The organism is Streptomyces sp. NPDC046308 (assembly GCF_055588065.1).
Map to the genome: position 1 here is coordinate 232,360 of NZ_JBVJFB010000010.1, position 45,909 is coordinate 278,268.

Genomic DNA, 45,909 nt, shown 5'->3' on the forward strand with positions numbered 1-45,909 from the left:
CACAGGTCCAGGGCGGCCCGGTAGCGGGCGGCGCAGACCTGGCTGTCGTCGGATTCGAAGGCGGACTGGCCCTCGCGGACGAGGCGTTCGTAGTCGTGCACGTCGACGCCGTCCTCGGGGATCTGCAGGAGGTAGCCGCCGTGGCGGGTGACGAGTACGTCCTTGGCGCCGCCGGGGGCGTCGGGGCCCATGGCGGTGCCCAGCCGTCTGCGCAGTTGCAGGATGTACGTCTGCAGGGTGGTCAGTGCGCTCTGGGGCGGCGCGGTTCCCCAGATCTCCTCCATGAGGGTGGGAACCGGTATGACGCGCCCCGGATAGAGCGCGAGGAGCGACAGGAGCTGTCTTGGTTTGCCCGCGGTCGGAACGATGGATCCCCCGTTGACTTCTGCGCTCAGCGGACCCAAAACCTGAATTCTCACGGTCTCCTCCGTACTTCCTTGGCTCTTTTCCTCCGGTGGCCAAGGAGCTGCCCCCGTTCGAGGCACGCTAGCCGGGGTGGATGTGCTCCATCTCTTTCCTGTAGTGGCTTTCGAGCCGCCGCCGAGCGGTTACGGCCAGTCGATCAGGGCGGTGGCGGGGCCGGTGGCGGCCGCCGCGGCGGCGGAGGCCGGGGGGACCGGCCAGTCGATGGCGCCGTCGGCGTGGGCGGCCCCGCCCGCGGTGAGGACGGCGGTGGCGACGAGGGCGGCGGTGGCGACGACGCGGGCGAGGTTCTTCATGGTGGCTCCCTTTGTGGCAACGTTTCGAATCTTCTTGGCAAGTCCTCTGCCAAGAAGACTGGCAACGTCTGCTCGGGATTTGCTCGTCAATCGCTTGAGGAAGGCTGGAGGGAAGGGCTGATATTGCCCGCCGGCCGCTTTTTGCGTGCCTGCGGGAGCTTCGTGAATTGCTGTGACCTGCGCGGGAGTTGATGGGGCTCGGGTCGTGCGGGAATTTGCCAGGAGTTGCCAGGGGGGCGGAACTCGAGCATCGCCGGAGCGGGCATTGCCAAGACCGCCGGGCAATAGGCAATGTATTGCCAAGCGTTCTGGCAATACATGGAACACAGGGTCGTGGACGTGCCGCGGCCCCGACAGCGGGGGGAGGCCCCTGAATGAATGCGCCGACGCATGCGCCCACGTACGACGACGCCCGGCGAACAACCCACCTGGACACGGCCGGTACGGGCCGGATGCCGGACGGGGTGCGCGCCCTGCTCGCCGCCTGCACCGCCCGCGACGACCGCTTCGGGAGCCGTGCGCTGAGGGAGCACCTCGGCGCCGTCCTGGACACCGAGGTGCACGGGCGACTGGGCGGTCTGCTGGGCGTCCCGGCTGGTGACACGATCCTGGCCACCGGCGCGGCCGCGGCCTTCGACGCCTTCGTGCGCGCCGTGCGGCTCGGTCCCGGCGACCGGATCTGGACCACCCCGCACGAGGGCGTGGACCACCTGAGCACCCTCTACGCCCTGCGTGAGCGCTCCCGTTGCCGGCTGGAGGTGGTCCCGCTGCGCGCGGACGGCGACCTCGACCTGGACTGGATGCGGGCCCACATCGACGAGGACGTCGCCCTGGTGTCGGTGGTCCACGTCTCCTCGGCCTGCGGAACGGTCAATCCGGTCGAGCGGGTGGGCCGGCTCCTGGCCCCCCACCGGGCCCGGTACGCCGTCGACGCCTCCCACTCCGTCGGCCTGCTGCCCGTCGACGCCGCGCGGATGAAAGCGCAGCTGGTCACGGCGGACGGCTGGAGGTTCCTGCGCGGCCCGGACGCGGTGGGCTTCGCCTACGCCGCGCCGGGGGTGTGGGGCGGCCGGCCGCCGGCGCCCGCCCCGGCGGGCGTGGCGGCGCTGAACGCCGCCCTCGCCCACCACGCCGCGGCCGTGCGGGTGCCGCGTGAGGACCTGCTGGCGCGGCTGCGGGCCGCCGTCGAGCGGACGCCGGGGGTCGAAGTGCTCGCGGCGGGCCGGGAGCAGGCCGGGATGCTGGCGTTCCGTCACGGCGAGGTCCCGGCCGCGGTCATCCGCCGCGGCCTGGCCCGGCGGGGGGTCGTCCTGCGCAAGAGCGTCGCGCAGGAGAACCCGCTCCACCCGGCCGCGCGGGACGGTGCGACCGCCGTCCGGGCGTCCGTCCACCACGACAACGGCGTGCAGGACGTCGACCGTTTCGAGCGGGCCCTGATCGAGGTCCTGCGGGAGGAGCAGCACAAGCGGGAGCACGTGGGGGCGGTCGTCGCCGCGGCGCCGGCCGCGGTCGGCGCGGACGGCGCCGGCGCCCCGTCGCCGTACCGGGCGAGGCCGGCCGGTCGCCGTCACCTCACCTTGCACCGGGCGACCTGAGCCCGCCGCCCCGGGCGGGTCCCCACCCCGCCCTTTTCGGGCCGCCCCGCCGGCGGGCCGCCGAGCCCGCACGCCGCAACGGCGCCAGGACCACGTCTCGTACGGGGTTCGAGCCGACTTCCACGGCGTCTTGAGCCCCGCGCGCGACGGTGGCCGCAATCCGGTCTTCAGATCTGGAGGATCCACATGACCATCAGTGACGTGTCCACCCTGCCGGGCCGAGACCCGGCCGCGGAACTGGCCGGCATCAAGGCCCTGGCCCTGGCCGGCCCCGACGAGCGGGCCACCCGGGCGCAGCACGCCAAGGGCAAGCTCACCGCCCGTGAACGCATCGCGCTGTTGCTGGACGAGGGCTCGTTCCACGAGATCGAGGCGTTGCGCCGGCACCGTGCGAGCGGTTTCGGGCTGGAGCAGAAGCGGCCCTACACCGACGGTGTGGTCGCCGGCTGGGGCACGGTGGGCGGCCGCACCGTGTTCGTGTACGCGCACGATTTCCGCATCTTCGGCGGGGCGCTCGGCGAGGCCCACGCGGAGAAGATCCACAAGGTGATGGACCTGGCCGAGGCGGCCGGTGCCCCGCTGGTCTCGCTCAACGACGGTGCCGGCGCCCGGATCCAGGAGGGGGTGTCCGCGCTGGCCGGTTACGGCGGCATCTTCCGGCGCAACACCCGTTCCTCCGGGGTCATCCCGCAGATCAGTGTGATGCTGGGGCCGTGCGCGGGCGGGGCCGCCTACTCCCCCGCGCTCACCGATTTCGTGTTCATGGTGCGCGGCACCTCGCAGATGTTCATCACCGGCCCCGACGTGGTCCGTGCGGTGACCGGTGAGGAGATCACCCAGAACGGTCTCGGCGGCGCGGACGTGCACGCCGCGGTCTCGGGGGTGGCCGCCTTCGCCTACGACGACGAGCACAGCTGCCTGGAGGACGTACGGCACCTGCTGTCGCTGCTGCCGTCGAACAACCGTGAGACGCCGCCGCGCGAGTACGGCGACGATCCGGCGGATCGGCGTACCGAGGCGCTCGCCGGGATCGTGCCGGCCAGTGCGCAGCAGGCGTACGACATCCGCCGGGTCATCGAGGAGGTCGTCGACGACGGCGACCACTTCGAGGTCCAGCCCGGCTGGGCGGCGAACGTGGTGTGCACGCTGGCCCGGATGGACGGGCACGTCACCGGTTTCGTCGCCAACCAGCCCGCCCACCTCGCCGGGGTCCTCGACATCCAGGCGAGCGAGAAGGCGGCCCGCTTCGTGCAGTTCTGCGACGCGTTCAACATCCCGCTGGTCACCCTGGTCGACGTGCCCGGTTTCCTGCCCGGTGTGGGCCAGGAGCACGGCGGCATCATCCGGCACGGCGCCAAGCTGCTGTACGCGTACTGCAACGCCACCGTGCCGCGGATCTCGCTGGTGCTGCGCAAGGCGTACGGCGGCGCGTACATCGTCATGGACTCCCGTTCCATCGGGGCGGACCTGGCGTTGGCCTGGCCCACCAACGAGATCGCCGTGATGGGTGCCGAGGGCGCGGCGAACGTCGTCTTCCGCCGGGAGATCGCCGCTTCCGCCGACCCGGACGCGACGCGGGCGCAGAAGATCAAGGAGTACACGACCGAGCTGATGCATCCCTACTACGCGGCCGAGCGCGGTCTGGTCGACGATGTCATCGACCCGGCCGAGACCCGCTCGGTGCTGGTGGGCGCGCTGGCCATGCTGCGTCCCAAGTACGCCGACCTGCCGTCGCGCAAGCACGGCAACCCGCCGGTATGACGGCCGGGGAGACGGCGCCCGCCCCGGGGGCGCGGCCGTGGCGGATCGTGCGCGGCAGTCCCGACGCGGCGGAGACGGCCGCCGTGCTGGCGGTCCTGAGCGCCCTGCTGGGGCGGCGGGCGGCCGAGCGGCCCGATCCCCCGCGCACGCGGGCCGCCGGGTGGGACCGCGGCGGCGGGTTGCGGCGGGCGGGGACCTGGCGCGAGCGCTGATCCGTCGCGCCCCGAGTGCCCTGCGGCACGCTCTGGAGGTCTGGTGAGCGACGGAGGGAAACAAGGATGAGCGTGAAGACGAGAGAGAAGTCTCCCGAGCGGCCCGTGGCGCTGGTCACCGGGGCGACCAGCGGCATCGGGCTGGCCGTCGCCCGGGACCTGGGCGCCCGCGGCCACCGGGTGTTCGTCTGCGCGCGTACCGAGTCGGCGGTCAAGCAGACCGTCGCCGATCTGCAGGGCGAGGGGCTGAGCGTGGAGGGCGCGGCCGCCGACGTGCGCGACCGCGGCGCGGTACGGTCGCTGGTGGCCGCCGCGGTGGCGGCGTACGGGGCGCCGGTCAGCGTCCTGGTCAACAACGCCGGCCGCAGCGGTGGCGGCGTCACCGCGGAGATCACCGACGAGCTGTGGCACGACGTCATCGACACCAACCTCAACAGTGTGTTCCTGCTGACGCGTGAGGTTTTGACCAGCGGCGGCCTCGGCGCGCAGCCGTGGGGCCGCATCGTCAACATCGCCTCCACCGCGGGCAAGCAGGGGGTGCTGCTGGGCGCCCCCTACTCCGCGTCCAAGCACGCCGTGGTCGGTTTCACCAAGGCGCTCGGCAAGGAGCTCGCGCCGAGCGGCACCACCGTCAACGCGGTCTGCCCCGGGTACGTGGAGACGCCTCTGGCGGCGCGCGTGCGCAGCGGGTACGCGCAGGCGTGGGAGACCACCGAGGAGTACGTCCAGGAGCAGCTGGAGTCCAAGATCCCGCTCGGCCGGTACTCCACGCCCGAGGAGGTGGCCGCCCTGGTGGGTTACCTGACCACCGATCTGGCGGCCTCCATCACGGCGCAGGCGCTCAACGTGTGCGGGGGGATGGGGAACTACTGACGTCGGCGGCCGGCGCCGGGTGCGCCGAACGGGGGAGGGCCGCGGACGGTCGGTCGTCCGCGGCCCTCCCCCGTGGTGGCCGGTTTCCGCGGCCGTTCACAGGACGGTCGGCGGTCCCGAGACGTCCCAGACGAGGGCCTGCGGGGCGGTGCGGGCGTCCCGCCACCGGGCCAGGGCGGCGGTGTCCACGGGCTCGTCGGCGAGCAGGACGTGCCGCAGGGCCGGCAGGGCGGTGCGGCTCGCGCGGGCGGCGGCGGCCAGCCGGGCGAACGCGGACGGCAGTTGTGTCACCACGCTCACCTGGTGCTCGGCCAGCAGCCGGGCGAACGCGCGGGCGTCGCGGGCGGTGTCGCGGTCCACCATGACGGCGGGGGCGCCGCGGAGCAGGGGTGCCCAGATCTCCCGCATGCCCAGGTCCAGGCTGAGGGAGTGGAAGTACGTCCACACGTCGTCCGGCCCCGTCTCGAGCATCGGGACGAGGGCGTCCACCCACGCCAGGACGTCCCGGTGGGGGACGGGCCGCACGGTCAGGGCCCGGCCCGGGTCGCCGCCGGCGGGCAGGGCCAGGAAGGCCGTGTCCGGCTCGGTCGTGCGGCCCGTCGCGGTCTCGGGGCGCGCCGCGATGACGAATCCGCCCGTCTTGGCCAGCGGGATCTCATCGCGCAGCAGTTGGCTGTCGGAGATCACCATCTCGACGCCGGCGTCGCGCATCAGGTGTTCCTGGAGGCCCGCGTGGTGTCCGGGCTCCAGGGGCAGTACGGCGGCTCCGGTGCGCATCGCGCCCACCACGGCGGCGGGTGCGGTGCGCGAGCGCCGGGCGCGGACGGCGACGACCGATCCCCCTCCCGTGCGGCCCGACAGGCGCCGGGCGATGTCGTCGGCCAGCCAGTCCAGTTCGAGGTAGGTGCTGTGCCCCGTGGTGTCCCGGGTGCAGACCCGGGCGGGATGGCGGGCGGCGGCGGCCGCGAAGCGGATGTCGATGCGGTCCGGGCGCGCGGGCCGCGCGGCGGCCGGGTCGAGCCCGATCCGTCCGTGCAGAGCGGCCAGGTCGGCGGTCAACTGGTCGAGCTCGGGATGATCCGGAGTGGCGTTCATGCGGCCTCCCAGCGGGCGGGTCGTTGCTCCGGGGGCCGATGTTGTCGCAGGAGACCGGAAAACGGCTCAAGTCCCGCCGCAGAGGCGGGCTCGGGGGTCGGTCGCAGTTCCCCGGACGTGTGGTGGAGGGCTGCTCGACGTGCGGTCGAGGGCCGCTCGGGACGTCTGGTCCGGCCGCTCGGGGCATGCCTACGATTCTGGGGCTCACGCCGAAGCCACCCTCTCTCCGTCGCGCTCCGAGGTGACCACTCGTAGACGCAGGCATATGGAACTGAGCTTTGTGGCTATGGCCCGTCTCGCGAGACTGGACTTGACTGTACTCATGACTCAGAACACGCAGATCACCCTCGTCATCGGCGGTCACGGCAAGACCGGCCGGCGCGTCGCCGAGAAGCTTTCCGCCCAGGGCCGTCAGGTCCGGATCGGTTCCCGCAGCGGCCGGCCCGCCTTCGACTGGCACGAGCCCGCGACCTGGGTTCCCGCCCTGGAGGGCGTCGACCGCGTTTACGTGACCTACTACCCCGACCTCGCCTTCCCGGGCGCCGCCGAACAGGTCCGCGAATTCTCCAAGGTGGCCGTCGCCAACGGTGCGCGCCGTCTGGTGCTGCTGTCCGGGCGCGGCGAGGAGGCCGCGGAGGTGTCGGAGGAGAACCTGAAGGCCTCCGGCGCCGACTGGACCATCGTCCGCTCCAGCTGGTTCAACCAGAACTTCAACGAGAGCTTCTTCCTGGAGCCCGTCCTGGCCGGCGAGATCGCCCTGCCGACCGGTGACGCGGTGGAGGCCTTCGTCGACGCCGACGACATCGCCGACGTCGTGGTGGCCGCGCTGACCGATGACAAGCACATCGGCAGGACGTACGAGCTGTCGGGCCCGCGCCTGCTCAGCTACAGCGATGTGGCCGCCGAACTGTCCAAGGCCACCGGCCGCGACATCAAGTACATCTCGGTCACCAACGAGGAGTACCGCGCGGTGCTGCGCGAGAACAACCTCCCCGAGGAGTTCGCGGACCTGTTCACGATGATCCTCGACGGGCGCAACGCGCACCTGGTGCACGGGGTCGAGGAGGCCCTGGGCCGCAAGCCCAAGGACTTCTCCGACTTCGCCCGCGAGGCGGCCGCGTCGGGGGTCTGGAACGTCTGACGGCGCGAGCCCCGCACCGCCGTTTGCTCCCTCATCGCTCCTTGACCGGGCGGCGACTCTGGTACGGCCGCCGCCCGGTACTCGGGGTTGGGGGGCACGCCCTGCGGCTCTCCCGTGCTCCGGCTCCCCCGCACACCGGCTCTACCGCACACCGGCTCCACCGCGCTTCGGCGCCACCGCGCACGACAGACCGGCAGGAGGCTCCCGTGCCCGCTCCCCCGTCGTATTCCAGCGAACACGGACTGGAACACCTTCCCCCGCACTTCCACGGCTTCGCCCTGATGCACATCGCGATGCGGCGTGACGCGGCCCGGCTGCGCGCCGCGGCCCCCGCGTGGAACGGCGCGGGCACCGAGTGGTGGCAGCGGCTGCGGCAGGTCATCGAATGGCACCACACCAGCGAGGACGACGTGCTGTGGCCGGGACTGCGCCGCCGGGACGCCGACTTCGACGCGCAGGCACGCGAACTGCACGAGGACCACGAGGAGTTGGACGCGGCGATGGCGGCCGTCTCGACGGCGGTCGCGCACCGCGGTGACGGCCTGGTCCGGGCGGCGCAGACCTTCGAGGGGGTGCTGCGCGATCACCTGCGCGACGAGGAGCGGATCGTCTTCCCCGTCTTCGACCGGCTCGGCGAGCGGGCCTACCTGGCCGAGGAGCGCAAGGTCGTCTCCAGTGCCCCGATGCGGGTGATGACCTACCTCCAGCCGTGGATGTTCGACGGCGCTCCCCGCCAGTCGGTCGCGCACGTGGCGGCCACCATCCCGCCGCCCGTCCGGCTGATCGGCGCCACGCTGCTGAACCGGCGCTACGAGCGCACGTTGAAGGGAATCCTGAAGTGAGCAGCACGACCACGCAATCGGTGACGCTGGTGGCGGCGACGGTGGGGACCGGGCTGATGGCCGGGCTCTACTTCGCGTTCGACATCTCGGTGATGCCGGGTCTGGGCCGCGGCGACGACCAGACGTACGTGACCGCGATGCGGAACATCAACGAGGCGATCGACAACGGCCTGTTCGGACTCCTGTTCCTGGGCGCCTTCCTGGCGACCGGGGTGGCGGCCGCGCAGCAGCAGCGGGGCGGCCGTCCGGACGCGGCGCGCTGGGGCTGGCTGGCGTTCGCGCTGTACGGGCTGTCGCTGGCGGTCACCGCGATCGTGAACATCCCCCTGAACAACCAGCTGGCCCGGGCCGGCGCCGACGTGGCGGCGCCCCGCTCCCGCTTCGGCGGCCGGTGGGCCTCGGGCAACGTCGTGCGTACGGTGGCCTGTACGGCGGCGCTGGCCGCGCTGGGACGGGCCCTGACGCTGCACGGCCGCGCGTCGGTGTAGGCACCCCGGCCGCGGCAGAACCGGCGGCGGCGCACACCCCGCGCCGCTCCTCCCCCGCGAACGGCGCCCGCTCTCTTCTCCGTCCCCCGCGGGAGAGCGGGCGCTTCGCCGTGCCCGTCTCCCGTGTCCGCCGGGGAGCGGGGATGGGTGCCGGGGGCTGGGGGCCGCAGGTATGACGCGAGAGGATGGACGCATGGACACGCTGACCGGACTGCTGGAAGGCCCCAAGGCCCGGGGGGCCTTCCTGCTCAAGTCCGTCTTCAACCCGCCCTGGTCGCTGCGCGTGGAGGACCGTGCGCCGCTCTCCGTCGTCACGATGGTGCACGGCGACGCCTGGCTGGTTCCCGAGCACGGCACCCCGGTGGTGATCCGGCCGGGCGACGTGGCCGTCGTACGCGGCCCCGATCCGTACACGGTCGCGGACTCCCGGGACACGCCGGTGCAGATCACCGTCGGCCCGGAGCAGCGGTGCAGCACGCAGGAGGGCGAGGACGTCACCGAGACGATGGCGCTCGGCGTGCGGACCTGGGGCGACGATTTCCAGGACGCCGGTTCGGCCGTGATGCTCAGCGGTACCTACCAGGCGCCGAGTGAGATCGGCCGGCGGCTGCTGGGCGCGCTGCCGACGATCCTGGTGCGGCCGGCCGAGGCCGCCGACACCACCCTGGTCACCCTGCTCGTCTCGGAGATCTCCAAGGACGAGCCGGGTCAGGAGATCGTCCTGGACCGGCTCCTGGACCTGCTGCTGATCGGGGTGTTGCGGACCTGGCTGGCGGCTCCGGGCAGTGGCGCGCCCTCCTGGTACCGGGCGCAGAGCGACCCGGTGGTCGGGCCCGCCCTGCGGCTGCTGCACGAGAATCCCGCCCACGGCTGGACGGTGGAGGAACTCGCCCTGAAGGTGGGGGTGTCGCGGGCTTCCATGGCGCGCCGGTTCACCGACGTCGTGGGCGAGCCGCCGGTGGCGTATCTGACCGGGTGGCGTCTGGCCCTGGCGGCGGACCTGCTGCGGGAGCCGGACGCCACCATCGCGACGGTGGCGCGGCGGGTGGGCTACGGCTCGGCCTTCGCGCTGTCGACGGCGTTCAAGCGGGTGCGGGGGATGAGTCCGCAGGAGTTCCGTTCGGGCGCCCGCCCGGTGACCGCGCCGCAGGCCCCGCAGCAGGCGCGCACGGTGGTGCTGCCCGGGCCCTGACGGCCGGCGGTGACGGACGGTGGCGCGGGTCCGGGCGCCGGCGGTCGCCGGGCCCGGGCCGAGGTGCGCGTCGGTGTCGGTGTGGGTGTCGGTGTGTTACGCGGGGGCCGCCGAGGAGGCCGGTACGGGCGCGGCGGCCCGCTCGGCGGGCCGGCGGCGGCTCTCGCGGGTCACGGCGGTCAGGACCAGGTGGGGGCCGGCCAGCCAGCGGCCCCGGTAGTGCGGGTCCACGGGCGGGGGCGGTGAGGGGTGCATGGTCGCCGCGAAGCCGCCGTCGGGGGAAAGGGTGAGGGTGGCGTCGCGGAAGCCGAGCCAGATGCCGGTGGCCGGGTACCACGCCTTGTACGCGGCCTCTTTCGCGGAGAAGAAGACGCGGTCCCACGGGACGGTGGGATCGGCCGCGGCGAGGGCGGCGAGGTGGCTGCGTTCGTCCTCGGAGGCGATCAGGGCGAGGACGCCGCGGGGCAGCGGGCCGGCCGGTTCCGCGTCGATGCCCACGGCGGCCAGCACGGAGGCGGGGGCCGCCACGGCCGCGCGGTAGCCCTCGCAGTGGGTGATGCTGCCGACCACGCCGGACGGCCACTGGGGGGCGCCGCCCGGTCCCGGGAGCAGGGCGCCGGTGGGGCGGCCGAGGTCGGACAGGCAGCGGCGGGCGCAGGCCCGGGCGGTGGCGAACTGGGTGCGCCGACGGTCCCGGCGGCCCTCCATGAGGGCCGCCTCGGCCGGGAAGAGAGGGGCGGGCGCCGCGTCGTCGAAGGCTTCCGATGACGTGACGCCCGGGGGAAGGAGTTCCTCGATCATCGCGCGGCGAGCTCGCTGACGGCGGCGACCGCCAGGAGCGGGCGTTCCAGTGCGAGCATGTGGCCCGCGCCGGGTACCGGTTCGAAGCGGGCGCCGGGCAGGACCTCGGCGAGGGTTTCGGCGAGCGCGATGTCGATCACCTTGTCGCCGTCGCCGTGCAGGACGACGGCGGGGGTGGTGACCGCCTTGAGGGCTTCGCGGACGTCCCAGCCGCGGGTGCAGCGGAAGAAGTCCGCGCGGACGCGGGGCGTGGTGGCGGCGAACATCTGCCGGTTGACGTCGCGTACGACGGGGTCGACGTCCTTGCCCAGGGTGGAGCCGAGCAGTCTGCCTCCCAGCCAGGGCCGGCGCAGGGCCCGGGAGAAGAGCTCGCTGCCCATCATCTTGACCTCGCTGTCGGGGGTGTCCTGGCCGTGTGCCGCGGTGCCCAGGAGGACCAGGCCGCGCAGTCGGCCCGCGGAGGGCGAGGTGGCGGCGTAGGTGAGGGCGGTGAAGCCGCCGCCCGAGTGGCCGACGAGGACCGCCTCGCGGGCGTCGGTCTCGCCCAGGACGGCGGCCAGGTCCGCGCTGAGGCGTTCCACCGAGACCGGTGTGCGGCCCAGGGTGGACGCGCCGTGGCCGCGCTGGTCGTAGAGCACCACCCGGTGTCCGGCGCGGATGAGGCGGTCGGTGACGGTGCCCCAGGCGCGGCGGGTGTGTGCCCAGCCGTGGAGCAGGACGACGTCGGCGGCGCGGGGTGTGGCGGTCAGGGGGGCGAGGACGGTGACGGCCAGTTCCGCGCCGTCGTCGGTGCGGACCGTCAGTTCGCCGGCGGTGTCGGGGGTGGCGCTCACCGGGGTACCGCCGACAGCTGCCGCTCCAGTGACGCGAAGGCGGCGAGGGTGGCCTTGGAGTGTTCCGCGCCGAGGTCGGCGACCTTGGCCAGGGCCTTGAGCCAGCCGTGCGGGCTGCCGGTGAAGTGCATGGACAGGCGGGTGCGGCCGCCGGGCAGCGGTTGGAGCAGGAAGGTGCTCGGGCCGCGGAAGACGCCGTCCACGTACTCGATGTCGAGTCGGCGGCCGGGCTCCACGGCCACCGTGCGGGAGGTGAAGCGCAGCTTCAGCCCGCCCTTGTCGACGCCCTTGGTGTGCACGACCACGCCCACCGTGCCGCCGATCTCGTCGGGGGCGCCGGAGAGGGCGGTGAACGTGTTGTGCGGGACCCACCACTTCTTGGCGCCGCGGAATTCGGCGACGAGGGCGTCCCAGACGGTTTCCGCCGGGGCGTCGATCACCGCCTCGTCGATCAGGTCGTACGTCGTCATCTCGCAGCCTCCACTCGCTATGGGAAAGGCGGTGGGGGCGGGGTCCCTCTCCCCTGCCCCCACCGCCGGGTCTTCACGGCCGGCCGGCCTGCCGTCAGGCGAAGAAGCCCTGGCCGGGCGTGAAGATGTTGTTGGGGTCGAACTTGCGCTTGGCGCTCACGAAGCCGCTCCAGCGGTTGCCGAAGTGCTTTTGCCAGTCGGCGCCCGTCATCGGGATCGAGCCGACCAGGTAGCGCTTGGCGCCGCTGGCGACCGCGATGTCGTACAGGCGGCGGTTCTGGTCGATCATGCCCTGGATGTTGGGTTCACCCGGGTTGGGGAAGCGCAGCAGGTCGAAGAGGTAGACCACGGACTCGTTGGGCATCATCGCCAGCGGCCGCTTGATCTTCGAGGTGTAGAACGGGTAGAAGAGCAGGAATCCGCCGCCGAGGGAGCTGTCGTCGAGCTCCTGCTCGACGCGCTTCATGAACGCCTTGGTCTTCGAGGCGGGCAGGAACATGCTCAGCCAGGGCTTGGGCGTGTACCAGTGGCCGCCTTCCTTCAGGACGGCCTCGTAGCCGTCGAGGCGGAACATGTAGTCCCGGAAGGAGACGTCCTCGATGACCGCGTCGGCGCGGACGTCCTTGAGGTCGCACAGCAGCCTGGCGCGGTTGGGCGGCGTCGTGTTGTAGGTGGCGCCGACCTCCAGCTTGTAGCGCCAGCCGGAGTTGTCCGGGGTGCGGAGCATCTCGCCGGCGTGGACCTGGAAGCGGCCGTCGGCCAGGACCTTCTCGGAGTCGGCGAGGTACTGCTCGACGGTGCTGTAGAACAGGCTGAAGATGACGGCCCGCTGGGGGGCCGGGATCAGCTTGACGGTGGCGCGGACGATGATGCCGACCTGGCCGCCGCCCGAGAGTGCCGCGTTGAACAGTTCGGTGCGCTGGGTGGCGCTGGCGGTGACGAGCTTGCCGTCGCCGGTGACGATGTCGATGGACTGCACGGTGTCGCAGAGCAGGCCGTACCTCTGGACGGTGCCGCCGATGCCGCCGATGGAGATGGTGCCGCCGACGGAGATGTAGAGGTAGTCGGGGAGCGCCGGCGGGGTCTTGCCCACCTTGAGGGTGGCGTCGGTCAGCTGGCCCCAGGTCACTCCGGCTTCGACGACGGCGGTGTCGTTGCCGATGGAGATGATGTTCGACATGCCCTTGGCGTCGATGGAGATGCCGCCGGGGACGCGTGCCTGGCCGTAGACCGAGTGGGACTCGATGTCGTTGCCGGTGCCGCCCTGGCCGTTGACGGCGACCTTGATGTTGTGGGTGCGGGCGTATTCGACGATCTTGACGATGTCGTTGGTGCCGCCGGGGCGCAGCACCGCCCACGGCTTGCTGGGGGCGCCGTCGAAGAGGTGCCCGAAGTCGTTGGCGAAGGCGTCGACGACACCGGGGGTCGTCTCCAGGGTTCCGGCGAGTCCCGGCACGGGGACGACGTCGGAGTTGCCGGCGGCCTCGGCGGCCGTCGCCCAGGTCTGGGAGACGGTGTTCCAGCCGACGACCGCGACGGCGGTGGTCGCGATCCCGCCCAGGACCCGGCGGCGGGACGGCTCGGCCGGGGTGCCCGCGGCCGTTCTGTGGGTGCTGCTCATCTCGTGCGTCTCCTACTGGTGAGGTACCGGCTTGGTGCTGCGCACCCGGGAAGCGAGCTGGTACTCGCTCAGGTCCAGGCGCTTGGTCCCGCGGCGGAAGCGCCAGGTGTAGGTGGGGAAGACGGTGGTGTTGCGGCCGTTGGCGTCGAGGTACCAGCTCTTGCAGCCGCCCGACATCCAGACGGTGCCCTCGAGGTGCTTGTCGAGTGTGCGGTTGTAGGCGTCCTGCGCCTCCTGGCGGACCTCGATGCTGGCCAGGCCGCGCTTGTCCGCCTGCTTGAGGGAGTCGACGACGTACTGGACCTGCGCCTCGATCATCACGGTCTGCGAGGAGTGGCCCAGGGCGGTGTTCGGGCCCAGCAGCATGAAGAGGTTGGGGAAGCCGGCGATGGTGGTGCCCCGGTGGGCGGCCATGCCGTCCTTCCAGGCCTCGCGCAGCTGGACGCCGCCCCTGCCCCAGATCCGGCGGGCGACCGGGCGGTCGGTGGCCTGGAATCCGGTGCCCAGGATGATGGTGTCGACCTCGCGCTCCACCCCGTCGCCGGCGACGATCGACTTGGGGCGGACCTCGGCGATCGGGTCGGTGACGATCTCCACGTTGGGCTGCTGGATCGCCGGGTACCAGGTGTTGGAGAACAGCAGGCGCTTGCACGCCACCAGGTAGTCTGGGGTGAGTTTGGCGCGCAGCGCCTCGTCGGCCACCGACTTCTCCAGGTGGTCGCTCGCCATCTTCTGGACCTTCTCGGCGAGCTTGGGGCGCTTCCAGAAGAAGGCGAGGATCTCGCGGCCCCACATGTTGAAGCCGCGCCGGAACTGCTGGTAGCCGGGCAGCGAGCGGAGCAGCTTGGTGTGGAGCTCGCTGTTGGCCTTGTCGGGCTTGGGGCCGATCCACGGGGGGGTGCGCTGGTAGAGGTCCAGCTGTGCGACCTCGGGCTGGATCTCGGGTACGAACTGGATGGCGGAGGCGCCGGTGCCGATGACGGCGACGCGGCGGCCGGCCAGGTCGTGGTCGTGGTCCCAGTTCGAGGAGTGGAAGATCTTGCCCTCGAAGTCGGCCAGTCCCTTGATGTCGGGGACGGCGGCCTCGCTGAGGTAGCCGGTGCCGGTGACCAGGAACTGGGCGGTGTACTGGCCCTGCGAGGTCTCGATCTTCCAGTGCCGCTCGTCCTCGTCCCAGCGGGCGGCCTCCAGTTCGTGCCCGAACCGGATGTGCGGGCGGACGCCGAAGCGGTCGGCGGTGTCGCGCAGGTACGCGTACAGCTCGTCGCGGGAGGCGAACGTCGACTTCCAGTTCGGGTTGCGGGCGAAGGAGAACGAGTAGAGGTGGGACATGACGTCGCACGCACAACCCGGATAGCTGTTGTCGCGCCAGGTGCCGCCGACCTCGTCGGCCCGCTCGAACACCAGGAAGTCGTCGATGCCCGACTGCAGCAGTCGGATGGCGGTGCCCAGGCCGGAGAAGCCGGTGCCGATGACCGCGACCCGCAGGTGCCGGGTGGGGCCGCGGCCGGCGGGGGCCTTCTCGGTGCCCGTGCGTGCTCCGCCGTCCTTGGCCGGCTCAAGAATGCTCGTCACGTCGACCTCCTCAGCGGCGCGTGATGGTGACGCGGAAGTTGTTGAAGAACTTGTCCTCGAGCGTGTAGGCGAAGATGTCGAGGTAGCGCTCGAAGCGGGAGACGACCTCTTCGCCCTCCAGGGCCACGGCCTCGTCGCGGCGCTCGGCCAGCAGGACCAGCCAGGCGCGGCAGGCCATGGCGAAGGACTCGCGCTCGTTGACGATCTCGTCGATCTCGAAGAGGCCCTCGGCGGCGGCGGACAGCTCGCTCAGGTGGGGGATGTGGCAGCCCTCGAACTCGGAGCGCTGGAGGAACTTCAGGTCGTCCAGGAGCGCGCGGTTCATCGGCAGCGCCTCGGCGGTCATGGTGTGCAGGACGAACTTCGCGCCCGGGTTGAGGGCGTTCGCGACCTGCTGGAAGAAGTACCGGTAGCGCTTGGTGCGCTCCTTCGGCGGCAGGTTGGAGGAGACGAAGTGCTCCAGGGCGTTGATGCAGAACGCGGCGTCGTACTTCTCGCTGTCGTCGGCGACCTTGTAGTCGGCCCAGCTCTTCACCAGGGTGGTGATGCGCGGGTTGCCGAGGCCGTCGATGAAGGCTTCCTGGGTGCGGGAGAGGGTCAGGCCGACGGCCTGTTCCGCGCCGTGCACGGTGGTGAGGCGGTTGAGCATGGTGCCCCAGCCGCAGCCGATGTCCAGGACGCGCTTGGTGGTGCCGGCGCTGACGTTCGCGAGTTCGGCGAACTTGTCGAGCTTGCGCTCCTGCGCCTCGTCCAGGGTGGCGACCAGGTCCTCGCCGTCCTCCCAGTAGCCGCCCGAGTACATCATCGTGGGGCCCAGCAGGAGCCGGTAGAAATCGTTGCTGACCTCGTAGTGGTGCCTGATCGCATCGACCTCGGGGTCCACCGACTTGGGGGCGACCGTTGTCATCCTGATCCTCTTTCCTGCGTGTCCGGCGGGCCTTGTTTCCGAATTCGCGACCGAGAAAACCCGATGCCCCGCAAGGTGTGCGCAAGAGGGCCCGGATTCGGGATCCGGTGCGGTGTTGCGCGTTCCTTGCGGGGGCGGGGCTTTTATCGCTCTCGAAAACAAGACACGCACTGCCGAGTTGCATTGCCGAGAGAGGACCGACCCCATGTCGCTGCCCACCATCGAAGAACTGGCGAGCCAGCTCGAGGCCGTCTCGGGTGCCGCGGAGGTCAGCCCCGACGCCCCGCTCCAGCACATCGCGGACGTCGACTCGCTGGACCTGATGGAGTGGCTGTACGGATTCCAGAACCAGTACCCGCACATCCCGGCCGACGAGTCCCTCTTCGCGGACCTCGACGACACGACCACGCTGCGTGACGTGTACGCGAAGATCGTCGACCTCGTCCCGGCTCAGGCGTAGCGAGGGGTGACGTGACCGGCTTCGACATCACCGGGTGGGGCATGTCCGTACCCGAACGCATCGTCACCAGTGCGGAGCTCGCCGAGCGGTTCGGCGTGGACGAGCACTGGGTCGTCAGCCGCTGCGGCATCCGTGAGCGGCGGGCGGTCGACCCGGGGCAGACCACCGCCTCCCTGGCCGTCGAGGCCGGCCGGCGTGCGCTGGAGAAGGCGGGGCTGACCGGCGCCGACATCGCCCACCTCATCGTCGCGACCGCCACGCCCGAGCAGCCCTCCCCCGCGACGTCCGCGTTCGTCCACCACGAACTGGGCGTCTCGGGGAGCGCGCACGACGTCAACTCCGAGTGCGCGGGCTTCGTCTACGGGCTGGTGTCCGCGATGGCGCTGATCGCCATCGATCCCCGTCCGATCCTGCTGATCGGGTCCGACACCCACACGCTGACGGCCAACCCGGCCGACCGCGACCTGTCGATCCTCGTCGGTGACGGCGCGGGCGCGGTCGTCCTGCAGCCGGGCGCGGAGAACCGGGTCAAGGCGTGGAACCTGGGCGCCGACGGGGCCTGCACCGGCTCGCTGAAGGTCCTGGCCGGCGGCAGCCGGATGCCGACCACCCAGGAGACGCTGGACGCGGGTCTGCACTACGCGCAGATCAACGGCAACGAGATCTACCTCAACGCCGTCCGCTACACCGTCCGTACGGTGCGCGAGACGCTGGAGAACGCCAAGGTGGAGGCGGCCGACGTGGACCACGTCGTTCCGCACCAGGCCAACATCAGGATCATCAACTCGATCCTGTCGCACACCGGTCTGCGCCAGGAGGCGCTGATCACCAACCTCCAGAAGTACGGCAACACGGCTTCGGCGTCGATCCCGATCGCGCTGACCGAGGCTTTGGAGGAGGGCCGTATCAAGGCCGGTGACAAGGTCCTGCTGGCCGGCTTCGGAGCGGGCATGACCTGGGGTTCGATCCTGATGGAGTGGGGCGGTGTCGCGGCATGAGCAAGAACGGTGCGGGACAGCGGCCCGAGTTGCCGGTCGCGCTGGTGACCGGTGCCTCGGGCGGCCTCGGGCAGGCGCTGGCGCTCGAACTCGACGCGCTGGGCTGCCGGGTCGCGGTCCACTACAACAGCGCCCGTGAGGCCGCCGAGGCGGTCCGGGAGAAGCTGGTGAACCCCTCGGTGCTGGTCACCGGGGACGTCGGTTCGTGGGAGGCCACCCAGGCCCTCCACGAGCGGATCTCCGCCGAGCTCGGCCCGGTGGACGTCCTCGTCAACAACGGGGCGATCCGCAAGGACAGCCTGATGGCGATGCAGAACCCGCAGGACTGGGCGCAGGTCATCCAGACCAACCTGATCGGGTCGTTCCACACCGCCCGGGTCTCGGTGCCGCACATGCTGCGGCAGCGGTGGGGCCGGGTGATCAACATCGTGTCGCCGTCGGGCCTCATCGCGACGGCCGGGCAGACGGCGTACTCGGCGTCCAAGGCGGGGCTGATCGGCTTCACCCGTACGCTGGCGTCGGAGTGCGGCCGGCGCGGGGTGACGGTGAACGCGCTGTCTCCCGGGTTCATGATCACGGGTATGACGAACACCCTCCCGGAGCGGGTCGTCGAGGGCATGGAGGGCAAGGCTCCCATTCCCCGTTTCGTCACGGTCGAGGAGGTCGCCCGCAGCGCCCGGCTCTTCCTGGAGCAGGACTGCATGACGGGCCAGGTCATCAGCATCGACAGTGGTGTGTCCATCACCTGATACCGGTCCTCCCCTCCCCCGGCCCCGGCCTCCCACCCCCAGGGGAGGCCGGGGCCGCTCGCCGTGCCCCCGCACCCGTGCGGGCACTGGGGCACGGGGGTGCGGGTACGGGGGCCGGGGGCAGGGCATGGCGAAGGCCGCCGCGGGGATCCGCGGCGGCCTTCGGCGTGCGAGGGGTCAGGCCGCGGGGAAGGAGGCGGCGGGGTGGGTGAGGGGGTGGGTGACGCAGCCGTGGTCGGCCAGGGAGCAGGGGCGCGGGGCCGACGCGCGGTGGTCCATCTCGAAGACCCCCATCAGGACCGGGTCCAGGCCGGCCGCCGAGCGCGGGGCGAACGCGCGGGGTTCGGGGGTGCGCAGCAGTTCCAGGTAGGCCGCTTCCGTCTCCGGGGCCGGATCGATCCCCAGTTCCTCCGCCAGTACCTCCCGCAGCTGCTGGTAGCTGCGCAGTGCCTCGGCGCGGTTGCCGGCCCGGGTGTGGGCGGCCATCCGGCAGCGGTAGGCGCTCTCCCGGAAGGGGGCGCGGCGCACGGCCTCCTCGGCGTAGCGCAGGGCGTGGTGTTCGTCGCCCAGGGCGGAGGAGGACAGGCTCGCGGTCTCCAGGGCCTTCAGGCGTACCTCTTCGAGCTGCTCGCGCATGGCGTTGACCCATTCGCCCTCGTGGGAGGGCAGGAACGAGCCGCGCAGGTTCGACACCGCGCCGGCCGCGAGCTGTTGCGCGACCGCGTAGGCGCCCTCCGCGTACGCCTCCGCGGCCTCGGTGACCGCGGTCTCCGCGCATTCCACGTCGACGGCCGCGTCCTGCGGTAGCCGCAGGAGGTAGCGGCCGCCCTGGGCGACCAGCGGGGTCACTCCCGGCTGGTCCTGCGGTGTGGTGACGAAGGTGCGCACGCGGCTGACGAGGCTGCGCAGCGCGGAGGCCCAGGTGTCCGGCAGGCCCTCGGGCCATATGGTCTCGGCCAGTTGGTCACGGTCCGTGCCGCCGCTCCGCTCGAGGATCAGGCGGGCGAAGGCCACTTGCGCCTGGGCGCTCGAGAGGTGTTGCGGCGCTGCTCCGTCCGGCTCGATCGTGACAAGACCTATGAGTCTGATCAGCACTATGCACTCTCCGAAACGGTCGGCTTCCGGCCGTGTCCCCCCTAGTTCGTGCGATTCAGAGGATACCGGCGGGCCGTCTCGGCATGTCAACAGCGGCCGGCAAAACATTCCTTCGCGAATGAAAGCCGAGGTCCGGGGATTGTCCTTCGCTTTTCGAGTACGGCTATGGCCTTCCTCTTGCGCCGCTATTGCGCCCCCCGGGTCTTAATGGAATTCCGCTAGAGCCCCGCCGGAACAACGGCGGAGCGTGGATGGAGTTCCGGGTCCGCCGGACGATCGCGACGAGGAGAAGCACGTGAACGCATCCGCCGCCTGGAGCCGACTCGAGCCGAAGCTGGCCTACTTCCGCGACCGCGTCCGGTCTTTGGAGTACGAGCCCAACCGCAAGAACAGCTTCGTCGCCTACACCGTCGAGCGGGATTCGGCGTACGCGGACCAGGACGGCCGGCGCCTGTTGATGATGTCCGGGTACAGCTACCTGGGCCTGGCCGGTGACGAGCGGGTGGTGTCGGCCGCCAAGGCGGCCGTGGACCGGTACGGCACGGGCAACCACGGGGTGCGGGCGCTGGCGGGTTCCACGCCGCTGCACGAGGAGCTGGAGGCCGAGGTCGCCAAGTTCGCCGGGCGTGAGCAGGCGCTGGTGTTCGGTTCGGGCTATGCGGCGAACGTGGGGACCGTCGGTGCGATCGTCGGTCCCGGCGACACGGTCTTCATCGACAAGTACGACCACGCGAGCATCGTCGACGGCTGCAAGCTCTCCGGTGCGACCGTGACCCGGTTCCGGCACAACGACGTCGCCCACCTGGAGCGGCGGCTCGCCGCCGCCCCCGACACCGGTGTCCGGCTGGTCATCGTCGACAGCGTGTACTCGATGGACGGTGACATCGCGCCGCTGGTGGAGCTGCGCAAGGTGTGCGACGCCCACAACGCGCTGCTGATGGTCGACGAGGCGCACGCGCTCGGTGTGATCGGCGCGACCGGCAAGGGCATCGAGGAGCACTTCGACTACGAGGTGAAGGTCGACGTCAAGCTGGGCACCCTCTCCAAGGCCATCCCGTCCATGGGCGGTTGGGTCGCCGGCTCCGCCGAGCTGATCCACCACCTGAAGTACGCGGCGCGCCCGTTCCTGTTCTCGGCCGCGCTCGGCCCGGCGCAGAGCGCGGCGGCGCTGGAGTCCCTGCGGATCCTGCAGCGCGAGCCGGAGCGGGTGGAGTTCATCCAGCGCGAGTCGGAGCGGTTCCGCACCACCTTGCACGAGGCCGGGATCAGCACCGTCGACAGTGAGACCGCGGTCGTCCCGGTCATCGCCGGATCGGACACCGCCGCCTACGACTACGCCACCGTGTGCCGCAGGAACGGTGTGATCGGCCTGCCGGTGGTCACCCCGGCGGTCCCCAACGACCTGGCCCGGCTGCGCATCGCGATCACCGCGGCGCACACCAAGGCCGACCTCGACTTCGCGGCCGAGGCCTTCATCAAGTCGGCGCGCGAGTGCCGCATCATCTGACCGCCCTCACGACGACCGCCTTCACGCCTTAGGGAGCAGACATGCCTGGACCGTCCAGGGGCAGTTCGGCGCTTGTGCCCGTCGCCATCACCGGCATGGGCGTGGTCACCCCCGGCGGGTGCACCGCGGACGAGCTGTGGGACACGCTGCGGGCCGGCCGGTCCACCGCCGCCGAGCTGACCCACTTCGACCTCGGCCGCCACCGGGTGCGGATCGGCTGCCGGGTCCGCGGCCTGGAGGGCCTGGCCGGGCTGGTCGGGGCCAAGGAGGCCCGCCGGATGGACCCCTTCGCCCACTACGGCACGGCCGCCGCCCTCGCCGCGCACCGCGACGCGGGATCCCCCACGGCCGAGGCCGGCCGCACCGCCATCGTGGTGGGCAACGCGGTCGGCGGGCGGGCCACCAGCGACCTGGAGTCCGCCCACTACACCGAGGGCGGCCCGGCCCGGGTCAATCCGCTGATGCCGCTGATGACCATGCCCAACGCGGCCGCCGCCCACATCGCCATCCGGCTCGGCTGGACCGGTCCCGCACTGACCGTCGCCAACACCTGCGCCAGCGGCGCGGATGCGATCGGGCACGCCCTGATGCTGCTGCAGAGCGGCCGCGCCGATCTCGTCATCGCCGGCGGCGCGGAGCACACCCTCACCCCGGTCACCCTGGCCGGCTTCGGCAACCTCAACGCGGTCTCGACGCGCAACGACGACCCGGAGCACGCCTCGCGCCCCTTCGACAAGGACCGCGACGGGTTCGTGATGGGCGAGGGCGCGGGATTCGTCGTCATGGAACGCCTCGAGGACGCGCGGGCGCGCGGGGCCCGGACGTACGGGCTGGTCGCCGGGTACGCGGCCACCGCCGACGCCCACCACCTGGCGATGCCGCTGCCCGACGGTGCGGGAGCCGCGGCCGCCATGGCCTCGGCCATCGCCGACGCCGGCCTGGAGGCGTCCGACATCGTCCACGTCAACGCCCACGGCACCTCGACCCCGCACAACGACCGCTCCGAGGCCGCCGCCCTCACCAAGGTGTTCGGCAGCGCCCAGCCGCCGGTCACCGCACCCAAGTCGGTCATCGGCCACCTGATCGGCGCCGCCGGGGCCGTGGAACTCATCGCCACCGTGCAGGCCATGCGGCACTGCGAGGTACCGCCCACCGCCAACCACGAACAGCTGGAGCCAGGAATGGACATCGACGTCGTCCACGGCACACCCCGCGCCGTGCGCCCGGGACCGGCCCTCACGAACTCCTTCGGGTTCGGCGGCCACAACTCCTGCGTGGTGGTGATGCCGGTATGACGCTGCTGACCCTGCCCTCCCCCGTGCGGACGCTCACCGTCACCGAGCCCGAGATCACCGACTACCGCGGCGCGGCCCGGCGGGGGCTGCCCACCGCCCGGCCCGGCCAGGCCTCCCCCGTGCACACCTTCGTCCTCGCCCACACGGTGGCCGAGCAGACGGTGGCCGCGCTGACCGCCGCCGAGCCCGGACCGGTCTCGGTGGTCCACCTCGGCCAGGACATCCGCACGGTGCGGCCGGTCCGGCCGGGCGAGACGGTGAAGGTGGCCCTGGAGGTGGCGGGCGTCCGCAAGGAGCCGCGCGGTGCCCGGATCGCCCTGCGGGTCCATCTGGTCGGCGAGGACGGCCCCGAGCCGTTCGCCGAACTGACCATCTCCGCCCTGCTGGTCGGGGCGACCCTGCTGGAGCCCTTCGGTGACATCGGCGTCGGCCCCGCCGCCCCCGCCCCGGCCGGCGCGGGCGAGCCGCAGAGCGCGGTGCACGCGCTGACCACCGACTGGATCACCGCCTACGCCCACGCCTCCGGCGACCTCAACCCCATCCACCTCGACGCGGACGCGGCCCGCGGGGCCGGTTTCGACACCGTCATCGCGCACGGCATGAGCGTGGTCGCCCTCGCCGTGGAGGAGGCCGTGGACCGCTTCGCGGACGGCGACACCGCCCGGGTGCGCGGCCTTGGCTGCCGCTTCTCGGCGCCGGTGCCCCCCGGCATCCCGCTGGAGATCCTCCTGCAGCCCGACGCCGGGGCCCGCCTGGTCCGCTTCACCTGCAAGACACCCAAGGGCGCGGCCGTGAAGTCGGGCTGGATCGAGCTGGCGCAGCCGGCGCCGCGGGAAGGAGAGGACCGGCCATGACGACAAGCACCCCGGCCACCCCGGCCGCCCCGGCCGTTGAACTCGGTCTCCTGGGAGGGTTCCTGACCCAGGTCCGTGACCGCCCCCACGCCACCGCGCTCCTGTTCAACGGCGAGGAGACCAGCTACCGCGAGCTGTACGAGCTCGCCGGCCGCGAACGCGACCGCCTGGCGCGCCTGGAGCTCCCCCCGACGGTGCCGGTCGGTATCCTCGCCGACAAGTCGCCGGCCGCCGTGGCCCTCGTACTGGGCTGCCTGCTGGCCCGCCGGCCGCTGCTGCTGCCGTCGCCGGCCCTCGCCGACACCCTCCTGGCCGATCTGTTCGCGCAGGCCGGCTGCGCCCGGGTGCTGGCTCCCGGCGGCCTGCCGGCCCGGATCTCGCCCAACCCGGCCGTGCGGGCCCAGCCGCTGCCGGCCGACGAGGCCGCGGACGTGGCGTTCATGCTGACCACCTCCGGCTCCACCAGCCTGCCGAAGATCGTCCCGCTGAGCCTGGACGCCGTGGACCGCTTCACCCGCTGGGCCGGGAACGCGTTCGGGATCGGACCCGAGCGCACCGTCCTGAACTACGCCCCCCTCAACTTCGACCTCTGTCTCCTGGACGTGTGGACCACCCTGGCCCGCGGCGGACGCGTCGTCCTGGTCGACCCGGCGCTGGCCGCCCACGGACGCCACCTGCGCGACCTGGTGCTGCGCCACGACGTCCACGTGGTGCAGGCCGTCCCGATGGCCTTCGGGCTGCTCCAGGACGCGGCCGACAAGAGCGGCGACACCTTCCCCGGCGTCGAGCACGTCATGTTCACCGGCGACGCGATTGCCGACCGCACCCTCGGTGCGCTGCCCTCCCTCTTCCCCAAGGCCCGCATCCACAACATCTACGGCTGCACGGAGACCAACGACAGCTTCGTCCACGAGATCGAACCCGCCGACGCGCCCGCCACCGCCCTGCCCCCGGTGCCCATCGGCCGCCCGCTGCCCGGGGTGGCGGCCCTGATCCTGGACCCCGACACCGGGGCGCTCGTGGAGGGGCCCGGCAGCGGAGAGCTGTACGTCTCCACGCCCTTCCAGACCCGCGGCTACCTCGACCGGACCCGGCACGCCGACAAGTTCACCGCCCACCCGCTGGGCCTGGACGAGCGGCGCTGGTTTCGCACCGGCGACCTCGTACGGCGGGACGCGGCCGGCACCCTGCACCTGAGCGGCCGCACCGACTTCCAGGTCAAGGTCCGCGGGGTCGCCGTCAACACGGCCGAGATCGAACGGGTCCTGCAGGAACACCCCGACGTGCTGGAGGCGGGCGTCGCGGCGCTGCCCGATGCGATCGCCGGCAAGCGGCTCGTCGCCGCCGTCCGGCGCGCCCCCGGCGCCACCCTGACCGGTCTGCAGCTGCGCACGCACTGCGCCCGGCACCTGCCCAGGGCAGCGGTCCCCCACCAGCTCACGCTGAGCGACTCCCCGCTGCCGAAGACCGCCACCGGAAAGGTCGACCGCAAGGCGCTCGACCGGCTCGACTCCCCCACCGTCCCACCTGCCGCGACGTCCGTCGCCCCACCTCTCGCCGAAGGAATCCCGTCATGAGCAACATCGACACCATCAAGAACTTCGTCATCACCGAGTTCCTCCCGGGCACCGCGGCCGCCGAACTCGCCATCGACCACGACCTGCTCAACGACGGGGTCATCGACAGCCTGGGCGTCCTGAAGCTGATCGCCTGGGTCGAGGACCGCTTCGAGCTCGCCATCGGCGACGCCGACCTGGACCCCAACAACTTCCGCAGCGTCGAGGCGATCGACACCTTCATCGCCGAGGCCCGCCGCACGGCGGCCGCCTAGAACCACCCACCACCACCCGACCCCGACGAGAGAGAGACCGACCGTGCACGACGCACTCACCGGCCTGCTGGAACAGCGGGCCCCGGTCGGCCGGGAGACCTGGCGGTCCTGGTGGGACCAGCTCGGCGACGGCCAGCTCGACCAGAGCGAGGTCCTCGCCCTGCTGGCCTCCCTGGCCAGCCGGCTCCCGGACCACCAGACCCTGCGCCACCTGCTGGACTCGCTCGCCGAGCGCCGGCCGGCGGCGACGGTGACCACCTCCTGGGAGGGCACCGTGAACGTCGTCGGCACCGGCGGCGGCCCCAGGACCTTCAACATCTCCACCGCTTCGGCGTTCGTCGCCGCGGCCGCGGGGGTCAAGGTCGTCAAGACCGGGTCGCGGGCCTACACCAGCTCGCTGGGCTCCGTCGACCTGCTGGAGCGGCTCGGTGTCCGTCTCACCTCCTCCTACGCCCAGACCGAGGACACCCTCGCCGCCCACGGGATCGCCTTCGCCGGGCCCTTCGTCTACCCGGCGCAGCTGACCCGGCTGGCGCGGACGGTGACCCCGCACTCCCTCAAGCCCTTCGGCCGCTTCCTGAACGCACTGGGCCCCTTCCTCGCCGACCTGCCGGTGACCGCCCAGGTCACCGGGGTCTCGGCGGCCGCCCCCCTGGACACCCTGCGCCGGCTCGCCGCGACCACGACGGCCCGCCGGATCTGGCTGACCAGCAACGACACCGGCGCGGACGAGCTGCTGCCCTTCGCCACCAACACCGTCCACGGGGAACACGGCCTGACCCGGATCATCCGGCCGGGCGAACTCACCCCGGGCGACGGCTCCTTCGGGGACCTGCGGCCGGCCGCCGAGCCCGCCGCGGCCGTCGAGCACTTCCTGGCCGTCCTGGCCGGCACGGCGGGCCGGGTGGCCACCCACACGGTCTGCCTGGGCGCGGCCGCCCTGGTGGTGGCCGCCGGCGTCCGCCGGGACTGGCCCTCCGCCTTCGCCCTCGCCGAGGGCGCGGTCCGCTCCGGCGAGGCCCACGACCTCGCCCGGCGCCTGGCGGCGGCGTCCACGGCCCGCACCCCGGCGGTGGCGCATGCCTAGGCCCGCCGCACCCGCCCCGACCCACCGGCCTACACCGGCGGCGCCGGCCCGGCACTCCGCGCCCTTCTTCCCGACCCGGCGGCCCGGCACCGCCCCCGGCCTGGCCCTGTTCCTCAACGCGGGTGACCCGCCGCTGCCGGTCCTGCGGGATGTGGTCCTGATGCTCGACCAGGAGGGCGTGGACTGCCTGGAGCTGGCCGTCCCGTTCCCCGACTCGGTCACCGACGGCCCCGTCGTACGGCGCTCCGCCCGCCGGGCCCTTCAGCGCGGCGGCGCCGACCTGGACGACGTACTCGCCTTCATCGCCGACGTACGGCCGCACCTGGCGCACCTGCGGATCGCCCTGCTCGCCGACTGGAGCCACTCCCTCAGGCACCGCGACCTCGCGGCCACCACCGGTGAGATCGCGGCGGCGGGCGCGGACGGACTCCTGCTGCACGCGCTGCCCCCGCGGCTGCGCGAGGAGCACCTGGAATCGGCCCGGGCGGCCGGGCTGGCGGTGGTCACCACCTGCTACGCCAGCAGCCCGGCCACCGTCCGGGCCCAGGCCGCCGCGCAGGCCGGCGCCTACCTCTATCTCGTCGCCCACTACGGACGCAGCGGGACCGCACCGGCGGCCGGCCATGCCGCGCTGGCGCAGACCGTCACGGACCTGCGGGCGCACACGAGGGCCCCGATAGCCGTCGGCTTCGGGGTCAGCACACGGCAGGACGTCCAGGCCGTCGGCGCGTCCGGCGCCGACGCGGCGATCATCGGCTCCGCCGCGGTGGCCGCCGTGGAGCGGGCGCAGGAAGACGGCCTCGATGTGACCGCCGCCTTCCGCACCTTCGTCCGCTCGGTCCTGCCCGAAAGCCCGCACTGACCACACCGACCACACCGACCACACCGACCACACCGACCTTCCCTACCGGCGGAAGCGAGCTCCACCCCTCACCAGCACCATCCGCGCACCACCTCACACCGGGAGATTGCCATGATCGTTCGCGACATCGAGTCCGTGAAGACCGTCGAGTGGGGCAACGGCCTCAGCCGCCGCTTCCTCCTCGCCGAGGACGGCCTGGGCTACTCGCTCACCGACACCACGGTGCTCGCCGGCACCAAGTCGCGGCTGGAGTACGTCAACCACCTGGAGGCCTGCTACTGCATCGAGGGCTCCGGCGAGGTCATCGAGCTCGACGGCACCTCGCACGAGATCGTCCCGGGCCGGATGTACGCCCTCGACCAGCACGACGCCCACTTCCTCGTCGCCAGCCCGCACGAGGACCTGCGCCTGGTCTGCGTGTTCTCGCCGGCCCTGCGCGGCGACGAGGTCCACAGCCTCGACGCGCACAGCTCCTCCGCCTACTGAAAGGCGCGCCCGGCGCGCCCCCCGCCCGTCCGAACCGTCAGCCGAATCAAAGGGGTCCCTCGTGATCCGTTGGAACGCCGACCAGGCCGATCTGCGCGGAGGCCTGGAGCGGTGGGGAGACGCACTCAGCGCAGACCACATCGAACTCGACGAGCAGTCCGCCTTCTCGCCGGACAAGTGGAAGCTCGTGCAGAAGACCGGGATTTTGGGATTGCCCTTCGACGAGGACCACGGAGGCCTCGGACAGTCCCTGCTGACCACCATGTACGTGCTGGAAGGCCTCGGCGAGTACAACCGCGACTCGGGCCTGAGCTTCTCGGTCACCACGTCCATCTGCTCCACCGGGATCCCGATCCAGCAGTTCGGCACCGTGGATCAAAAGGAGCGCTACCTGCCCGGGATCTGCTCGGGCGAGACGATCGGCGCGCACGCCATCACGGAGGCCGAGGGCGGCTCCGACGCCATGGCGATGGCCACCAGGGCCGTGCGTGACGGGGACGACTTCGTCATCAACGGCAGCAAGGTGTTCGTCAGCAACGGGCCGATCGCGGACGTGATCGTGGTCTACGCCCGGACCCATCCGGACGGCGGCCCGCTGGGAACGACGGCGTTCCTGGTGGACCGCGACACCCCCGGGGTGAGCGCCGGCAGGCCCATCAAGAAGATGGGCCTGCGGACCTCTCCGCTGAGCGAACTGTTCTTCGACGACGTACGGGTGCCCAAGACCGCGGTCCTGGGCCGGGTCGGAGGCGGGTTCCTCGTCCTGGACCACGTGATGAAACGGGAGATCCTCTTCTCCTTCATCGTCAACGTGGGCGAGATGCAGCACCGGCTGCAGCGGTGTGTCGACTACGCGAAGACACGCAAGTCCTTCGGAAAGGCGATCGGTTCGTACCAGACGATCGCCAACAAGATCGTCGACACGAAGATCCAGCTGGAGACCGCCCGCAAGTGGCTCTACGACACCGGGGAGAAACTGGAGGCGGGCGAGAACGTCACCGTGGACCTGGCCATCGCCAAGCTCGTCACCAGCGAGAGCAACCTGGCCACCAGCATCACCGCCGTGCAGATCTTCGGCGGCCACGGTTACATGTCGGAGTTCGGCCTGGAGCAGGACGTGCGCAACGCCCTGGGCGGCACGATCTACTCGGGGACCAACGAGATCCAGTACAACCGCATCGCCTCGATGCTGGGACTGGGCAAGTGAGCACCACCCGCCCGCTGTCCCGGACGCTGCTGAAGGTCTGCGGGGCCACCGGGCTCCGCGACATCGAGGCGGCGGCGGCCGCCGGGGCGGACTGCGTCGGCCTGTGGCACGGCGTACCCGGCGGCCCGTCGGAACTGGACGCGGACGGGCTCGCCGCCCTGGTGGCGGCGGCCCGTCCGGCCGGGCTCCTGCCGGTCCTGGTGACGTTCCTGGCCGACCCGGGCGCGCTGGCCGAGATCGTGCGGCGCACCGGCGTGGCCTGGGTCCAGCTCCACGCCTACCAGCCGCCGGCCGTCGTACGGGCGCTGCGCGAGGCGCTGCCGGCGCAGGTCGGCCTGGTGAAGGTGCTGCACGTCGACGAGGCGGGCGGCTGTGTGGAGCGTCCGCTGATCGGTGCGTACGAACGGGCCGGCACCGATCTGTTCCTGCTGGACACCGCCACCGGGGACGGCCGGATCGGCAGTACCGGCGCCGCGCTCGACCCGGCCCGTCTGACTTCCCTGCTGCCCCGTCTGGGGCGGCCCTTCCTCCTGGCCGGCGGTCTGAGCGCGGCCAACCGCCCCGCCTACGAGGACGTCGTACGCCACCCCGGTTTCCGTGGCATCGACGTGGACACGGCGGCGCGCGACCTGGCGACGGGCCGCTTCGGCGTCCCGGAGATCGCCGCACTGGCCCGTGCCTGGCGCACGGGCTCCCCCGTCCCCGACCCTCCCCGGCTGGAGCTTTCGCGATGACGCAGCAGAACCGGAACGGCTTCCCTTTTCTCGAGGCCCTCCTGGCCTCGCCGACCCCCGTGGTGATGGAGGTGAAACGGCGCGATGCCCACGGCTACGACATGCTCGGCGGCCGCACCCCGGCCGCGATCGTGGAGGCGTACGAAACGGCGGGCGCCCCGTGCATCTCGGTGGTGACGGGCCGCTGGTTCGGCGGCTCGCCGGCGCTGCTGCGGGACGTGGCCGCGCTGAGTGGTCTTCCGCTCCTGCAAAAGGACTTCATCACCCGCAAGGACCAGATCCGCACGGCGCGGGAGCTGGGGGCGTCGGCGGTGCTGCTGACGGCGGCGCTGCTCCCGGCGTCGAGCATGCGGACCCTGGTGACGGAGTGCCTGCTGGCCGGGCTCACACCGTTCGTGGAGATCACGACGGAGGCCGAACTCGATGCGGTCCACCATCCGCAGGAGTGTGTGATCGCGGTCAACAACAAGGACATCAGGACCCGCGAGCGGGGCGCCGGCGACCTGGGCCGTTCCCTGGACCTGCTGCCGGCCATCCGTGCGGCGGGGGCGGCCTGCCCGGTGAGCGCGAGCGGCATCGACGGCCCGGCGAGCGCCGCACGGCTCCTGGACGCCGGGTTCGGCGGGCTGCTGGTGGGCACCTCGCTGCTGCGCACCGGGGCTCCCGTGGAGTGGGTGGATGCGATGGCGGGCGCACGAAGGGGGCTGGCCCTGCGATGAGTTGCCTTCCGGGCGGCGCACGCCCCTACACCCTGAACGCCGCGGGCATCCCCCTGTCGGGGCTGCTGGCCCTGCCCGAGGGCGGCCAGGTACGCTCCACGATCCTGGCCGTCCACGGCCGCGGCATGCGGGCGGCGTACTGGAACGCCCTGATCCCCCTCGCCACCGCTGTGGGCCACGCGGTCCTGGCGCTGGACCGGCCGGGCTACGGAGACTCGGCGGACCTGCTGCCCGAGGGCCAGAGCCTGGCCGGGCAGGCGGAAACCCTCCACGCGGCCCTCAAGGAGCACGCGGCCGGGCACGCCATCGGCGCCGGCGTGTTCCTGCTGGGCCACTCCGACGGCGGCAAGGTGGCCCTGCACACCGCGGCCGGTGACGGCGCGGTCCCGCTGCTGGGCCTGGACGCCTCCGGGGTCGGCCACCACTACAACCCGCAGGCCCTGCACTTCCCCTCCACCCTCGGCGGCGGTGCCTCCAGGCTCAACTGGGGGCCCTTGAACCTGTATCCGCGCGGCACCTTCCAGGCCAGCCGCGCCCTGCTGGCCCCGACCCCGCCCAGGGAGTCCGCGGAGACCGTCCGGTGGCCGGGCCAGTACGAGGAACTGGCCCCCCGGATCCGTGTCCCGGTCCGTCTCACCTTCGCCGAGCACGAGGCGTGGTGGCACCTGGACGATGCGGCGCTGGCGTCGATGGCGGCCCTGCTGAGCGCCGCCCCCCACGTCGGTGTGGAGCACCTGCCGGCGGCGGGCCACAACATCAGCCTCGGTCACGCGGCCACCGCCTACCACCTGCGGGCCCTGGCCTTCCTGGAGGACTGCCTGCGGCTCTAGTGCCGGCGGGCTTCGGAAACGACGATCGGCCGCACCCCGGGCGGGGGGTGCGGCCGATCGTCGGTTCACGGGGGCGGCGGGAGCGCCGCTCAGACAGTCACCACCCGGGTCACCAGCTGGTCGCGGATCCGGGCCGGGAGCGCCGGCGCGAACCGCTGGAGGTAGTGGTCCATGTGGGCGTCGTCGCTCACCAGGAAGGGCAGGTCGAAGACGAGGAGCTTGCGGACCGCCAGCAGCGGCAGCGGGGCGCGCAGCGGACGGAAGGACTCGTTGTACAGGCCCGGTTCCTCGCAGACGGGGTGGAACTGCCCGATCATCAGTCCCTCGGCGACGAACTCGTCCTTGGCCTTGCGCTGGAGTTCGTCGAGCTCCACCGAGTCGGTGGGGTCGAAGCCCGGCAGGACCAGCAGGATGGTGAGGAGTTCGCGGTCCTCGGGCGAGAGCGGCTCGGACAGGGCCGCGTGGCGGGTGCGCAGCGAGTCGACGGCCATGGCCAGGTCCTCGCATCCGGCGGACGGCAGGGCCAGGTGGAAGAGGTCCTTGCGCAGGGAGGGCTGGGTGTAGGGGCACACGGGTCCGGTGCGGCCCAGTTCGGGGTGGCTGGAGACGAGGAAGTCCCGGCTCCACATGAGGACTTGCAGCAGCGGTCCGGCGGCTTCGGGCGGTACCTCGCCGCGGGCGACCTGGCTGCTGGTCCACGACTGGATCAGGTCGTCTCCCCTCATCGGGGGTTCCTCCACATCGGTCGCAGTGCGGGTCCGCCGTCGGGCAGGGAGATGTCCGCGCCCAGGCGCGCGAAGCCGGCCCGGCGGGTGGCGGCTTCGCCGCCCGGTGAGCTGGCCTCCGTGTAGGCGCCGACCTGTTCGGTGTCGGCGCGGGCGGTGATCTCGGCGAGGAGGCCGGACATGAGGCCGCTGCGCTGGTGGCCGGGGCGGACGGCGCCGAAGGAGATGGAGTAGTGCGGGGTGTGCGGGTGGCGTTCGGCCTGGAGGCGGGCGATGGTGCGCAGCGCGTCGGTGTGTGCGCCCAGGGCGTGGGCGAAGGCGGCGTCCAGGGCTTGTTCGTCGGGTTCGGCGCCGGGCGGCAGGAACAGCAGCACCGCGTCGCCGTCGGGGGTGGCGAGGATCGCGTCGTGGGCGGCGGAGAGGTCGACGAAGACCCGGAAGAAGCCGGGGAGCAGTTCGGCTCGCAGCCGCTCGTCGGGGATCATCCAGCGGGTCAGGGCGTCGTCGTGGAAGGCGGCGGACAGCAGGGCGGACAGGTGGTCGGCGGACGGCCGGGACGGCCGGTGGGGCCGGTGGGGCCGGTGGGGCCGGGGTAAGGCGGTCGGGCTGGACGCGTTCGGGGACAAGGCGGGGACCTCCGGTCGGAAAGACGATGAGGAGACGGGCGGGAAAGAGCCGGGGCGGGGCAGGGGTGGTCCGGCGGGCGGTGGGGGGCTGGGGCCGGGGGCGGTCGGGGCGGTGGCCGTCAGGGCGCCGTGCGGCCGCGTGCGGCCAGTTCCTCGACGCGGGCGTGCAGGGTCGGCAGGTAGTGCTCGGACTCCGGCTTGATCAGGACGCTGCGGATCACCCGGGCGGCGTCCGCGTCGCGGGGCACGTGCGGGTGGCGGCGTACGAAGGCGTCGGCGTCCGCGCGCAGCACGCTCAGGAACACGGGGTCGGCCTCCGCGGTCATGCCCTCGCGCAGCAGTCGGCCGGAGGCGGCGTCGATCGAGGAGAGGGTCATGGCTGCGGAGGTGGGGAAGTAGGTGACGATGTCGAGGTCCGGGCGCTGGTAGAGCTCCAGTGCGTCGGAGGCGGTCAGCAGGTCGGCCCAGTGCAGTGCGGCCCGGCGGTTCGCGGTGAGGATCTTGCCGAAGCCGTCGGGGGTGAGCGGCAGCAGTTGCAGGGTCAGCCACAGGGCCGCGGCGGCCGCTCCCGCGCGGGAGCACTCCAGGCTGATCTCGCCCAGGTGCAGGTCCGCGTCGGTGAAGTAGGTGTAGGGCGAGTCGTGGGCGAAGTGCCGGCCGGCCCGCGGGTCGGGGAAGAGGACGGCGCCGCAGCCATAGGGCTGCAGGCCCTGCTTGTGCGGGTCCACCACCACCGAGTCGCAGGCGGCGATGGCCCGCCAGGGGGCGGGGTCGATGCCGCCGGTGCCGGAGCGGCCCAGGATGGCGTAGAAGCCGCCGTAGGCGGCGTCGACGTGCACCCGCGCCCCGTAGTGGCGGGCCAGCGGCAGGACTTCGTGGACCGGGTCGACCGCGCCGAGCCCGGTGGTTCCGGTGGTGAGGACGACGGTGCCGATGCGGCCGCCGCGCAGCGCCGCCTCCAGCGCGTCGAGGTCGATGCGGCCGGCTGCGTCGGTGGGGATGCGGTGGCCCTCCATGCCCAGGACGTGGCACATCCGCTCGTGGGTGTAGTGGCATTCGCCGCTGTAGGCGACGCCGCGGTCGGGGTGGAGCTGGCGGGCGACGTAGAGGGCTTCCAGGTTGGCCATGGTGCCGCTGGTGGTCAGGTGCCCGACGTGCGCGTCGAGCCCGAACATGGCGGCGAGGTCGGCGACGGCCTCGCGTTCCATCTCGGTGGTGGCGGGTCCGCCCTCGGCGGCGTGGTTGTTGGGGTTGAAGAGCATGGCGGTGAGGTAGCCGGTGACGGCCGCCGGGTGCGGCGGCTTGACCATCTGTCCGGCGTAACGCGGGTGGAAGAACGGATAGTTGTGGTCCATCCGCTTGGCGAGGCGGTCGAAGGCCTCGTCGAAGGCGTCGGGCCGCACGCGGTGCGCGTCGTGGGTCCGGTACGGGCCGAACTGCCCTCCCCACCGCTCCGCCACCGTGAGTGCGCGCGGCAGCCAGTCGCGTAGGTCGTGCAGGTCGTGCAGGTCCACGGGAGCCTCCCCCAGCGGCCGCCCGGTTCGGCGGCACGAGTCGGGCGTACGCGGTCGTACGTACGCATGAGGAGGGTTACGAAGGCCCCGCAAGGCCCGCGCAACGCCTGACGCCCGCACACCATCTGGGCTCGAGTGATGCGCTAGGGGGTGTTGCGAAAGTCCGGTGCGGTGCCCGCGGTGTCCGGTGCGTGCTCTGGGCGTGCCGGGCGTAGGCCCTCGTACGGGGCGCACTGGGGACTTCGGCCGGTGCGGCGAGAGTGCGTGCCGGGCGCCGGGGGCACCGTGCGGGACTTTCGCAACCCCCCAGGCGCCTCTGGTCCACTCGCCGCGCGACAGCCACGCGGGGCACCGGCCCGGCCGGCTGCCCGCAGGCACCGCCCCACCGGCCGCCGCACACCGGGCGCCGGCCGTCCGCGCCCGCGCGCCCGGTGCCGCTGCCGGGCGCCGGGGCGAACCCACCCTTTTCCAGGAGGAGATCCCATGGTCACCAGACGCAGCCTGCTCGGCGGTGCCGTCGCCGCGACCGGCGCCGGCCTGCTCACCACCGGAGGCCTGACTCCGCTGCTCAGCGCCCGCACCGCCGAAGCCTCCGGCGCCGGCGCCGGCAAGCCGGTCGCCGTCCCGCCGCCGTTCACCGTGCGGATGCCGCTCCTGCCGGTGCTCCAGCCGATATCCACGGCGGGCGGCCAGGACACCTATGCCGTCACCATCAAGGAGGTGGCGCGGGAGATCATCCCCGGTGCGCAGACGAAGGTGCTGACCTACGACGGCCACTTCCCGGGACCGGTGCTGCGGGCCCGCAGCGGGCGCAAGGTGGTGATCCGGCACCGCAACACCCTCACCATGCCGGTCTCGGTCCACCTGCACGGCGGCAGCGTCTCGCCGGAGAACGACGGCGGCCCGATGGACACCTTCGCGCCGAACACCTCGCGCACCTACACCTACCCGAACCAGCAGCCGGGCGCCGGCCTGTGGTTCCACGACCACGCGCACCACATGGAGTCGGAGCACGTCTTCAGGGGGCTGTCGGCCACCTATCTCCTGTCCGACGAGACGGAGCGGTCGCTGCCGCTGCCGTCGGGCCAGTACGAGGTCCCCATCGCGCTGCGCGACGCCCGCTTCGACGAGGCCGGGCAGCTGGTCTACGTGATGGACGACGTGTTCGGGCGGACCACGATCCTCGCCAACGGCCGGCCGAGCCCGTACTTCGAGGTGGCGGCCCGCAAGTACCGCTTCCGGCTGCTGAACTCCTCCAACATGCGCTTCTTCCAGCTGCGCCTGTCGGACGGCGGCCAGATGATCCAGATCGGTACGGACGGCGGGCTGCTGGAGCACCCCTTCCCGACGGACACCATCGGGCTGTCCCCGGCGGAGCGGGCCGACGTGGTCATCGACTTCTCCCGCTACCGGGTCGGCACGAAGATCGTCCTGGAGAACACCCTGGGGCCCGGCACACCCGACCAGGTGGGCAAGGTGCTGCGCTTCGACGTCGTGCGGACGGCCCCGGACGCCAGCCGCGTGCCCGAGACGCTGCGCACCCTGCCGCCGATGGCGAACGCCACGGTCCAGCGCACCATCGTCCTCAACATGGACGAGGACGGCCGGGAGGAGCCGCGGGGGCTCATCGACGGTCAGGTCTGGGACTACCAGCGCATCGACCAGACCATCGCCCACGGCAGCTCGGAGATCTGGACGGTCACCAACGCCAACAAGATCGTCCCGCACAACTTCCACATGCACCTGATCCAGTTCCGGGTCCTGGAACGGGGCGGGGCGCCGGTGGCGCCGGGCGAGGCCGGGCTGAAGGACACGGTCCGCCTCTTCCCCGGCGAGACGGTCAAGCTGCACGCCACCTTCGACACCTACCGGGGGACCTACGTCTACCACTGCCACCTGCTGGACCACTCGGCGATGGGCATGATGGCCAACTTCCGCATCCGCTAGCAGCAGCGGGCCCGGGGCGGGGCCCGCCGGGGGTGGGGCCCGCCGGGGTGGGGCCCGCCGGGGGTGGGCCGCCGAAGCCCCGCGTCGAGCGGAGGTGGGGGAAGCGGCCAGCTCCGCTCGACGCGCTCTCAAGGACGGGCCGAGGACCGGGCGGCAGGATCCTCGGCAACAGACCATGTCCGGCCGTGTCCCCCACGTCCGACCCTGCCCGATCCCACCACCCGTCCCCACACCACCTGGAGTGAGATGTCCCGCCGTCTATTCACCTCGGAGTCCGTGACCGAGGGACACCCCGACAAGATCGCCGACCAGATCAGCGACACGATCCTCGACGCGCTCCTCTCCGAGGACCCCGCCTCCCGGGTGGCGGTGGAGACCCTCATCACCACCGGTCTCGTGCACATAGCGGGCGAGGTGACGACGAAGGCCTACGCGCCGATCGCGCAGCTCGTCCGGGACAAGATCCTCGAGATCGGCTACGACTCCTCGCAGAAGGGCTTCGACGGCGCCTCCTGCGGCGTGTCGGTGTCCATCGGCGCCCAGTCCCCCGACATCGCGCAGGGTGTCGATGCCGCCTACGAGAGCCGTGTGGAGGGCGAGGAGGACGAGCTCGACCGGCAGGGCGCCGGCGACCAGGGCCTGATGTTCGGCTACGCCTGCGACGAGACCCCCGAGCTGATGCCGCTCCCCATCCACCTCGCGCACCGGCTCTCGCGCCGGCTGACCGAGGTCCGCAAGAACGGCACCGTCCCCTACCTGCGCCCCGACGGCAAGACCCAGGTCACCATCGAGTACGACGGCGACCAGGCCGTGCGCCTGGACACCGTCGTCGTCTCCACCCAGCACGCCTGCGACATCGACCTGGAGGCCCTGCTGGCCCCCGACATCCGGGAGAACGTGGTCGAGTACGTGCTGGCCCGGCTCGCCGAGGACGGCATCAAGCTGGAGACCAACGGCTACCGCCTGCTGGTCAACCCGACCGGCCGTTTCGAGATCGGCGGCCCGATGGGCGACGCCGGCCTGACCGGCCGCAAGATCATCATCGACACCTACGGCGGCATGGCCCGCCACGGCGGCGGCGCCTTCTCCGGCAAGGACCCCTCCAAGGTCGACCGCTCCGCCGCCTACGCCATGCGCTGGGTCGCCAAGAACGTCGTCGCCGCCGGCCTCGCCTCACGCTGCGAGGTCCAGGTCGCCTACGCCATCGGCAAGGCCGAGCCCGTCGGTCTGTTCGTCGAGACCTTCGGCACCCACACCGTGCCCACCGACCGCATCGAGCGGGCCATCACCGAGGTCTTCGACCTGCGTCCGGCCGCGATCATCCGCGACCTCGACCTGCTGCGGCCCATCTACGCGCAGACCGCCGCCTACGGCCACTTCGGCCGTGAACTGCCCGACTTCACCTGGGAGCGCACCGACCGCGCCGAACGGCTGAAGACCGCCGCCGCCTGAGCACCCGGCACGCACCACCCGCAGGACGCATGCCCCCCGTACCGCCTTGCACCGCCTGCACCGCCCGTACCGCCCGTGCCGGCGGGCATCCCCACACCCCCCACCCGCACCACCCTGCTCTGCTCTGCCCTGTCCTGCCCTGCCACATTCCGCCCCGCCGACATCAGACCAGTTCACAGGAGTCCACGTGCGTATCGCGGTGACCGGATCCATCGCCACAGATCACCTCATGGCCTTCCCGGGCCGGTTCGTCGACCAGCTCCTCCCCGACCAGCTGGAACACCTCTCGTTGTCCTTCCTCGTCGACACCCTGCAGGTGCGGCGGGGCGGAGTGGCGGCCAACATCGCCTTCGGCCTCGGCGGCCTCTTCCTCGAGCCCCTCCTGGTGGGGGCCGTGGGCCCGGACTTCGCCGAGTACGAGGTCTGGCTCAAGGAACACGGCGTCGACACCGGCTCGGTGTACGTCTCCAGCGAGCACCAGACCGCCCGCTTCATGTGCATGACCGACCAGGACTCCAACCAGATCGCCGCGTTCTACGCGGGCGCCATGGCCGAGGCCGGGCGCATCGATCTGCGCGGCGTCCATGACCGCGCCCCCCTCGACCTGGTGCTCGTCTCGCCCAACGACCCCGGCGCGATGGTGAGGCACACCGAACAGGCCCGGGAGCTGGGCATCGCCTTCGCCGCCGATCCCTCGCAGCAGCTCGCCCGCCTCACCGGCGCCGAGGTGCGCGCTCTGGTCACCGGCGCCCGCTGGCTGTTCACCAACGAGTACGAGTCCGCGCTGCTGCGCGAGCGGGCCGCATGGAGCCAGGCGGAGGTCCTGGACCGCGTCGGCACCTGGGTCACCACCCTGGGCGCGCGCGGCGTCCGTATCGACCGCAAGGGGGAGCCGGCCCTCACCGTCCCCGCCGTCCCCGACGTCCACGCCGAGGACCCCACCGGTGTGGGCGACGCCTTCCGTTCCGGTTTCCTGGCCGCCGTCAGCTGGGGGCTGCCGCTGGAGACCGCCGCGCAGCTCGGCTGCGCGATGTCCGCGCTGGCCTTGGCGACCGTGGGCTCCCAGGCGTACGAGATCCGGCCTAAGGGCCTGCTCGCCACCGTCCGCGCGGTGTACGGGGAGCAGGCGGCCGGGCTGCTGGAGACGAAGCTGGAGCGGCCGGCATGACGACGAACTCACAGACCCGGGCCGATGCCCTGCGTGAGGCGCTGGCGACCCGTGTGGTCGTCGCCGACGGGGCCATGGGGACGATGCTCCAGGCGCAGGACCCCACGATGGAGGACTTCCAGCAGCTGGAGGGCTGCAACGAGGTCTTGAACGTGACCCGTCCCGACATCGTGCGTTCGGTGCACGAGGCGTACTTCTCGGTGGGTGTGGACTGCGTCGAGACGAACACGTTCGGCACGAACTATGCGGCGCTGGCCGAGTACGACATCGCCGAGCGCAACTTCGAGCTGTCCGAGGCGGGTGCGCGGATCGCCCGCGAGGTCGCCGACGCGTTCACGCAGTCGACGGGGCAGCAGCGCTGGGTGCTCGGCTCCATGGGCCCCGGCACCAAGCTGCCCACCCTGGGCCACATCGGCTACGGCCAGATCCGTGACGCCTACCAGATCAACGCCGAGGGCCTGCTCACCGGCGGCGCGGACGCGCTGCTGGTGGAGACGACGCAGGACCTCCTGCAGACGAAGTCCTCGATCATCGGTGCCCGGCGGGCGATGGAGGCCCTGGGTGTCACCGTTCCGCTGATCTGCTCGGTGACCGTGGAGACGACCGGCACGATGCTGCTGGGCTCGGAGATCGGCGCCGCGCTCACGGCGCTGGAGCCGCTGGGCATCGACATGATCGGCCTGAACTGCGCCACCGGTCCCGCCGAGATGAGCGAGCACCTGCGCTATCTGGCGCGCAACGCCCGCATCCCGCTGTCCTGCATGCCCAACGCGGGTCTTCCGGTGTTGACGAAGGACGGTGCGCACTATCCGCTCAGTGCGTCGGAACTGGCGGATGCGCAGGCGGGCTTCGTCCGCGAGTACGGCCTCTCGCTGGTCGGCGGCTGCTGCGGCACGACGCCGGAGCACCTGCGGCAGGTGGTGGAGCGGGTGCGTGGTACGGCGGTCGTGTCGCGCGACCCGCAGCCGGAGCCGGGTGCGGCTTCGCTGTATCAGACGGTGCCGTTCCGGCAGGACACCTCGTACATGGCGATCGGTGAGCGGACGAACGCCAACGGGTCGAAGAAGTTCCGTGAGGCGATGTTGGAGGGCCGCTGGGACGACTGTGTGGAGATGGCGCGGGACCAGATCCGTGAGGGCGCGCACATGCTCGACCTGTGCGTCGACTACGTCGGCCGGGACGGTGTCGCCGACATGGAGGAACTCGCGGGCCGTTTCGCGACCGCCTCCACGCTGCCGATCGTGCTGGACTCGACCGAGGTTGCGGTGATCCGGGCGGGTCTGGAGAAGCTGGGCGGGCGCGCCGTCATCAACTCGGTGAACTACGAGGACGGTGACGGGCCCGAGTCGCGGTTCGCGAAGGTCACCCGGCTGGCCCAGGAGCACGGTGCGGCTTTGATCGCGCTGACCATCGACGAGGAGGGCCAGGCCCGCACCGTCGAGCACAAGGTCGCCATCGCCGAACGCCTCATCGCGGACCTCACGGGCAACTGGGGGATCCGCGAGTCGGACATCCTCATCGACACCCTGACCTTCACGATCTGCACCGGCCAGGAGGAGTCCCGGGGCGACGGCATCGCCACGATCGAGGCGATCCGCGAGCTCAAGCGCCGCCACCCGGACGTGCAGACCACCCTGGGCCTGTCCAACATCTCCTTCGGCCTCAACCCGGCCGCCCGCGTCCTGCTGAACTCGGTCTTCCTCGACGAGTGCGTCAAGGCCGGCCTGGATTCCGCGATCGTGCACGCGTCGAAGATCCTGCCGATCGCCCGGTTCGACGAGGAGCAGGTCACCACCGCCCTCGACCTGATCTACGACCGGCGCGAGGGCGACTACGACCCGCTGCAGAAGCTGATGGCCCTCTTCGAGGGCGTCAACACCAAGTCCCTCAAGGCCGGCCGCGCCGAGGAACTCCTCGCCCTGCCGTTGGACGAGCGACTGCAGCGCCGCATCATCGACGGCGAGAAGAACGGCCTGGAGGCCGACCTCGACGAGGCCCTGCAGACCCGGCCGGCGCTGGACATCGTCAACGACACCCTGCTGGAGGGCATGAAGGTCGTCGGTGAGCTGTTCGGCTCCGGGCAGATGCAGCTCCCCTTCGTCCTGCAGTCGGCCGAGGTGATGAAGACGGCGGTGGCCTATCTCGAGCCGCACATGGAGAAGACCGACGACGAGGGCAAGGGCACCATCGTCCTGGCCACCGTCCGCGGCGACGTCCACGACATCGGCAAGAACCTCGTCGACATCATCCTCACCAACAACGGCTACAACGTCGTCAACATCGGCATCAAGCAGCCGGTCTCCGCGATCCTGGAAGCCGCGCAGGAGCACAAGGCCGACGTCATCGGCATGTCCGGTCTGCTCGTGAAGTCGACCGTGATCATGAAGGAGAACCTGGAGGAGCTCAACCAGCGCAAGCTGGCCGCCGACTACCCGGTGATCCTGGGCGGCGCCGCCCTCACCCGCGCCTACGTCGAACAGGACCTCCACGAGATCTACGAGGGCGAGGTCCGCTACGCCCGCGACGCCTTCGAGGGCCTGCGCCTCATGGACGCGCTGATGGGTGTCAAACGCGGTGTTGCGGGTGTGGAGTTGCCTGCGTTGAAGCAGCGCCGTGTCGCCAGGCGCGATACGCCGCTGCCGGTGGCGGCGGCCGAGCCGGGGGGCCGCTCGGATGTCTCCGTCGACAACCCGGTGCCCACCCCGCCCTTCTGGGGCACCCGCGTGGTCAAGGGCATCCCGCTCAAGGAGTACGCCTCCTGGCTGGATGAGACGGCCTTGTTCAAGGGCCAGTGGGGGCTGAAGGACAGCGAGACGATCGAGACGGAGGGGCGGCCGCGGCTGCGTGGCTGGCTGGACCGGCTGCACACCGACGGGCTGCTGGAGGCGGCCGTGGTGTACGGCTACTTCCGTTGTGTCTCCAAGGGTGAGGATTTGATCGTCCTCGACGAGAACGGGTCCGAGCGGACCCGCTTCACCTTCCCCCGCCAGCGCCGGGGCCGCCGGCTGTGCCTGGCCGACTTCTTCCGCTCCGAGGACTGCGGGGAGAGCGACGTGGTGGGCCTGCAGGTGGTCACCGTCGGCTCCAGGATCGGCGAGGAGACGGCCCGGCTGTTCGCCGCGGACGCCTACCGCGAGTACATGGAGCTGCACGGCCTGTCCGTCCAGCTCGCGGAGGCCTTGGCCGAGTACTGGCATGCGCGGGTCCGTGGCGAGCTGGGCATCGCCGGGTCCGATCCGGGCTCCGTGGAGGGGATGTTGCGCACCGAGTACCAGGGCTGCCGCTACTCGTTGGGGTATCCCGCCTGCCCCGACCTGGAGGACCGGGCGAAGATCGCCGGTCTTCTGCAGCCGGAGCGGATCGGTGTCCGCCTCTCGGAGGAGTTCCAGCTCCACCCCGAGCAGTCCACGGACGCGATCGTGATCCACCACCCCGAGGCGACGTACTTCAACGCACGCTGACAGCGGCCGCGTTGGAAAGGAGTCCGACATGCCGGCTGCTCTGGCCGCCACCACCGACCGTCCCCGCCCCTTGGCCCCGGCCGCCCCCGGTGTGCGTGAGCTGCTCTCCCAGGGCCGGCGGACCTTCTCGTTCGAGTTCTTCCCGCCGAAGACGGATGCCGGGGAGCGGACCCTGTGGGCGGCGATCCGCCGGATCGAGCCGTTCGCGCCGTCGTTCGTGTCGGTCACCTACGGGGCCGGTGGTTCCTCCCGGGACCGCACGGTGGAGGTCACCAAGCGCATCGCGGCGCAGACCACCTTGCGTCCGGTGGCGCACCTGACGGCGGTGGGGCATTCGGTCGCCGAGCTGCGTCACATCATCGGCCAGTACGCGGACGCGGGCATCCGCGATGTGCTCGCCCTGCGCGGGGATCCGCCCGGTGATCCGAAGGGGCAGTGGACGCCGCATCCGCAGGGGCTTTCCCATGCGCATGAACTGGTGACGTTGATCCGGCAGTTGGGTGATTTCACGGTGGGTGTCGCGGCGTTCCCGGAGCGGCATCCGCGCTCGCCGGGCTGGAGTGAGGACATCCGGCACTTCGCCGCCAAATGCCGGGCCGGCGCGGACTACGCCATCACCCAGATGTTCTTCCACGCCGAGGACTACCTGCGGCTGCGCGACCGGCTCGGTGCGGTGGGGTGTCTGACTCCGGTCATCCCGGAGATCATACCGGCCACCGATTTCCGTCAGATCCGGCGGTTCGCGGAGCTGAGCGACGCCCGTTTCCCGGCGGTGCTCGCCCGGCGGCTGGAGGCGGCGAAGGACGATCCGGCGGCCGGTCACCGCATCGGTGTGGAGTACGCGACGGCGATGGCCGAGCGTCTGCTCGCCGAGGGTGCGCCAGGCCTGCACTACATCACTCTCAACAAGTCCACCGCGACTCTAGAGATCCATCAGAACCTGAACCTCAGCCCGAACTAGCCATCACCATCACGGAGTAGACCCCATGGACTTCAAGGTCGCAGATCTCTCGCTCGCGGAATTCGGCCGCAAGGAGATCACCCTCGCCGAGCACGAGATGCCCGGTCTGATGTCGATCCGCAAGGAGTACGCCCCCTCGCAGCCCCTGGCCGGGGCGAGGATCACCGGCTCCCTGCACATGACCGTGCAGACGGCCGTCCTGATCGAGACGCTGGTGGCGCTCGGGGCGCAGGTGCGCTGGGTGTCCTGCAACATCTACTCGACGCAGGACCACGCGGCCGCCGCGATCGCCGCGGCCGGCATCCCGGTGTTCGCCTGGAAGGGCGAGACGCTTCAGGAGTACTGGTGGTGCACGGAGCAGGCGCTGACCTGGCCCGGCCACGCGGGCCCGAACATGATCCTCGACGACGGCGGTGACGCCACCTTGCTGGTCCACAAGGGCGTCGAGTACCAGAAGGCGGGTGCCGTGCCGGATCCGTCCACCGCGGACAACGAGGAAATGGCCCTGGTCCTGGACCTGTTGAAAAAGACGTCCCTGGACTGGACGGCGCTGGCGTCCGGGATCCGCGGCGTGACGGAGGAGACCACCACCGGTGTCCACCGCCTGTACGAGATGCACCAGGCCGGTGCCCTGCTGTTCCCGGCGATCAACGTGAACGACGCCGTGACGAAGTCGAAGTTCGACAACAAGTACGGCTGCCGCCACTCGCTGATCGACGGCATCAACCGTGCCACCGACGTCCTCATCGGCGGCAAGACCGCCGTGGTCTTCGGCTACGGCGACGTCGGCAAGGGCTGCGCCGAGTCGCTGCGCGGCCAGGGCGCCCGCGTCATCGTCACCGAGATCGACCCGATCTGCGCGCTGCAGGCGGCGATGGACGGCTACCAGGTCGCCACCCTCGACGACGTCGTCGAGAGCGCGGACATCTTCATCACGACCACCGGCAACAAGGACATCATCATGGCCGCCGACATGGCCAAGATGAAGCACCAGGCCATCGTGGGCAACATCGGCCACTTCGACAACGAGATCGACATGGCCGGTCTCGCGAAGATCGAGGGCATCGTCAAGGACGAGGTCAAGCCGCAGGTCCACACGTGGAAGTTCCCCGACGGCAAGGTCCTGATCGTGCTGTCCGAGGGCCGCCTGCTGAACCTGGGCAACGCCACCGGCCACCCCTCGTTCGTGATGTCGAACTCCTTCGCGGACCAGACCCTGGCCCAGATCGAGCTCTTCACCAAGCCCGAGGAGTACCCGACCGACGTGTACGTGCTGCCCAAGCACCTCGACGAGAAGGTCGCGCGCCTCCACCTCGACGCCCTCGGCGTCAAGCTCACCACCCTGCGCCCGGAGCAGGCCGCGTACATCGGCGTGCAGGTCGAGGGCCCGTACAAGCCGGACCACTACCGCTACTGACCGAACCGGGTACCGAACAGATCGAGCCACCGGCTCTTGAGGTTCGCTCGAGAGCCGGTGGAAAGCCCATGGCCGGGTGTCCCCGGGAATGTCACGATCGGACGTCCGTGCCGAGGGAGAGCAGTGCTCCCACCACCCCAGACGAGGATGTCCCATGAACCCCAATCCGGCCGGCAGCCCCCAGCATTACCCCGCCGGAGGCCCGAGCCCGTACGCGACCCAGCCCGGCCCCTACGCCCCGCCCCAGCCGCCCGCCGCGGCGCCCGCCGGGCGCGGCAAGGTGGCCACCGCCCTCCTGTTGGTCTCCACGGTCCTGATGGGCCTGATGGCCGGCCTCTTCTTCGCCTTCGACGTCTCGGTGATGCCGGGTCTGGCGGCGGGCGACGAGCGCACCTACGTCACCGCGATGCAGAACTTCAACTCGGCGATCGACGGCAACGGGATCTTCGGCATGGCCTTCGTGCTCGCCCTGCTCCTGTCGGCGGCCTCGGCGGTCGTCGAGTTCCGGGGCGGCCGCCGCGGCGTGGCGCTCTGGGTCGGTGCGGCGGCCGTCGTCTACCTCGTCGTCCTGATGATCACTTTCTCCGTGAACATTCCGCTGAACAACGAACTGGCCGACGCGGGTGACGCCGCGAAGCTGACGGACTTCTCGATCGTGGAGAAGTTCAAGGGCACCTGGGTCTCCACCAACATCGTCCGCACCCTGCTGTGCACGGCGGCGCTGACGGCCCTGGCCCGTGCCCTGGTCCTGTACGGTCGCGCCACCCGCTGAACCGCGCCGCGAAGCCTGCCCCGCGCGGCACCACCGCGAAGTCCCCCGGCCAACCGGCCGGGGGACTTCGTTGGTTCCGTCCCCCCGGCCGGCCGGGGGGACGGCAGGCCGGGGGGATGGCTTGAGGGGCGGCCGGCCGGGGGCAGCCGGGCCGGGGTCGGCCGGGCCGGGGTCAGCCGGTCTGGCCGTGCAGGTACAGGGCCCAGGACAGGAAGCCCACCGAGGCCGTGCACAGCAGGGTGCGCCACACGTTGGCCCGGGACCAGGGGCCCTCGAAGGCGCGGCGGACGGCGGCGGGGTCGGCGATGCGGGCGACGGGGCCGGCCTTCTCCAGCATGTTGTTCAGCGGGATGTTCACCTTGTTGGTGACGCCCATCGAGACGATGTAGCAGACCAGGGCCGCGATCAGCGGCGGCAGCACGTCGCGTCCGTCGGAGGGGACGTGCAGGGCCAGGGCCAGGGCGGTGAACAGGAACGCCCCGATGTAGCCGAGGACGAACCAGCCGTTGAGGATGGCCACGTTGATGCGCTGCATGACCTCGATGACCGTACGGTCGTCGGTGCGCTTGAGGCCCGGCATCACGGAGACGGAGAAACCGTAGAAGAGGCCACTGACCAGTCCCGTGGTGACGGTGGCGGCGATGAGCGCGGCCAGGCGTGCGGTCTCCATCGTGCGTCCCCCTGTTCGTCCGTCCGCGGAGTCTCTCGGTCATCGATTCTTCGGGAACGGGTCATCGAATCGTCAAGTCATGGGGATCATACGGGCGCGGTGGGCTCCGGCGGGGTGCCCTTCGAGCAGCCCTCGAGTGCTTCTCGAGCGGCGCGTCGCCGCCGGCGCCCGCGGGGACGGCCCGCCGGCCGGCCCCTCCACCGGTGTCCACGGGGCGCACGCGCCGCGGGGGGGGGGGGGGGGGGGGGGGGGGGGGGGGGGGGGGGGGGGGGGGGGGGGTTGGGGGGGGGGGGGGGGGGGGGGGGGGGGGGGGGGGGGGGGGGGGGGGGGGGGGGGGGGGAGGGGGGGAGGGGGGAC

Annotated in this window: 44 protein-coding genes (1 of these 44 only partly in view); 30 read left to right on the plus strand and 14 right to left on the minus strand. The window is 71.8% G+C overall.

The features are described from left to right. Together ACZ6JT_RS32635 and ACZ6JT_RS32640 are read right to left on the minus strand one after the other, a co-directional pair. Positions 1-419 carry the 5' portion of an AfsR/SARP family transcriptional regulator gene (locus ACZ6JT_RS32635; RefSeq protein ID WP_469215419.1) on the minus strand. Its footprint begins 403 nt before the window's first position, so the window shows 419 of its 822 coding nt (coding positions 1-419); its start codon is at positions 417-419; its stop codon lies beyond the left edge, outside the window. Positions 420-548: 129 nt separating this feature from the next. Continuing rightward, positions 549-719, minus strand: coding sequence for a hypothetical protein (locus ACZ6JT_RS32640; protein WP_469215421.1), 171 nt, complete (start codon positions 717-719; stop codon positions 549-551). 374 nt (positions 720-1,093) lie between these two features. On the opposite strand from ACZ6JT_RS32640, the gene ACZ6JT_RS32645 reads away from it, so the two are divergent. From ACZ6JT_RS32645 to ACZ6JT_RS32660, 4 genes are all read left to right on the plus strand, one after another. Beyond that, positions 1,094-2,314 carry an aminotransferase class V-fold PLP-dependent enzyme gene (locus tag ACZ6JT_RS32645; RefSeq protein ID WP_469215424.1) on the plus strand — a complete coding sequence of 407 codons (1,221 nt, stop codon included), beginning with the start codon at positions 1,094-1,096 and terminating at the stop codon, positions 2,312-2,314. 186 nt (positions 2,315-2,500) lie between these two features. After that, on the plus strand, positions 2,501-4,075 hold the full coding sequence (locus tag ACZ6JT_RS32650; RefSeq protein ID WP_469215426.1) for an acyl-CoA carboxylase subunit beta: 1,575 nt from the start codon (positions 2,501-2,503) through the stop codon (positions 4,073-4,075). After that, positions 4,072-4,287, plus strand: coding sequence for an acyl-CoA carboxylase epsilon subunit (locus ACZ6JT_RS32655; RefSeq protein WP_469215428.1), 216 nt, complete (start codon positions 4,072-4,074; stop codon positions 4,285-4,287). The genes ACZ6JT_RS32650 and ACZ6JT_RS32655 overlap by 4 nt, the downstream gene beginning before the upstream one ends. Before the next feature lie 66 nt (positions 4,288-4,353). Then, positions 4,354-5,160: an SDR family NAD(P)-dependent oxidoreductase gene (locus tag ACZ6JT_RS32660; protein ID WP_469215430.1), complete on the plus strand. Its 807-nt coding sequence runs from the start codon at positions 4,354-4,356 to the stop codon at positions 5,158-5,160. A gap of 96 nt (positions 5,161-5,256) precedes the next feature. Here the strand turns inward: ACZ6JT_RS32660 and ACZ6JT_RS32665 are convergent, their stop codons facing one another. After that, positions 5,257-6,255 carry an AMP-binding protein gene (locus ACZ6JT_RS32665; protein ID WP_469215431.1) on the minus strand — a complete coding sequence of 333 codons (999 nt, stop codon included), beginning with the start codon at positions 6,253-6,255 and terminating at the stop codon, positions 5,257-5,259. Between the two features lie 322 nt (positions 6,256-6,577). Between ACZ6JT_RS32665 and ACZ6JT_RS32670 the strand changes: the two genes are divergently transcribed. The 4 genes from ACZ6JT_RS32670 to ACZ6JT_RS32685 all read left to right on the plus strand — a co-directional run bounded on the left by ACZ6JT_RS32670 (position 6,578) and on the right by ACZ6JT_RS32685 (position 9,918). Beyond that, positions 6,578-7,396: an NAD(P)H-binding protein gene (locus tag ACZ6JT_RS32670; RefSeq protein ID WP_469215432.1), complete on the plus strand. Its 819-nt coding sequence runs from the start codon at positions 6,578-6,580 to the stop codon at positions 7,394-7,396. A 206-nt stretch (positions 7,397-7,602) separates the two neighbouring features. After that, positions 7,603-8,238, plus strand: a complete 636-nt coding sequence (locus ACZ6JT_RS32675; protein WP_469215434.1) for a hemerythrin domain-containing protein — start codon at positions 7,603-7,605, stop codon at positions 8,236-8,238. Continuing rightward, positions 8,235-8,726, plus strand: coding sequence for an anthrone oxygenase family protein (locus tag ACZ6JT_RS32680; RefSeq protein WP_469215437.1), 492 nt, complete (start codon positions 8,235-8,237; stop codon positions 8,724-8,726). Before ACZ6JT_RS32675 ends, ACZ6JT_RS32680 begins: the two co-directional genes overlap by 4 nt. A 193-nt stretch (positions 8,727-8,919) precedes the next feature. After that, positions 8,920-9,918: an AraC family transcriptional regulator gene (locus tag ACZ6JT_RS32685; RefSeq protein ID WP_469215438.1), complete on the plus strand. Its 999-nt coding sequence runs from the start codon at positions 8,920-8,922 to the stop codon at positions 9,916-9,918. Between the two features lie 96 nt (positions 9,919-10,014). On the opposite strand, the gene ACZ6JT_RS32690 is transcribed toward ACZ6JT_RS32685, so the two are convergent. From ACZ6JT_RS32690 to ACZ6JT_RS32715, 6 genes are all read right to left on the minus strand, one after another. Continuing rightward, positions 10,015-10,719 (minus strand): 4'-phosphopantetheinyl transferase family protein, encoded by a 705-nt coding sequence (locus ACZ6JT_RS32690; protein ID WP_469215440.1) that lies wholly within the window; start codon positions 10,717-10,719, stop codon positions 10,015-10,017. Then, positions 10,716-11,552 (minus strand): alpha/beta fold hydrolase, encoded by an 837-nt coding sequence (locus ACZ6JT_RS32695; protein WP_469215442.1) that lies wholly within the window; start codon positions 11,550-11,552, stop codon positions 10,716-10,718. Before ACZ6JT_RS32695 ends, ACZ6JT_RS32690 begins: the two co-directional genes overlap by 4 nt. Then, the gene (locus ACZ6JT_RS32700) at positions 11,549-12,022 is read right to left on the minus strand and encodes an SRPBCC family protein (RefSeq protein WP_469215444.1); all 474 of its coding nucleotides are present in this window, start codon (positions 12,020-12,022) and stop codon (positions 11,549-11,551) included. Before ACZ6JT_RS32700 ends, ACZ6JT_RS32695 begins: the two co-directional genes overlap by 4 nt. A 94-nt stretch (positions 12,023-12,116) precedes the next feature. Then, complete coding sequence (locus ACZ6JT_RS32705) at positions 12,117-13,643, minus strand: FAD-binding protein (protein ID WP_469215446.1); 1,527 nt, start codon at positions 13,641-13,643, stop codon at positions 12,117-12,119. 12 nt (positions 13,644-13,655) lie between these two features. Further along, complete coding sequence (locus ACZ6JT_RS32710; RefSeq protein ID WP_469215448.1) at positions 13,656-15,218, minus strand: flavin-containing monooxygenase; 1,563 nt, start codon at positions 15,216-15,218, stop codon at positions 13,656-13,658. A gap of 10 nt (positions 15,219-15,228) precedes the next feature. After that, a complete protein-coding gene (locus tag ACZ6JT_RS32715; RefSeq protein WP_469215450.1) occupies positions 15,229-16,125 on the minus strand; it encodes a class I SAM-dependent methyltransferase in 897 nt (298 codons plus the stop codon). A gap of 205 nt (positions 16,126-16,330) precedes the next feature. Here ACZ6JT_RS32715 and ACZ6JT_RS32720 point away from each other — a divergent pair, with 205 nt between their 5' ends. The 3 genes from ACZ6JT_RS32720 to ACZ6JT_RS32730 are packed head-to-tail and all read left to right on the plus strand — an operon-like array spanning position 16,331 to position 18,332. Then, positions 16,331-16,585, plus strand: coding sequence for a hypothetical protein (locus ACZ6JT_RS32720; RefSeq protein ID WP_030390264.1), 255 nt, complete (start codon positions 16,331-16,333; stop codon positions 16,583-16,585). An 11-nt stretch (positions 16,586-16,596) separates the two neighbouring features. After that, positions 16,597-17,583, plus strand: a complete 987-nt coding sequence (locus ACZ6JT_RS32725) for a 3-oxoacyl-ACP synthase III family protein (RefSeq protein ID WP_469215451.1) — start codon at positions 16,597-16,599, stop codon at positions 17,581-17,583. After that, positions 17,580-18,332: an SDR family NAD(P)-dependent oxidoreductase gene (locus tag ACZ6JT_RS32730; protein ID WP_469215453.1), complete on the plus strand. Its 753-nt coding sequence runs from the start codon at positions 17,580-17,582 to the stop codon at positions 18,330-18,332. The genes ACZ6JT_RS32725 and ACZ6JT_RS32730 overlap by 4 nt, the downstream gene beginning before the upstream one ends. A 177-nt stretch (positions 18,333-18,509) precedes the next feature. Here ACZ6JT_RS32730 and ACZ6JT_RS32735 read toward each other — a convergent pair whose 3' ends face one another. Continuing rightward, entirely contained in the window at positions 18,510-19,346 is an 837-nt protein-coding gene (locus ACZ6JT_RS32735; RefSeq protein ID WP_469215455.1) for an AfsR/SARP family transcriptional regulator, read from the minus strand. Between the two features lie 376 nt (positions 19,347-19,722). On the opposite strand from ACZ6JT_RS32735, the gene ACZ6JT_RS32740 reads away from it, so the two are divergent. The 12 genes from ACZ6JT_RS32740 (at position 19,723) to ACZ6JT_RS32795 (ending at position 30,839) form a co-directional block, all read left to right on the plus strand. Next, positions 19,723-20,934, plus strand: coding sequence for an aminotransferase class I/II-fold pyridoxal phosphate-dependent enzyme (locus ACZ6JT_RS32740; RefSeq protein ID WP_469215457.1), 1,212 nt, complete (start codon positions 19,723-19,725; stop codon positions 20,932-20,934). 41 nt (positions 20,935-20,975) lie between these two features. After that, positions 20,976-22,229 (plus strand): beta-ketoacyl-[acyl-carrier-protein] synthase family protein, encoded by a 1,254-nt coding sequence (locus ACZ6JT_RS32745; RefSeq protein ID WP_469215459.1) that lies wholly within the window; start codon positions 20,976-20,978, stop codon positions 22,227-22,229. Next, complete coding sequence (locus tag ACZ6JT_RS32750; protein ID WP_469215461.1) at positions 22,226-23,083, plus strand: MaoC/PaaZ C-terminal domain-containing protein; 858 nt, start codon at positions 22,226-22,228, stop codon at positions 23,081-23,083. The genes ACZ6JT_RS32745 and ACZ6JT_RS32750 overlap by 4 nt, the downstream gene beginning before the upstream one ends. After that, positions 23,080-24,660, plus strand: a complete 1,581-nt coding sequence (locus tag ACZ6JT_RS32755) for an AMP-binding protein (protein WP_469215462.1) — start codon at positions 23,080-23,082, stop codon at positions 24,658-24,660. The genes ACZ6JT_RS32750 and ACZ6JT_RS32755 overlap by 4 nt, the downstream gene beginning before the upstream one ends. Further along, positions 24,657-24,914, plus strand: a complete 258-nt coding sequence (locus ACZ6JT_RS32760; RefSeq protein WP_469215464.1) for a phosphopantetheine-binding protein — start codon at positions 24,657-24,659, stop codon at positions 24,912-24,914. The genes ACZ6JT_RS32755 and ACZ6JT_RS32760 overlap by 4 nt, the downstream gene beginning before the upstream one ends. 43 nt (positions 24,915-24,957) lie before the next feature. Further along, the gene (locus ACZ6JT_RS32765) at positions 24,958-26,001 is read left to right on the plus strand and encodes a hypothetical protein (protein WP_469215466.1); all 1,044 of its coding nucleotides are present in this window, start codon (positions 24,958-24,960) and stop codon (positions 25,999-26,001) included. After that, positions 25,994-26,863 (plus strand): tryptophan synthase subunit alpha, encoded by an 870-nt coding sequence (gene trpA, locus ACZ6JT_RS32770; protein WP_469215467.1) that lies wholly within the window; start codon positions 25,994-25,996, stop codon positions 26,861-26,863. The genes ACZ6JT_RS32765 and trpA overlap by 8 nt, the downstream gene beginning before the upstream one ends. Before the next feature lie 111 nt (positions 26,864-26,974). Beyond that, positions 26,975-27,349: an ectoine synthase gene (locus tag ACZ6JT_RS32775; RefSeq protein WP_030721055.1), complete on the plus strand. Its 375-nt coding sequence runs from the start codon at positions 26,975-26,977 to the stop codon at positions 27,347-27,349. Between the two features lie 61 nt (positions 27,350-27,410). Then, positions 27,411-28,556 (plus strand): acyl-CoA dehydrogenase family protein, encoded by a 1,146-nt coding sequence (locus ACZ6JT_RS32780; RefSeq protein WP_469215470.1) that lies wholly within the window; start codon positions 27,411-27,413, stop codon positions 28,554-28,556. Further along, positions 28,553-29,290, plus strand: a complete 738-nt coding sequence (gene trpF / locus ACZ6JT_RS32785) for a phosphoribosylanthranilate isomerase (RefSeq protein WP_469215471.1) — start codon at positions 28,553-28,555, stop codon at positions 29,288-29,290. Before ACZ6JT_RS32780 ends, trpF begins: the two co-directional genes overlap by 4 nt. Continuing rightward, complete coding sequence (locus tag ACZ6JT_RS32790) at positions 29,287-30,009, plus strand: beta/alpha barrel domain-containing protein (RefSeq protein WP_469215473.1); 723 nt, start codon at positions 29,287-29,289, stop codon at positions 30,007-30,009. The genes trpF and ACZ6JT_RS32790 overlap by 4 nt, the downstream gene beginning before the upstream one ends. Further along, positions 30,006-30,839, plus strand: a complete 834-nt coding sequence (locus ACZ6JT_RS32795) for an alpha/beta hydrolase (RefSeq protein ID WP_469215475.1) — start codon at positions 30,006-30,008, stop codon at positions 30,837-30,839. The genes ACZ6JT_RS32790 and ACZ6JT_RS32795 overlap by 4 nt, the downstream gene beginning before the upstream one ends. Positions 30,840-30,928: 89 nt before the next feature. Here the strand turns inward: ACZ6JT_RS32795 and ACZ6JT_RS32800 are convergent, their stop codons facing one another. The 3 genes from ACZ6JT_RS32800 to ACZ6JT_RS32810 form a co-directional block, all read right to left on the minus strand. After that, complete coding sequence (locus tag ACZ6JT_RS32800; RefSeq protein WP_469215477.1) at positions 30,929-31,564, minus strand: DUF6875 domain-containing protein; 636 nt, start codon at positions 31,562-31,564, stop codon at positions 30,929-30,931. Beyond that, the gene (locus tag ACZ6JT_RS32805; protein WP_469215478.1) at positions 31,561-32,190 is read right to left on the minus strand and encodes a hypothetical protein; all 630 of its coding nucleotides are present in this window, start codon (positions 32,188-32,190) and stop codon (positions 31,561-31,563) included. The genes ACZ6JT_RS32800 and ACZ6JT_RS32805 overlap by 4 nt, the downstream gene beginning before the upstream one ends. Before the next feature lie 119 nt (positions 32,191-32,309). Then, entirely contained in the window at positions 32,310-33,704 is a 1,395-nt protein-coding gene (locus ACZ6JT_RS32810; RefSeq protein WP_469215479.1) for a pyridoxal phosphate-dependent decarboxylase family protein, read from the minus strand. A 483-nt stretch (positions 33,705-34,187) separates the two neighbouring features. Between ACZ6JT_RS32810 and ACZ6JT_RS32815 the strand changes: the two genes are divergently transcribed. The 7 genes from ACZ6JT_RS32815 to ACZ6JT_RS32845 all read left to right on the plus strand — a co-directional run bounded on the left by ACZ6JT_RS32815 (position 34,188) and on the right by ACZ6JT_RS32845 (position 44,882). Further along, entirely contained in the window at positions 34,188-35,651 is a 1,464-nt protein-coding gene (locus ACZ6JT_RS32815; RefSeq protein WP_469215481.1) for a multicopper oxidase family protein, read from the plus strand. A gap of 246 nt (positions 35,652-35,897) precedes the next feature. Next, positions 35,898-37,103: a methionine adenosyltransferase gene (gene metK / locus ACZ6JT_RS32820; RefSeq protein WP_469215482.1), complete on the plus strand. Its 1,206-nt coding sequence runs from the start codon at positions 35,898-35,900 to the stop codon at positions 37,101-37,103. Between the two features lie 187 nt (positions 37,104-37,290). Continuing rightward, positions 37,291-38,271 (plus strand): carbohydrate kinase family protein, encoded by a 981-nt coding sequence (locus tag ACZ6JT_RS32825; protein ID WP_469215483.1) that lies wholly within the window; start codon positions 37,291-37,293, stop codon positions 38,269-38,271. Continuing rightward, positions 38,268-41,732, plus strand: coding sequence for a methionine synthase (gene metH, locus ACZ6JT_RS32830; RefSeq protein ID WP_469215484.1), 3,465 nt, complete (start codon positions 38,268-38,270; stop codon positions 41,730-41,732). Before ACZ6JT_RS32825 ends, metH begins: the two co-directional genes overlap by 4 nt. A gap of 28 nt (positions 41,733-41,760) precedes the next feature. Continuing rightward, on the plus strand, positions 41,761-42,693 hold the full coding sequence (gene metF, locus ACZ6JT_RS32835) for a methylenetetrahydrofolate reductase [NAD(P)H] (RefSeq protein WP_469215485.1): 933 nt from the start codon (positions 41,761-41,763) through the stop codon (positions 42,691-42,693). 25 nt (positions 42,694-42,718) lie between these two features. After that, the gene (gene ahcY / locus ACZ6JT_RS32840) at positions 42,719-44,110 is read left to right on the plus strand and encodes an adenosylhomocysteinase (protein WP_469215486.1); all 1,392 of its coding nucleotides are present in this window, start codon (positions 42,719-42,721) and stop codon (positions 44,108-44,110) included. Positions 44,111-44,264: 154 nt separating this feature from the next. Further along, positions 44,265-44,882, plus strand: a complete 618-nt coding sequence (locus tag ACZ6JT_RS32845; RefSeq protein WP_469215488.1) for an anthrone oxygenase family protein — start codon at positions 44,265-44,267, stop codon at positions 44,880-44,882. 172 nt (positions 44,883-45,054) lie between these two features. Here the strand turns inward: ACZ6JT_RS32845 and ACZ6JT_RS32850 are convergent, their stop codons facing one another. Then, positions 45,055-45,552, minus strand: coding sequence for an anthrone oxygenase family protein (locus ACZ6JT_RS32850; RefSeq protein WP_469215489.1), 498 nt, complete (start codon positions 45,550-45,552; stop codon positions 45,055-45,057). Positions 45,553-45,909 lie beyond the last annotated feature (357 nt).

Coding starts and splice junctions, on each gene's coding strand:
- ACZ6JT_RS32640 (WP_469215421.1), bottom strand. CDS start 719: ATGAAGAACCTCGCCCGCGTCGTCGCCACCGCCGCCCTCGTCGCCACC.
- ACZ6JT_RS32645 (WP_469215424.1), top strand. CDS start 1,094: ATGAATGCGCCGACGCATGCGCCCACGTACGACGACGCCCGGCGAACA.
- ACZ6JT_RS32650 (WP_469215426.1), top strand. CDS start 2,501: ATGACCATCAGTGACGTGTCCACCCTGCCGGGCCGAGACCCGGCCGCG.
- ACZ6JT_RS32655 (WP_469215428.1), top strand. CDS start 4,072: ATGACGGCCGGGGAGACGGCGCCCGCCCCGGGGGCGCGGCCGTGGCGG.
- ACZ6JT_RS32660 (WP_469215430.1), top strand. CDS start 4,354: ATGAGCGTGAAGACGAGAGAGAAGTCTCCCGAGCGGCCCGTGGCGCTG.
- ACZ6JT_RS32665 (WP_469215431.1), bottom strand. CDS start 6,255: ATGAACGCCACTCCGGATCATCCCGAGCTCGACCAGTTGACCGCCGAC.
- ACZ6JT_RS32670 (WP_469215432.1), top strand. CDS start 6,578: ATGACTCAGAACACGCAGATCACCCTCGTCATCGGCGGTCACGGCAAG.
- ACZ6JT_RS32685 (WP_469215438.1), top strand. CDS start 8,920: ATGGACACGCTGACCGGACTGCTGGAAGGCCCCAAGGCCCGGGGGGCC.
- ACZ6JT_RS32690 (WP_469215440.1), bottom strand. CDS start 10,719: ATGATCGAGGAACTCCTTCCCCCGGGCGTCACGTCATCGGAAGCCTTC.
- ACZ6JT_RS32700 (WP_469215444.1), bottom strand. CDS start 12,022: ATGACGACGTACGACCTGATCGACGAGGCGGTGATCGACGCCCCGGCG.
- ACZ6JT_RS32705 (WP_469215446.1), bottom strand. CDS start 13,643: ATGAGCAGCACCCACAGAACGGCCGCGGGCACCCCGGCCGAGCCGTCC.
- ACZ6JT_RS32715 (WP_469215450.1), bottom strand. CDS start 16,125: ATGACAACGGTCGCCCCCAAGTCGGTGGACCCCGAGGTCGATGCGATC.
- ACZ6JT_RS32720 (WP_030390264.1), top strand. CDS start 16,331: ATGTCGCTGCCCACCATCGAAGAACTGGCGAGCCAGCTCGAGGCCGTC.
- ACZ6JT_RS32730 (WP_469215453.1), top strand. CDS start 17,580: ATGAGCAAGAACGGTGCGGGACAGCGGCCCGAGTTGCCGGTCGCGCTG.
- ACZ6JT_RS32745 (WP_469215459.1), top strand. CDS start 20,976: ATGCCTGGACCGTCCAGGGGCAGTTCGGCGCTTGTGCCCGTCGCCATC.
- ACZ6JT_RS32750 (WP_469215461.1), top strand. CDS start 22,226: ATGACGCTGCTGACCCTGCCCTCCCCCGTGCGGACGCTCACCGTCACC.
- ACZ6JT_RS32755 (WP_469215462.1), top strand. CDS start 23,080: ATGACGACAAGCACCCCGGCCACCCCGGCCGCCCCGGCCGTTGAACTC.
- ACZ6JT_RS32760 (WP_469215464.1), top strand. CDS start 24,657: ATGAGCAACATCGACACCATCAAGAACTTCGTCATCACCGAGTTCCTC.
- trpA (WP_469215467.1), top strand. CDS start 25,994: ATGCCTAGGCCCGCCGCACCCGCCCCGACCCACCGGCCTACACCGGCG.
- ACZ6JT_RS32775 (WP_030721055.1), top strand. CDS start 26,975: ATGATCGTTCGCGACATCGAGTCCGTGAAGACCGTCGAGTGGGGCAAC.
- ACZ6JT_RS32790 (WP_469215473.1), top strand. CDS start 29,287: ATGACGCAGCAGAACCGGAACGGCTTCCCTTTTCTCGAGGCCCTCCTG.
- ACZ6JT_RS32795 (WP_469215475.1), top strand. CDS start 30,006: ATGAGTTGCCTTCCGGGCGGCGCACGCCCCTACACCCTGAACGCCGCG.
- ACZ6JT_RS32800 (WP_469215477.1), bottom strand. CDS start 31,564: ATGAGGGGAGACGACCTGATCCAGTCGTGGACCAGCAGCCAGGTCGCC.
- ACZ6JT_RS32815 (WP_469215481.1), top strand. CDS start 34,188: ATGGTCACCAGACGCAGCCTGCTCGGCGGTGCCGTCGCCGCGACCGGC.
- metK (WP_469215482.1), top strand. CDS start 35,898: ATGTCCCGCCGTCTATTCACCTCGGAGTCCGTGACCGAGGGACACCCC.
- metH (WP_469215484.1), top strand. CDS start 38,268: ATGACGACGAACTCACAGACCCGGGCCGATGCCCTGCGTGAGGCGCTG.
- metF (WP_469215485.1), top strand. CDS start 41,761: ATGCCGGCTGCTCTGGCCGCCACCACCGACCGTCCCCGCCCCTTGGCC.
- ahcY (WP_469215486.1), top strand. CDS start 42,719: ATGGACTTCAAGGTCGCAGATCTCTCGCTCGCGGAATTCGGCCGCAAG.
- ACZ6JT_RS32845 (WP_469215488.1), top strand. CDS start 44,265: ATGAACCCCAATCCGGCCGGCAGCCCCCAGCATTACCCCGCCGGAGGC.
- ACZ6JT_RS32850 (WP_469215489.1), bottom strand. CDS start 45,552: ATGGAGACCGCACGCCTGGCCGCGCTCATCGCCGCCACCGTCACCACG.